Origin of the sequence: Flavobacterium sp. (assembly GCF_046153165.1) — a bacterium.
GTDB lineage: Bacteria > Bacteroidota > Bacteroidia > Flavobacteriales > Flavobacteriaceae > Flavobacterium.
This window is the reverse complement of the sequence record NZ_JBJXEN010000078.1, coordinates 1-57671: the sequence shown is the minus strand read 5'-3', so window position 1 is coordinate 57671 and position 57671 is coordinate 1. Positions and strand designations below refer to the sequence as shown.

Annotated in this window: 53 protein-coding genes, 1 tRNA gene and 1 pseudogene (1 of these 55 running past the window's edge); 32 read left to right on the top strand and 23 right to left on the bottom strand. The window is 31.7% G+C overall.

The window, feature by feature from the left end; all coding sequences use genetic code 11:
- The 4 genes from ACKVOV_RS09330 to ACKVOV_RS09315 all read right to left on the bottom strand — a co-directional run.
- Positions 1-702 carry the 5' portion of a hypothetical protein gene (locus ACKVOV_RS09330; RefSeq protein WP_409206490.1) on the bottom strand. The gene continues 522 nt to the left of window position 1, outside the view, so 702 of the gene's 1224 nt are visible here — the first part of the coding sequence; its start codon is at positions 700-702; the stop codon falls past the left edge of the window.
- Positions 695-3202, bottom strand: coding sequence for a DUF2339 domain-containing protein (locus ACKVOV_RS09325; protein WP_409206489.1), 2508 nt, complete (start codon positions 3200-3202; stop codon positions 695-697). The genes ACKVOV_RS09330 and ACKVOV_RS09325 overlap by 8 nt, the downstream gene beginning before the upstream one ends.
- Positions 3203-3382: 180 nt before the next feature.
- Positions 3383-3628 (bottom strand): GIY-YIG nuclease family protein, encoded by a 246-nt coding sequence (locus tag ACKVOV_RS09320; RefSeq protein WP_409206488.1) that lies wholly within the window; start codon positions 3626-3628, stop codon positions 3383-3385.
- Between the two features lie 49 nt (positions 3629-3677).
- Positions 3678-3752, bottom strand: a tRNA-Pro gene (locus ACKVOV_RS09315).
- Between the two features lie 159 nt (positions 3753-3911).
- Between ACKVOV_RS09315 and ACKVOV_RS09310 the strand changes: the two genes are divergently transcribed.
- Both ACKVOV_RS09310 and ACKVOV_RS09305 read left to right on the top strand, forming a co-directional pair.
- A complete protein-coding gene (locus tag ACKVOV_RS09310; protein ID WP_409206487.1) occupies positions 3912-5174 on the top strand; it encodes an asparagine synthetase B in 1263 nt (420 codons plus the stop codon).
- Between the two features lie 154 nt (positions 5175-5328).
- Positions 5329-6240, top strand: a complete 912-nt coding sequence (locus ACKVOV_RS09305) for a glutaminase (protein ID WP_409206486.1) — start codon at positions 5329-5331, stop codon at positions 6238-6240.
- A gap of 128 nt (positions 6241-6368) precedes the next feature.
- Here the strand turns inward: ACKVOV_RS09305 and ACKVOV_RS09300 are convergent, their stop codons facing one another.
- The 3 genes from ACKVOV_RS09300 to cphA all read right to left on the bottom strand — a co-directional run bounded on the left by ACKVOV_RS09300 (position 6369) and on the right by cphA (position 11981).
- The gene (locus ACKVOV_RS09300) at positions 6369-8501 is read right to left on the bottom strand and encodes a DPP IV N-terminal domain-containing protein (RefSeq protein ID WP_409206485.1); all 2133 of its coding nucleotides are present in this window, start codon (positions 8499-8501) and stop codon (positions 6369-6371) included.
- 92 nt (positions 8502-8593) lie between these two features.
- On the bottom strand, positions 8594-9343 hold the full coding sequence (locus ACKVOV_RS09295; RefSeq protein ID WP_409206484.1) for a sterol desaturase family protein: 750 nt from the start codon (positions 9341-9343) through the stop codon (positions 8594-8596).
- Positions 9344-9356: 13 nt separating this feature from the next.
- Positions 9357-11981, bottom strand: a complete 2625-nt coding sequence (cphA, locus tag ACKVOV_RS09290) for a cyanophycin synthetase (RefSeq protein ID WP_409206483.1) — start codon at positions 11979-11981, stop codon at positions 9357-9359.
- Between the two features lie 319 nt (positions 11982-12300).
- On the opposite strand from cphA, the gene ACKVOV_RS09285 reads away from it, so the two are divergent.
- Positions 12301-13173: a cyanophycinase gene (locus ACKVOV_RS09285; protein ID WP_409206482.1), complete on the top strand. Its 873-nt coding sequence runs from the start codon at positions 12301-12303 to the stop codon at positions 13171-13173.
- A 61-nt stretch (positions 13174-13234) separates the two neighbouring features.
- The gene (locus tag ACKVOV_RS09280; RefSeq protein ID WP_409206481.1) at positions 13235-14080 is read left to right on the top strand and encodes an isoaspartyl peptidase/L-asparaginase; all 846 of its coding nucleotides are present in this window, start codon (positions 13235-13237) and stop codon (positions 14078-14080) included.
- Positions 14081-14107: 27 nt separating this feature from the next.
- Here the strand turns inward: ACKVOV_RS09280 and ACKVOV_RS09275 are convergent, their stop codons facing one another.
- The 3 genes from ACKVOV_RS09275 to ACKVOV_RS09265 form a co-directional block, all read right to left on the bottom strand.
- Positions 14108-14503 (bottom strand): hypothetical protein, encoded by a 396-nt coding sequence (locus ACKVOV_RS09275; RefSeq protein ID WP_409206480.1) that lies wholly within the window; start codon positions 14501-14503, stop codon positions 14108-14110.
- Positions 14504-14622: 119 nt separating this feature from the next.
- Complete coding sequence (locus ACKVOV_RS09270) at positions 14623-15192, bottom strand: DUF4256 domain-containing protein (RefSeq protein WP_409206479.1); 570 nt, start codon at positions 15190-15192, stop codon at positions 14623-14625.
- Positions 15193-15293: 101 nt separating this feature from the next.
- Positions 15294-15470 carry a hypothetical protein gene (locus ACKVOV_RS09265; RefSeq protein ID WP_409206478.1) on the bottom strand — a complete coding sequence of 59 codons (177 nt, stop codon included), beginning with the start codon at positions 15468-15470 and terminating at the stop codon, positions 15294-15296.
- A gap of 331 nt (positions 15471-15801) precedes the next feature.
- Here ACKVOV_RS09265 and ACKVOV_RS09260 point away from each other — a divergent pair, with 331 nt between their 5' ends.
- From ACKVOV_RS09260 to ACKVOV_RS09245, 4 genes are all read left to right on the top strand, one after another.
- On the top strand, positions 15802-16173 hold the full coding sequence (locus ACKVOV_RS09260; RefSeq protein ID WP_409206477.1) for a hypothetical protein: 372 nt from the start codon (positions 15802-15804) through the stop codon (positions 16171-16173).
- Between the two features lie 123 nt (positions 16174-16296).
- Entirely contained in the window at positions 16297-17103 is an 807-nt protein-coding gene (locus ACKVOV_RS09255) for an MbnP family protein (protein WP_409206476.1), read from the top strand.
- 59 nt (positions 17104-17162) lie between these two features.
- A complete protein-coding gene (locus tag ACKVOV_RS09250) occupies positions 17163-18206 on the top strand; it encodes a cytochrome-c peroxidase (RefSeq protein WP_409206475.1) in 1044 nt (347 codons plus the stop codon).
- Positions 18207-18212: 6 nt separating this feature from the next.
- A complete protein-coding gene (locus tag ACKVOV_RS09245) occupies positions 18213-19175 on the top strand; it encodes a transporter (RefSeq protein ID WP_409206474.1) in 963 nt (320 codons plus the stop codon).
- Between the two features lie 61 nt (positions 19176-19236).
- Here ACKVOV_RS09245 and secA read toward each other — a convergent pair whose 3' ends face one another.
- The 5 genes from secA to ACKVOV_RS09220 form a co-directional block, all read right to left on the bottom strand.
- Entirely contained in the window at positions 19237-22587 is a 3351-nt protein-coding gene (secA, locus tag ACKVOV_RS09240) for a preprotein translocase subunit SecA (protein ID WP_409206473.1), read from the bottom strand.
- A gap of 76 nt (positions 22588-22663) precedes the next feature.
- On the bottom strand, positions 22664-22885 hold the full coding sequence (locus tag ACKVOV_RS09235; RefSeq protein WP_011962743.1) for a DUF2795 domain-containing protein: 222 nt from the start codon (positions 22883-22885) through the stop codon (positions 22664-22666).
- 244 nt (positions 22886-23129) lie between these two features.
- Positions 23130-23699 carry a cob(I)yrinic acid a,c-diamide adenosyltransferase gene (locus ACKVOV_RS09230; protein ID WP_409206472.1) on the bottom strand — a complete coding sequence of 190 codons (570 nt, stop codon included), beginning with the start codon at positions 23697-23699 and terminating at the stop codon, positions 23130-23132.
- A 70-nt stretch (positions 23700-23769) separates the two neighbouring features.
- Positions 23770-24456, bottom strand: a complete 687-nt coding sequence (locus ACKVOV_RS09225) for an ABC transporter ATP-binding protein (RefSeq protein ID WP_409206471.1) — start codon at positions 24454-24456, stop codon at positions 23770-23772.
- 371 nt (positions 24457-24827) lie between these two features.
- The gene (locus tag ACKVOV_RS09220) at positions 24828-25649 is read right to left on the bottom strand and encodes an Omp28-related outer membrane protein (protein WP_409206470.1); all 822 of its coding nucleotides are present in this window, start codon (positions 25647-25649) and stop codon (positions 24828-24830) included.
- Positions 25650-25768: 119 nt separating this feature from the next.
- Here ACKVOV_RS09220 and ACKVOV_RS09215 point away from each other — a divergent pair, with 119 nt between their 5' ends.
- Both ACKVOV_RS09215 and ACKVOV_RS09210 read left to right on the top strand, forming a co-directional pair.
- Complete coding sequence (locus tag ACKVOV_RS09215; protein WP_409206469.1) at positions 25769-26242, top strand: TlpA family protein disulfide reductase; 474 nt, start codon at positions 25769-25771, stop codon at positions 26240-26242.
- Positions 26243-26251: 9 nt separating this feature from the next.
- Positions 26252-27940, top strand: a complete 1689-nt coding sequence (locus ACKVOV_RS09210; RefSeq protein WP_409206468.1) for a DUF6029 family protein — start codon at positions 26252-26254, stop codon at positions 27938-27940.
- Positions 27941-27961: 21 nt separating this feature from the next.
- Here the strand turns inward: ACKVOV_RS09210 and ACKVOV_RS09205 are convergent, their stop codons facing one another.
- Positions 27962-28768 (bottom strand): O-methyltransferase, encoded by an 807-nt coding sequence (locus tag ACKVOV_RS09205; protein ID WP_409206467.1) that lies wholly within the window; start codon positions 28766-28768, stop codon positions 27962-27964.
- A gap of 93 nt (positions 28769-28861) precedes the next feature.
- Here ACKVOV_RS09205 and ACKVOV_RS09200 point away from each other — a divergent pair, with 93 nt between their 5' ends.
- Positions 28862-30409 carry an SDR family NAD(P)-dependent oxidoreductase gene (locus ACKVOV_RS09200; protein ID WP_409206466.1) on the top strand — a complete coding sequence of 516 codons (1548 nt, stop codon included), beginning with the start codon at positions 28862-28864 and terminating at the stop codon, positions 30407-30409.
- A 96-nt stretch (positions 30410-30505) separates the two neighbouring features.
- Here the strand turns inward: ACKVOV_RS09200 and ACKVOV_RS09195 are convergent, their stop codons facing one another.
- Entirely contained in the window at positions 30506-32368 is a 1863-nt protein-coding gene (locus ACKVOV_RS09195) for an ABC-F family ATP-binding cassette domain-containing protein (RefSeq protein ID WP_409206465.1), read from the bottom strand.
- A 122-nt stretch (positions 32369-32490) separates the two neighbouring features.
- Here ACKVOV_RS09195 and ACKVOV_RS09190 point away from each other — a divergent pair, with 122 nt between their 5' ends.
- From ACKVOV_RS09190 to ftsY, 11 genes are all read left to right on the top strand, one after another.
- The gene (locus ACKVOV_RS09190) at positions 32491-33003 is read left to right on the top strand and encodes a DUF4833 domain-containing protein (protein WP_409206464.1); all 513 of its coding nucleotides are present in this window, start codon (positions 32491-32493) and stop codon (positions 33001-33003) included.
- Positions 33004-33078: 75 nt separating this feature from the next.
- A complete protein-coding gene (locus ACKVOV_RS09185) occupies positions 33079-34230 on the top strand; it encodes a glycosyltransferase family 2 protein (protein ID WP_409206463.1) in 1152 nt (383 codons plus the stop codon).
- Positions 34231-34343: 113 nt separating this feature from the next.
- On the top strand, positions 34344-35654 hold the full coding sequence (locus tag ACKVOV_RS09180) for a dihydrolipoamide acetyltransferase family protein (RefSeq protein ID WP_409206462.1): 1311 nt from the start codon (positions 34344-34346) through the stop codon (positions 35652-35654).
- A 288-nt stretch (positions 35655-35942) separates the two neighbouring features.
- The gene (locus ACKVOV_RS09175; RefSeq protein WP_409206461.1) at positions 35943-36713 is read left to right on the top strand and encodes an exonuclease domain-containing protein; all 771 of its coding nucleotides are present in this window, start codon (positions 35943-35945) and stop codon (positions 36711-36713) included.
- A gap of 46 nt (positions 36714-36759) precedes the next feature.
- Complete coding sequence (locus ACKVOV_RS09170; RefSeq protein ID WP_409206460.1) at positions 36760-37371, top strand: fumarylacetoacetate hydrolase family protein; 612 nt, start codon at positions 36760-36762, stop codon at positions 37369-37371.
- Positions 37372-37374: 3 nt separating this feature from the next.
- On the top strand, positions 37375-37719 hold the full coding sequence (locus ACKVOV_RS09165) for an Hpt domain-containing protein (RefSeq protein WP_409206459.1): 345 nt from the start codon (positions 37375-37377) through the stop codon (positions 37717-37719).
- 48 nt (positions 37720-37767) lie between these two features.
- Positions 37768-39018 (top strand): CinA family nicotinamide mononucleotide deamidase-related protein, encoded by a 1251-nt coding sequence (locus ACKVOV_RS09160; RefSeq protein ID WP_409206458.1) that lies wholly within the window; start codon positions 37768-37770, stop codon positions 39016-39018.
- 74 nt (positions 39019-39092) lie between these two features.
- Complete coding sequence (rpmB, locus tag ACKVOV_RS09155) at positions 39093-39329, top strand: 50S ribosomal protein L28 (RefSeq protein ID WP_091472963.1); 237 nt, start codon at positions 39093-39095, stop codon at positions 39327-39329.
- A gap of 26 nt (positions 39330-39355) precedes the next feature.
- Complete coding sequence (gene rpmG / locus ACKVOV_RS09150; RefSeq protein WP_011963553.1) at positions 39356-39538, top strand: 50S ribosomal protein L33; 183 nt, start codon at positions 39356-39358, stop codon at positions 39536-39538.
- 8 nt (positions 39539-39546) lie between these two features.
- The gene (locus tag ACKVOV_RS09145; RefSeq protein WP_348076206.1) at positions 39547-39699 is read left to right on the top strand and encodes a DUF4295 domain-containing protein; all 153 of its coding nucleotides are present in this window, start codon (positions 39547-39549) and stop codon (positions 39697-39699) included.
- Between the two features lie 280 nt (positions 39700-39979).
- Positions 39980-40933: a signal recognition particle-docking protein FtsY gene (ftsY, locus tag ACKVOV_RS09140; protein ID WP_409206457.1), complete on the top strand. Its 954-nt coding sequence runs from the start codon at positions 39980-39982 to the stop codon at positions 40931-40933.
- 232 nt (positions 40934-41165) lie between these two features.
- Here ftsY and ACKVOV_RS09135 read toward each other — a convergent pair whose 3' ends face one another.
- Both ACKVOV_RS09135 and ACKVOV_RS09130 read right to left on the bottom strand, forming a co-directional pair.
- Entirely contained in the window at positions 41166-41954 is a 789-nt protein-coding gene (locus ACKVOV_RS09135; protein ID WP_409206456.1) for an anti-sigma factor domain-containing protein, read from the bottom strand.
- Positions 41955-41956: 2 nt separating this feature from the next.
- On the bottom strand, positions 41957-42487 hold the full coding sequence (locus ACKVOV_RS09130) for an RNA polymerase sigma factor (RefSeq protein WP_409206455.1): 531 nt from the start codon (positions 42485-42487) through the stop codon (positions 41957-41959).
- A gap of 209 nt (positions 42488-42696) precedes the next feature.
- Here ACKVOV_RS09130 and ACKVOV_RS09125 point away from each other — a divergent pair, with 209 nt between their 5' ends.
- The 4 genes from ACKVOV_RS09125 to ACKVOV_RS09110 all read left to right on the top strand — a co-directional run bounded on the left by ACKVOV_RS09125 (position 42697) and on the right by ACKVOV_RS09110 (position 47496).
- Entirely contained in the window at positions 42697-43347 is a 651-nt protein-coding gene (locus ACKVOV_RS09125) for a DUF4331 family protein (protein WP_409206454.1), read from the top strand.
- Between the two features lie 25 nt (positions 43348-43372).
- The gene (locus ACKVOV_RS09120; RefSeq protein ID WP_409206453.1) at positions 43373-43924 is read left to right on the top strand and encodes a DUF4331 family protein; all 552 of its coding nucleotides are present in this window, start codon (positions 43373-43375) and stop codon (positions 43922-43924) included.
- A gap of 78 nt (positions 43925-44002) precedes the next feature.
- Positions 44003-45295, top strand: coding sequence for a hypothetical protein (locus ACKVOV_RS09115; protein WP_409206452.1), 1293 nt, complete (start codon positions 44003-44005; stop codon positions 45293-45295).
- Entirely contained in the window at positions 45295-47496 is a 2202-nt protein-coding gene (locus tag ACKVOV_RS09110) for a TonB-dependent receptor (protein WP_409206451.1), read from the top strand. Before ACKVOV_RS09115 ends, ACKVOV_RS09110 begins: the two co-directional genes overlap by 1 nt.
- A gap of 160 nt (positions 47497-47656) precedes the next feature.
- On the opposite strand, the gene ACKVOV_RS09105 is transcribed toward ACKVOV_RS09110, so the two are convergent.
- The 4 genes from ACKVOV_RS09105 to ACKVOV_RS09090 are packed head-to-tail and all read right to left on the bottom strand — an operon-like array spanning position 47657 to position 50077.
- Positions 47657-48334 carry a response regulator gene (locus ACKVOV_RS09105; protein ID WP_409206450.1) on the bottom strand — a complete coding sequence of 226 codons (678 nt, stop codon included), beginning with the start codon at positions 48332-48334 and terminating at the stop codon, positions 47657-47659.
- A 4-nt stretch (positions 48335-48338) separates the two neighbouring features.
- Complete coding sequence (locus tag ACKVOV_RS09100; protein WP_409206449.1) at positions 48339-49133, bottom strand: sensor histidine kinase; 795 nt, start codon at positions 49131-49133, stop codon at positions 48339-48341.
- Position 49134: 1 nt separating this feature from the next.
- On the bottom strand, positions 49135-49758 hold the full coding sequence (locus tag ACKVOV_RS09095) for a hypothetical protein (protein WP_409206448.1): 624 nt from the start codon (positions 49756-49758) through the stop codon (positions 49135-49137).
- Positions 49759-49762: 4 nt separating this feature from the next.
- On the bottom strand, positions 49763-50077 hold the full coding sequence (locus ACKVOV_RS09090; protein WP_409206447.1) for a hypothetical protein: 315 nt from the start codon (positions 50075-50077) through the stop codon (positions 49763-49765).
- A gap of 241 nt (positions 50078-50318) precedes the next feature.
- Here ACKVOV_RS09090 and ACKVOV_RS09085 point away from each other — a divergent pair, with 241 nt between their 5' ends.
- The 6 genes and pseudogenes from ACKVOV_RS09085 to ACKVOV_RS09060 form a co-directional block, all read left to right on the top strand.
- Entirely contained in the window at positions 50319-52172 is a 1854-nt protein-coding gene (locus ACKVOV_RS09085; protein WP_409206446.1) for a hypothetical protein, read from the top strand.
- 164 nt (positions 52173-52336) lie between these two features.
- Positions 52337-52891, top strand: a complete 555-nt coding sequence (locus ACKVOV_RS09080) for a phage tail protein (protein ID WP_409206445.1) — start codon at positions 52337-52339, stop codon at positions 52889-52891.
- A 44-nt stretch (positions 52892-52935) separates the two neighbouring features.
- Positions 52936-53490 (top strand): phage tail protein, encoded by a 555-nt coding sequence (locus ACKVOV_RS09075; protein WP_409206444.1) that lies wholly within the window; start codon positions 52936-52938, stop codon positions 53488-53490.
- 67 nt (positions 53491-53557) lie between these two features.
- Positions 53558-54706 (top strand): ABC transporter substrate-binding protein, encoded by a 1149-nt coding sequence (locus ACKVOV_RS09070; protein ID WP_409206443.1) that lies wholly within the window; start codon positions 53558-53560, stop codon positions 54704-54706.
- 1 nt (position 54707) lies between these two features.
- Positions 54708-55643, top strand: a complete 936-nt coding sequence (locus tag ACKVOV_RS09065) for a methionyl-tRNA formyltransferase (protein ID WP_409206442.1) — start codon at positions 54708-54710, stop codon at positions 55641-55643.
- 67 nt (positions 55644-55710) lie between these two features.
- Positions 55711-57671, top strand: a pseudogene (locus ACKVOV_RS09060) (hypothetical protein); the annotation flags it as partial.

Here is a 57671-nt window from a genome sequence, read left to right as displayed (position 1 = left end):
AATAGTAAATGAAATCTGACTTATAATTTGAGGATTGTCAAAATTAATTTGGATTTGTGTCTTTTTCCCCAGTTTAAGTTCTTTTATGGATTTTGATTTATAAGGAACATTAAGTAATGTCTCTTTTGAAATTTTACTGTTAAAAAAACCAACATTTAAAATATTTATTGGAAGTGTTTTTTTATCATTGAAATCGATTTTTAAATACTTGTAAAAGCAAGTTGGAATAGAAACTGTCGAAAATCCAGATGGAGATTCTTCAGGATAAATAGTTGACAAAGAAGTATTGTTTACTAATCCGAACCATTTTTGGTTATCCATACTTCCGCTAATACTATAGGGTTTTGTAATGTTCGAGTTAGCCATTTCTAGTATTACTTCATTGATTGTCGATTTTGGATTTTCGAAAATTAGAACTGTATTTTTGTTTGGTACAACTGTTTTAGAAATAATTTTATAAGGAAAAAATTTAGTATTACTAGATTGATTGCTTCTTGCCTCAAAATAATAGGGAACTTCATTTTTCTTGCTGTCAAAAATTCTAAAATCGCTTAAATCATCATTCGATAAAGAACGAATTTCTGTTGGTAAAACTAGTTTATGAAAACCGTCTTTTCCGTCAGATTCTATTTTTGCTGTTGTAATATTATTTTGTGCAAACGATAAATTGGCAATAAATAACAGGATAAAAAACTTATTCATTCTCATCAATTTTGTTGATTTCTTTAGATTCTTCGGACTTTACATCATCAATAACCAAAACTTTTATTTTTTGATATACAAATGATATGACTAAAATTAAAACGCCTAATAATATGAATGCAATGATTTTTCCAGTTTCGGAAACATTGCTAATATCGTACACAAATAATTTTAGAACAGTTAATCCAAGTAACGATAATGCAATGATTCGTATGGTTTTGTTTTGTTTTTTTATTCCAACAATTAAGAAAATAAAGGCTAAAAATCCCCATAAAATTGGGAAACTAGCTTTCCAGATTTTAGTTCTTGCATCCGAAATATAATCATCCGAAATCAGAAAACGTAAATATTCAGTATCGGCTTTGTAATCTGCATATAGAGTACTACTTTTTAAATCTTGTAGTGTAACTGGTGAATTCATGATTACTAATCCGTGAAGCATTATTTCGCTACTAGCTAAAAATATAATAAAGAAGGCTGAAATCCAGATAAAGATGTTTTTATTAAAGAATTCAGAAAGAACTTTATCTTTTTCCATTTTGTATAATTGGTATCCAAAATAAATAATGATTGCCAGCGAAACATAATGCAGATAAAAAGCAATTCTTTGATGAATTCCGCTGCTAATGTATTGTTCGTGTTCGGCAAAAGCATAATTTGAAAACCAAAATGTAAATAAGAAAATATTTGCAACGGCTATAATTGTGGCAAAATTGTAAGCAAATTCGTTTTTATTTTTTAGTACAATATAAGACAATGTAGCAAGAAATAATAAGTGATAAACTATTGGAAATGCAACAGCTGAATCAGAATTTTGGATATAATCATGAGCTTGATAACTAACTTCGATAATTCCTACAAAATAACTAAGAATAATTCCTATTAAGAAAGTAAGTTTCTTGTAATTTTCTGGGTTAAAAGTAATCCCGAATTGTTTATAGTTTTCGCTTTCATTTCTTAATAAATAATAAACAGCAAATAAGGATGCAATGGAAAACAATCCTGTTATAAAAATTGGATTAATTATAATATTCAGAACGCTATTGCCTCCATAAATTTTTTCCCAATCCATGATCAAACTAATAAGCATCAAGAAATGAACAATTATCGAAGCAAAACGATAGCTAGTTATTTCGGATTTTTGTGCTAACCAAATGAGTAAAACGGCTTCTGTAGCCCAAAATAAAGTGATGTAATGTCCGTTAAATTGGATAGGAATTGCAAGTGTTACAAATGTTAATGTAAGACCAATCAACAAATAAACAGCTGTTTTGTCTAGTCCGAATTTTTTGTACAAAAACCAAGCGTAAGTTAAGTTTAAAAGCGCAATAAATGTTGTGAATAAACCTTTTAGCTCAGGATGATAATTAGATAAAATTACCATCCCAGCAGCATAAAATAAGAAAGTATTTACTGCTAAAAGGGATAGTTGTATTTTGGTAAAAACACCTTTTGTTTTTATATTGTTAATGATGTTTATTAGAATAAATATAAAATAGAAGGCAAATCCAAATAGTAAACCACCAAGATAATGAGGTTTAGGTTCGTTTATTTCTGCCGATAACCAACCGCCATAAAGTAGTACTGTAAAAATGAATGCCAATGTATTTACTAAACTCCATTTTTTGTAATAAGCCAATGCTAATATTCCGATATTAAGAATAATAATATAACTAAATAATACAATATAGTTTCCAGAACCAGTGCTAATCATAAATGGAACGGCAAAACCACCAATTAAGGAAAGTACAGCGAGTTCTATTCTATCATAGGAATACGAAATAAACACACTAAATCCAGTAATAGCTACCATAATTATAAAAGCAACTGTTTGACTAAATAAATGATATTCGTGAAAAGCTATTCCTATAGTAAAATAAAATATTGCAATAGCTCCAGCTACAAAAACCGAACTAAATGCTGCATATTGTTGTCTTAATTTATGAGCTATTCCCATAACCAAAGCACCACTAAGAATACCAATACCAACACGAGCAGGTTCATTTATCCAATTTTTGTCAATAGCATATTTTACAAAATAACTAATTCCCAGAACAAGTATTAGGATTCCTAATTTGCTAATTAGATTCTCACCAATAAATTTTTCTAAATCAGGATTTTTTTCTTTAAAATTTTCCCAAAATGATTTTTTGGGAGGAGCAGGAATATAGGGTTTCTGTATAGGTTTTGATTGTTCTTCTTTTGGGACATTCTTGCTCTCCAATGGAGTGAAAACTATTTCTTTATGTACTTCAGAAATATTTTCTTCTATAACTGGAACAACTACTGGTTGTTTAGTTTCTTCAAAAGTTGTGATAGGTTTTTCCTTCTCGGATATAGGTAAAGGTATAGATTGTACTATTTTACTTTGTGTTTTTAGTTGATCCACAAGTTTATTTAGCTCTTTAAATCTGTCGTCTATTTTGTCAAATCTTGATTTTATAGTATTAGAAATATAAAATAAAAAAAGGAGAGCAAGAATAAGTAAAAATATTTCCATAGTACAATTATAAAACATTAATATTTGTAAATATAATAACATTTATGACTTGTAATTATGTAAGTTAAAATAACTTTTTTAATTTTTTAAACAAAAAAAAGTCTTTTCAAACAAATGAAAAGACTTTAGTCGGAGTGGCAGGATTCGAACCTGCGGCCTTCACGCCGTGGCGTGACGCTATTACTGTTCGTTATTTAAGTCATCTAGGAATCGTTTAGCATCTCTTTTTTTGATTTTCTTTTCTAATAACATTGCTTCAGAACGAGTTTGTAATTGGAAATGATGAATTAATTTCCAAGGAGTGCCTGATTTTGTTGCAATCTCATATCCGGAATTATGCCTGTGAATCCTATCTTCAAGATTGTTAGATTGCCTAATATAATACCTATTATTAGATTCGCTAAAAAGTATATAAACAAAAAACATAAATAGAATAAATTAAAAAAGTCTTTTCAAACAAATGAAAAGACTTTAGTCGGGGTGGCAGGATTCGAACCTGCGGCCTCCTGCTCCCAAAGCAGGCGCGATAACCGGGCTACGCTACACCCCGTGTAAGCGTGTGCAAATATAAGGTTTAATTTTAGTTTTCAAAATAAAATCTAGAAATAATATTTTTTATTTTTTATATAATTGATATAGATCAAATTTTGATTTAATATTTTATAAATTTCATACATTAAAACTATTATCTTTGAAATTAAAAAATATAATGCAATTCAAGAAGTTATTCTTTATTTTAATAACACTATTTTCATTATCTATGAAAGCAAATTTTATTTTGCTTCCCATGGATGAAACCTCGCAAAAAAATCATCTAAAAGCTTACGGAATAACTTATTGGGCTCTAGACAAACAATATAAAGCCAGTTGGTTATTAAACTATCGTGGTGGTTCTTTTCTTTTGCCAGATGTTTTAGAAATTAGAAAAGAATGTCAAATACGAGGCGTAAGTTTCGAAGTGCTTTCGGATGCAGAAACAAACAATATATTGGCAGATATTTCTTCTCCATCACAAAATATGGAAACTGTTGTCTTAGAAAAAGCGCCTAAAGTTGCTGTATATTCTCCGAAAGGAAAACAGCCTTGGGACGATGCAGTAACTATGGTTTTAACTTATGCCGAAATTCCATTTACTACAATTTATGATGAAGAAGTTTTAAGTGATCAGCTTATTTTGTATGATTGGTTGCATTTGCACCACGAAGATTTTACAGGCCAGTATGGTAAGTTTTTTGGTGCTTATAGAACCGCACCTTGGTATATTCAGCAGAAACAAGATGCCGAAGCTTTGGCGAAAAAGTTAGGTTATAATAAGGTTTCGGAAGAAAAATTGGCTGTTGCCAAAAAAATTAGAGATTTTGTGATTGGTGGTGGATTTATGTTTGCGATGTGTTCTGCTACCGATAGTTTCGATATTGCATTAGCAGCAGAAGGTCTCGATATTTGTGAGCCTATGTTTGATGGTGATGAAAGTGAAGCCAATTATCAATCTAAAATTGATTATTCGAAAACATTTGCGTTCAAAGATTTTATCTTAGATAGAAAACCAGAGCATTATGAGTTTTCGGATATTGATATGACCGAAAAAAGAAAAATTCCGTTCGAAAAAGATTATTTTACACTCATGGAATTCTCTGCAAAATGGGATGTAATTCCAACCATGTTATGTCAGAATCATACATCATTAGTCAAAGGATTTATGGGACAAACAACATCTTTTGATAGACAACTAATAAAAACGAACGTTTTAGTTTTGGGAGAAAATCAACTTAATGAAGAAGCACGTTATATTCATGGTCAGAAAGGAAAAGGTTTTTTTACTTTTTATGGAGGTCATGATCCGGAGGATTTTCAGCATAGAGTAGGTGATGAACCCACAGTTCTAGATTTGCATCCCAATTCACCAGGCTTTCGATTGATTTTAAATAATATATTGTTTCCAGCAGCAAGAAAGAAAAAACAGAAAACATAATATTTGAAGCATAATATTTATTTTTACTTTCTGCATTTGTCCCGCTTTCGTTTCAATTCAAGCAAAAAAAGCGTGGGATTTTCTCTATAATCGGGGCTAAATTTAAGCTTTTGAATTTCTTTAAAAATTTTTAAAAAAAATCACTAAAATCACTATGAGTTACGAACAGATTCTAAAAGAAATATACCAAGAAACAAAATCACTTCTAACCATTGGAAATGTTTCCATGTCTATACCTGAACTAGCAAAAATAGAGGCAAGTAAATTTGGAATTCATCTTACAACTATTAACCATCAAGATTTTGGAATAGGAGATAGTAACGAAAAATTTTCGATACAATCAGTTTCAAAAGCTTTGACAGTTGCGTTAGCATTTTCGTTTCTTGATGAAAAAGTTTGGAAGCGAGTAGGAGTTGAGCCATCAGGAAGTGCCTTCAATTCTTTGGTTCAGTTAGAATACGAAAAAGGTATTCCTAGAAATCCGTTTATAAATGCTGGAGCTCTAGTTATTGCTGATATGTTAGTTTCTAGTTTAGAGAATCCAAAAGAAGATTTTTTAAAATTTATTCGTAAAATCTCTGGATGTGAAACTATTAATTATAATCTAAAAGTAGCCAAATCTGAAAAAGAAACTGGTTTTAGAAATGCGGCTTTAGCTAATTTTCTCAAATCTTTCGGTAATATAGATAATGATGTTGATGCCGTTCTTGATTTTTATTTTCATCAATGTTCACTAGAAATGACTTGTAAAGAACTTGCACATTCATTTTTCTTTTTTGCTAATGAAGGCATATCCATTTCAGGAGAACAAATTTTAACCAAAAGTCAAGTAAAACGGTTAAATGCTTTAATGCAAACGTGTGGTTTTTATGATGAATCAGGTGAGTTTACCTATAAAGTGGGATTGCCTGGGAAAAGTGGAATTGGTGGCGGAATTGCAGCTTTATTTCCTAAAAATTTTGTAGTTGCCACTTGGTCGCCACGACTCAACGAAAAAGGAAATTCTGAGCTCGGAATGAGTGCTTTAGAATTGTTGACTACAAAAACTGGGATGTCGATTTTTTAAGAAACAAAAAAAACAATCAATTTATGATTGGTTTTTTTGTTTCTAGCCCTGATTGAAGTGAAAATCCTTTTTATTTTTCCTTTAAAAATAAAAAGATTGTAACGAAAAGCAGGAAATAGCTCCTAATATTATTTATTATTTTCAATTACATAATCCAAAACTTTCTTCATTAAATGAACTCTATCTTTACCTTGAACATTGTGTTTGTGCATTGGGTAAGGGAAGAAATCGACTTGCTTTTCCGCTTCTATAAATTTCTTAACAAGAGCAAAGTTTTGTTGCATTACAACAGTATCATCATTTGTTCCGTGTATTAGAAGCAATTTTCCTTTCAGATTTTTTACATAATTTAAAGTACTTGCTTCGTCAAACCCTTTTTGATTTTCTGCTGGTGTGTCCATATAACGCTCACCGTACATTACTTCATAATATTTCCAATCGGTTACTGGTCCGCCTGCAACACCAACTTTAAAAGTATCTGGTTTACGAAGCATTAATGAAGTTGTCATGAATCCACCAAAACTCCAACCGTGTACTGCTAGTCTATTTCCATCTACATAAGGCAATGATTTCAAGTAATCGACACCTTTTATTTGGTCATCCATTTCGTTTACACCCAATCTTCCGTGAATAACACTTTCGAAAGCAACACCACGGTTATCAGAACCACGATTGTCTACTGTAAATACTAAATAACCTTGTTCTGCCATCCAGTACATCCACAAATTTGCACCATCTAAATAAGAATTGGTAATCATTTGTGCATGTGGTCCGCCATAAACATACACTAAAACTGGATGTTTTTTTGAGGGATCAAAATTGCTTGGTTTGATTAAACGGGTGAATAAATCGGTAGTTCCATCAGCAGATTTTATGGTTTTAATTTCGGCTGTGCCCATCACATATCCGTCATATTTATTTTTACTTTCTAATAAAGTGGTTGATTTCAGCTTTTTGTCATATAATAATGATTTGCTTGGCGTTGTGTGGTTCGAATATTCATCGAAAAAGTAGCTTCCATCAAAATCCGGAATGCAATTATGTACTCCTAAATCTTTGGTGATTAAAGTTTGTTTTCCTTTTAAATCTACTTTATAAGCTAACATATTGGTTCCGTTTTCTCCAGTAGCTTTAAAATAAATTTCACTTCCAGCATTATTTGAACTAATAATTTCTCTAACTGGGAATTTATTGGCTGTTAGTTGTTTGATTAATTTTCCTTCAATCGAATAATAGTATAAATTATTGAATCCATCTTTTTCTGAAATCCAAACAAAATTATTCGATTTAGTATTTGGGAAAAATGCAGCATGTTCTGGTTCTACCCATTTATCACTTTTTTCGTTTAAAATGGTACGTACAAAAGCGCCAGAATTAGCATCGTAAACATTCAAATTCATATCGTTTTGACCACGATTTACTTCGGCAATCAAAATATATTTTTCGTCTGGAGACCACGAAAGGTTGGTTACATAATCTTCAGGATTGCCTTTTGGCGAAATGAAAACTGTTTTGCTCGTTGCTACATTATAAATTCCTACTCTTGGCTTTTCTGATTTTTGACCAATCATTGGGTATTTGATGTTTTCTAATTTACCTGGCGTTTCGGTAATATCTAGCAATGGATAATCCGCAACATTGGTTTCATCTTTTTGGTAAAAAGCTAAATAAGTCGATTTTGGAGACCAGAAAATCCCTCCAGAAATTCCGAATTCACTTCTAGAAATAGTTTGACCAGAAACTATATTTTTGTCAGAATTATTGGTAATCGTAATTTTTTCTTTGTTTTTGTTAAAGAAAAATAAGTTGTTATTTTCTGTAAAAGCTAAATTTTCATTTGCATTATCAAAAGTCTGATTTTCGGCAGATGCTGGTGTTTCTTGAATAGTTTTACCCGATTTAGTTGACACTTCGTAAATGTAAAATTTTGTACCATTTGAAATAGTTAATGTATTTTCATTTTTCCATTTGTAACTAGAAAAAGAATTCATTTTTGAATCTAATGATTTATTTAAATCATCAAGATTAAGTATAAGAGATGAGTTGTTATTGACGGCACTTGCAAGCATCAATTTGGTTCCATTTTCTACATAATAGGTATATTTATTAGTATTAGGTATCCATTGAAATCCAGCTAATCTGTCCGCTCTAAAAAGTCTGTTTTGTTGTAAAACGGATTCTTCGAGTGTGATTTTTTTGTTTTGTGCTGTCGCGAAAACAGTAATAAAGATGCTTAGTAAAAGCAATATTCTTTTGTTCATGATGATTTTTTTTGATTGCGTAAATGTATAAAAAAAGGATAGTGTTTTTAGATTTTATGAATCTCTTAACATTGTTCTTTTATTCATTAAAATTAATTATTTCTCACTTTTTCAAAAGTAGTATCATAATCATCACGAATAGTTCCTAAAAGTCTATCCCAAATAAGTGTGTACAAACCATAATTTCCAAAAAATGATTTGTGATGCTGATTATGTGCTGTGCCGGTATTAATCCATTTTCCTATCCATGTTTTATTAAACCCTTTAGGATATAATTCATAACCTAAATGACCATAAACATTGTAAATGATTTGAAAAAGCATAAATATGAAAAAAGCGGAACGATGTACTGTAATTGTAAATGCAATTAAAGGTGCAATTCCTGCTTCTATGATGGCTTCCAATGGATGGAAAGCATAAGCTGTCCAAGGAGAAGGATTAGTAGATTTGTGATGTATTAAATGTACTTTTCTATATAAAAAGGGATGATGCATAGCTCGATGCGACCAGTAAAAATAAGTGTCGTGTAAAAAATACATCCAAAAAAAACTTAAAGCATATAAATAATTATTTTTAATATCACCATAGTTGATATTGTTGTAAGGCTTTAATAGTGTAAAACTAATATAAGCAATTGTTGCAAAAATGATCATTGAGATTACTGAATAAAGGATATCTCGGTAATAATTTTTGGTGTTTGGAAATTTTTTTTGAATTTTTATTTTCTGAAAAATTCGTGGAAATAAAATATAAAAAACTAAGAAAGCTGTCCCAGCAAGTATAAAATACCTGCTAGAAACAGTTCTGATAGAATGAATCCAAGGTTCTAAATCGAATTCCATTTTTTATGTTTAATTAAACAATTCCTTCTTCATTTTCTTTGTCCAAATATTCTTGAACAATCTCAATTGCATTAGTTACCACATCGCTCAAAGCAGTAATAAAACTTCCATCTTCGGCATTGTCTATGGCATGTTTGATAGCTTCTATTTCTTTAGGAATGATTTCGTGTGTTACTTCTCTGCCTGATTCGGCAATACCTTCTAAAATTAAATTGATAATTTCTTCTTCGGTTCTACCACGTAAATATTTTTCTTGACGAATGATGATATGATCAAACATTCGACCAGCAATTAATCCACATTCTTTAATGTCTTCATCACGACGATCACCAACTCCTGCAATAATTCCTATTTTTTTGGTGGCATCTATGCTTTCCAGATAACCTTCAATACCACGATAACCTGCAGGATTATGAGCAAAATCTATTAAAACTTTAAATTTTTTGAACTCAAAAATATTCATTCTTCCTGGAGTTTGTGCCACACTTGGAATAAATGTTTGTAATGACAAACTAATATCTTCAGTTTTAAAACCATATAAATAACTTGCTAAAGTAGCTGCTAGAACATTTGCAATCATGAATTTAGCTTTTCCGCCAAGAGTAAGTGGAACGTGAGTAGCTCTTTCTACACGTATTTTCCACTCTCCTTTTTTGATGGTAATGTAGCCATTCTCATAAACGGCAACGGTTTTTCCTTCTTTACACAGTTTTTTAATAAGTTCATTGTCTTCACTCAAACTGAAATAAGCGACATTACAACTTAGTTCGTTAGCGATTTTTATGCAATAATCATCCTCAGCATTTAAAATTGCCCAGCCATCTTTTTTTACACTTCTTACTACGGTTGCTTTTACTCTGGCTAAATCGTCTAATGTGTGAATATCGCTTAATCCTAAATGATCTTCTTGAATGTTTGTTACAATGGCAATATCGCAGCGGCTGAAACCAAGTCCTGAACGAAGTATTCCGCCACGAGCTGTTTCTAAAACTGCAAATTCGACTGTTGGATCTTTAAGAATATATTCGGCAGAAACAGGACCTGTTGTATCTCCTTTTTCCATCATGTGGTTTTGTACATAAATCCCATCCGATGTGGTGAATCCAACTTTATAACCATTGTTTTTTACAATATGTGCTAAAAGTCTTGTTGTAGTTGTTTTTCCATTTGTTCCAGTAACTGCGATAATCGGAATACGACTTGGTTTTCCTGGTGGATACAACATATCGATTACAGGAGCAGCCACATTTCTAGGCAAACCTTCTGACGGTGCTAAGTGCATACGAAAACCTGGTGCAGCATTCACTTCGAGGATACAACCGCCATTTTCTTTAAGTGGTTGTGTAAGGTTTTCTGCCATAATATCGACACCACAAATATCAAGACCGATTACTCTAGAAATTCGTTCGCAAAGGAAAATGTTTTCTGGATGCATCATGTCGGTGACATCTACAGAAGTTCCTCCGGTGCTGAGGTTTGCTGTCGATTTTAAATAAACAATTTCATCTTTTCTTGGAATTGTATCTACAGTATATTTTAGTTTTTCTAATAAATCTTCAGTGTCACGGTCAATTAAAATTTCTGTCAGTACATTTTCGTGTCCGTAACCACGACGAGGATCTTTATTAGTTTCTTCGATAAGTTTTGCAATAGAATCTTTTCCATTTCCAACAACATGTGCAGGAACTCTTTTTGCTGCAGCTACTAATTTGTTGTCTATAATAAGGACACGAAAATCGAATCCTGTAATAAATTTTTCTACAATTACTCTATTACTATATTTTTTTGCATAAGCTAAACCTTCTATAGCGTCTTCCCAATTGGTTACATTTATAGAGGCACCTTTTCCGTGATTTCCGTCTAATGGTTTTAATACAATTGGATAACCAATTTTTTTGATAACACTAGTTAAATCCTCTTCATCAACACAAATTCCTCCGCCGGCAACTGGAATAGAAGCGGCATCGAGCATTTTTTTGGTTTGTTCTTTATTGCAAGCAATATCTACAGCAATGCTACTAGTTTTGCAGGTAATTGTGGCTTGAAAACGCATTTGGTTTACTCCGTAACCCAATTGTACTAAGGAATTTGTTCCTAAACGAATCCAAGGAATATCTCGGTTTACGGCTTCCTCAACAATGCTTCCTGTACTTGGTCCGAGGCGAACTTTATCACGAATGACACGCATTTGCTGAATATCTCCTTCTAAATCATATTCTGTTCCAGCAATTAATGCTTCGGCAATATTTACCGCACTTTCGGCAGCAAATATTCCTACATTTTCTTCGGTGTAACTAAAAACGACATTATATATTCCTGGAGTTTTGGTTTCGCGAGTACGACCAAAACCTGTTTCCATTCCGGCAAGTGTTTGTATTTCGAGGGCAATATGTTCGATAACATGACCCATCCAAGTACCGCGTTCTATGCGAGAGAAAAAACCGCCACGACAACCTTCAGAACAACGATGTTCGATCATGGTGGGAAACATGGCTTCTATTCGTTCGCGAAAACCGTCTATTTTATTGGTAGGAAACTGTTCCATTTCCTCTAAATCCAAACGCATTTGGATTAATTTTTTACGTTGAACACTCCAAATGTTTGGTCCACGAAGCGCTTGAATTTTATCAATTTTCATTTTTGGTTAATTTTTTTTGTAATGTATTTGTTAAAAATAGGAAATATTTGTTTTATAGATACTTTTTTTTTGATAGAAATATTAAAAATAGTTATTTTTTTTTGGTTTTCAGTTTTTTAGAGATTTTGATAGTAATTGGTTTTATGAATTTTAGCCCTGATGGAAGTGAAAATCCTGTTTATTGCAAATTTTTAAAGAAAATTTGTAATAAACAGATTGCAACAAACAGCAGGGTAAATGTTGATAAAAACTGTAAAGTTTTGCTTCAAAAAAAAGGAAATACATTTGCATTATTTAAGTTTTTGGTTATTTTTACCAAATGAATATACAAGGAAAATTAATCATTATAGGTGGTGCGGTTGATAAGGGAAGTTTTACTGAAACGGATCTTGATAAGAGTGCAGCAAAAAATTTAAACTTTTTTGAGACTGGAATTCTAAAACGAATTCTTGACGAATCGAAACATAAATTAGAATCTAGAATTGAGGTTATTACTACGGCTTCTAAAATTCCTAAAGAAATAGGTCCTGAATATGTGAAAGCTTTGAGCTATTTAGGCGCAAATAATGTTGATGTTCTAGATATTGAACGTCGAGAAGAAGCGATGTCTCCTGAAATTGTAGCTCGATTAAAAGCTGCTGATGTGGTAATGTTTACTGGTGGAGATCAGTTGCGATTGACATCAATTCTTGGCGGAACACCTTTTCATGATTTGTTGTTAGAGAAATACCATAATGAAGATTTTATTTATGCAGGAACGTCTGCAGGAGCTGCTGCTGCTAGTAATAATATGATTTATCAAGGAAGTAGTTCAGAAGCTTTGTTGAAAGGTGAAGTAAAAATAACATCTGGATTAGGTCTTATTGATGGTGTTATTATTGATACTCATTTTGTGCAACGAGGCAGAATTGGAAGACTTTTTCAATCGGTTGTAGGGAATCCAAAAGTTCTCGGGATTGGTTTAGGGGAAGATACAGGTTTGCTTATTACTAATGGTAAACAAATGGAAGCGATAGGTTCTGGACTTGTTATTCTTGTTGATGGTCGTGAGATAAAGGACACGAATTTGACACAAATTGAGTTGGGTCAACCAATTTCTATTTCACATTTAGTAACTCATGTGATGAGTAAATACGATACTTTTAATTTGGATACTTTTAAAATGACTATTCATTCTTCACAATACGTATAATAGATTATTAGTTTTAACTTTCCTGTTTAGTCTAAAATGTCTAACAATCTAAAAATCTAAGATGTCTAAAATAATCATCCACGGCGGCTTTTTCTCGGAATCCTCTACAAATGCTGAAACAAAATTAGCAAAGCAAAATGCTTTAGAGCGAATTGTAAAATCATCTTATGACTATTTGAAAACGCATTCGGCTCTTGAAACGGTGGTTTATGCAGTTTCTCAACTCGAAGATGATGAACTATTTAATGCTGGAATTGGTTCTCAAATACAAAGCGACGGAAAAATAAGAATGAGCGCCGCTATTATGGACGGCGAAACTCAGAAAATGAGCGGTGTAATAAATATTGAGGAAGTTAAAAATCCTATTCAAGTCGCTCAAGTATTAATGAGTGAAGACGATAGAGTTCTTGGCGGAAGCGGTGCCACAAATTATGCCAGACAACATGGTTTTAAGAAATTTTCGGCTGAAATTCCTCAACGAAGAGCTGAATATGAAGCCAAACTAAAATCGTTGGGAACAGGAACTGTTGGTTGTGTTGCTTTAGATAAAAATAATAAACTTGCCGTTGCTACCTCTACAGGAGGAAAAGGTTTCGAACTTGTAGGAAGAATATCAGATTCGGCTACGGTTGCTGGAAATTATGCTAACGAATTTTGCGGTGTGAGTTTAACAGGAGTAGGTGAAGATATTGTAAGTAACGCAACGGCAGCAAAAATAGTAACTCGCGTTACCGATGGTTTTTCTTTAGATAAAGCATTCGAAAAAACTTTCTCAGAACTCAAGCCTTACGATGGTTTTGCTGGAGCAATTGCTATAGATAGTAAAGGAAATATATTTTATCAAGATTCGCATCCAAGTATGGTTTTTGCGAGTTATGATGGTGTGGAATTTGAGGTTTTTAATTAAAAAACTAACTAATTTTATTAAATATTTTTACTTTGATTGTGCTATAAATTCTAATAAAGTTGGATCTGCATTTTTGAAAGTAGGAGATTGCTCTGTTATAGTAGCTACTCTTTTTTTGTTAAGTTTCATAGTTACATCAGCTTCGGTTGTAAACAATAAAACAGATAAAAAAGGATTATTTATATAAGGAGTTAGTATAAAAATTGCTTCGTCGATACTATGATTTTCAATAATTTCTTCTTGTTGAAATTTAAATTTCAGACACAATAATAGTTTACCATCTTCTACAACTGTTCTTACATAAATATTCATTAGTTGTGTGTTACCAATTGTTTTTGCTAATGTTAGTTTTGCAAAAGTTCCATCATTGATGCTTTCTTTAAATTTATTGAAAATGGTGGTATAAGTTTGACTATTTGGCATTGGGATATTATATTTTTTACAAAAGTAGTTTTTGTGTTTTAAGAATCTGTAGATTCTAGATATTTTTTTATTTAAATTATTATTAATTGAAAAGTTTTATCAAATATCTATTTGAAAAGTTAGACTCTAAGTGAACCACGAAATCCTCTTGCGGCATAGTATGATTCTGCGCCGTTGTGATATATGAAAATGGTATTGTAACGAAAATCAGCAAAGAGCGCGCCTCCTAATTTTCGTATATCAGAAGGAGTTTTTATCCAGCTGGATGTTTTCATGTCAAAATTCCCAAGTTTTTGCAATTCTCGATATTGTTCCTCTGTTAGAAGTTCAATCTCCATGTAAGTTGCCATATCAATAGCATTGTTTTTGGGTTTATGTTCTTTTCTTGATTCTAGAGCTTCTCGGTCATAACAAAGACTTCTGCGATCTTTAGGGCTTTCTGGGGAACAATCATAAAAAATAAACTCGTTCGTTTTTATATCATAATCTACAACATCTGGTTCTCCTCCGGTTGTTTCCATTTCATTAAGCGACCAAAGTTTATGAGGATTAGTTTCCAACTTTGTTTGTATTTTATTCCATTCAAGATCTTTATGGCGACTTTTATTTTTCTCGAAACGGGATTTTAGTACTTTGAGTAATTCTTCACATTGTTTGGGTGACAACTCTATTTTATTTTGCTTTGCCATATTGTTTTCTGTAATGTTATTATTTCTGAAGTCTTGTAATTTAGGGTTTAACTAGTTAAAAGTATAAAATTAAAGATAAAAATACAAGTTCAAAATTAACTTTAGAGGTTTCTTAAAACCACTTTTATCAGAGATTTTTTATAATTTTTCATAGCATCTTCAAAATTTTTTTTTGCAAATTTTTTAGTTAGAAAATCTTCCAAATTAACTAAATCAACTGTATTAATATTTCCATTAAAGAATTCATTGGTGATTATTTGTTTAATTTCAATTTCCATTTTTGTTGAATTATCGTAATGCTAAATATTTGAAGTTATATATAAAATCCCCAATTATTTTCACAATTGAGGATTCAAATTATCTAATCTCTTTTAGGATTATTTTTCTTTTCTCTTTTTTCTTCCTTCTTTTCCTTTGCGGTTTTAAGAGGCTCTTTTTTTTCAGTTTTCTTTGCGTCTTGACTTTTTGCCATGATAATATATTTTTAAGTTAGTTTTTAAGTTTCTATAAAGATAGAAGAATTAGTATAAAGTACCGAATATTATAATCTCTTAATTATAATTAATTTGTTTTAATTTAATTTATTAAAAAATATTATACCTTTGCAAGGTGAAAAAATCACTATTCATATTAACATTATTCATGTTACTCAAGCCAATATTACCTGTTGTTGAGTATGTTGTTAATTACGATTATATTACAAAAATTCTTTGTGTGAATAAAGAAACTCCAATAATGGGTTGTAATGGAAAATGTTATTTAATTAGTCAATTAGCTAAATCTTCTGATACAGAAAAGCCTATTTCTGATAAAAGAATTATTGTAAAAGAGGTTGAAGTTTTATTTTTTCAGGAAATTAAAGAAGTTGTATTTCTTAAAACTTCATTTTTACAAACTCAAGTACTCAATTCTAACTATTCTAATTTATATAATTATTTGAATAGTACTTCTACTTTTCGTCCTCCAACTATTATTTCTTAAAGTTTTTGCACACTAATTGTGCTTTGTCAGTTCTTATTTTGGGAACCGAATGAACGTATGTTCTAAATTGTTTGAAAAACACTTTTTCAAACTACATTTTTATAAACTTTAATAAATAAAAAGATGAAATTTCAATTAAAAAATATAATTGCTTTAATGGCTTTAGTACTAGTATTCACTTCATGCTCAAAAGATGAAGATCCTATAAATGTAATAACTGGAGAAGGAGGAATTGGTTTAGAATTTGACAATGTTTTTGGAAGCGCAAATTTAATTTTAAACACACAAACAAATACTACCTCACAAGGAGAGAACCTAAAGATATCCGATGTAAAATACATTGTAAGTAATATTGTGTTAACTAAAGAGGACGGGAGTACTTATATCTACCCAAAATTGAAAAGCTATTTTATTGTTGATGAATCTAACGAAGCAAGTCAAACGATAGAATTAACAAATATTCCCGCTGGAAACTATACAAAAGTAAAATTTGGTATAGGTGTAGATCAAACTCAATTTAGCCTTGGAGCAGCAGGTCAAGGTAATTTTTTGACACAAGCTCAAGATGCAGGTATGATGTGGTCATGGAGTGCTGGTTATAAGTTTGTAATGTTTGAAGGGATGTTCACTTCTCCAACAGTAACCACAGACACTAGTTTTATGGTGCATACAGGACAAACTGGAACAGCATATAATTATACGGAAGTTACACTTAATTTGCCTGAAAGCGCGACTATTAGAACTACAATTACTCCGGATGTTCATATTTTTGCAGATGTTGCGAAAATTATAGATGGAACAAATAAAATCAAACTTTCTGACAACAATATGGGCGGAATGGGTGCAATGATTATGGGAGGTGCTAATTTGCCATTAATTACTTCAAACCTATCTGATATGTTTATTGTAAATCATGTTCACAACGATTAATAACTTTAATTAAAAAGCGATTAGGTATTTTCTAATCGCTTTTATAATTTTTTAAAAGCATGAAAACAAAATATATATTGTTGCTCATTATGCCTTTTTTTTGGAGTTGTTCTAAAGTTGATAATCCGGATGATTACGTTAATATTCCAATAGACTTTAAAGTACCTTCAAATTTTCCTCCTTTAGTTTATGATTTGGATAATAATCCATTAACGGAGAAAGGTTTCGAATTAGGGAAAAAGATATTTTACGATGGAAGATTATCTTCAGATGGATTAATTTCTTGTGGATTTTGCCATATTCAAGAAAATGCCTTTACTCATCACGGACATTCTGTTAGTCATGGTGTAAATAATGCTGCTGGAACAAGAAATTCTCCACCAATTCAGAATTTAGCATTTCAAACGGCTTTTATGTGGGACGGAGCAACAAGTCACTTAGATTTGCAACCTATTATCCCTTTTACAAGCCCAATAGAAATGAATGGAAATTTTGGTAATACAATTACCATGATGAAATCTGATGCTGAATATCAAAAATTATTCAAAATTGCATTTACTGATGGGCAAATAAATTCCGAAAATATGCTAAAAGCATTAGGACAGTTTATGGTTATGGTCACATCAAGTAACTCTCGTTTTGATAAATACCGAAGACATGAAACAGGAGGAACACTCACACAAGAGGAGTTAGATGGCTATTCTATTTTTAATCAAAAATGTGCGTCATGTCATGCAACAGATTTATTTACCGACAACTCTTTTAGAAATAACGGTTTGGCAGTTAATTTACAAGTTAATGATGTAGGTAGATTTCGTGTCACAGAATTAGCACAAGATTTACATAAATTTAAAGTTCCAAGTTTGAGAAATATAGAAAAAACATCGCCATATATGCATGACGGACGATTTTTTACACTAGACGCTGTTCTAAATCATTACTCTAGCGGTATTGTGAATTCTTCAACATTAGATCCAAGTTTGAATGTAAATGGAGTTTTAGGAATTTCATTAACGAGTTTAGAAAAAACAAAAATAATTGCTTTCTTAAAAACCTTAACCGATAATCAATATCTTACGGATAAACGATTTTCAGAATATTAAAAATAAATGAAAAAATATATTTTAATAGTTTTAATCACATTTCAATTTGCAAATGCAATAGAAAAAGACAGTTTATTGTTTAATAAGAATCCGTTTAGACCTCATTATTTGTTTCCAGAGAAGGTAATGTGTGATGCTTGTGGTTGTTCTGCAAGCGGAGGAAGTATGGGTTTTGCATCGATGTTAAATTCTAATTTTGTAGGGATTAGATATTTTAATCAGCAGTACAAAAGTTCCGACGGATTATATAGTAATTCACAATGGTATAATGAGAATTTTCACACAGTACAGGCGTGGGCACGAATACCAGTTTATAAAAACATTCAAGTTACTGCTTTAGTTCCATATCATTTTCATAATAGAGAAACTAAAACAGGTAATCAAGATATTAAGGGAATTGGTGATATTACAGTTTTAGCAATGTATAGATTGTATCAAACTCATAGAGATAGTACTTATTTTGTTCATACCTTACAATTGGGAGGAGGAGTTAAATTACCAACAGGAGAATTTAATGAGGCAAATAATACGGGAAACATAAATCAAAGCTTTCAGGTTGGAACTGGAAGTTGGGATTATCTATTTGCAACAGAATATACAATAAAGAGAAAAAAGTTTGGGTTAAATACAATGCTAAATTATGTAGTAAAAACCGAAAATTCTAAATTTTATCAGTTTGGAAATCAATTTAATTATGCAGGAACATTTTTCTATTTATATGAAAAAAATAGTATTTCTATTGCACCACAATTAGGTTTTGCAGGAGAAGTTTACCAAAGTAATTATCAGCACAAACAAAAACTAAAAGATACTTCTGGTGATATTATTTTTGGAAAGCTTGGATTCGAAATTGGAAAAGATAAATTATCATTTGGTGCCAATGCAATGCTTCCAATAAATCAAAACTTATCAAACGGAAAGATTGAAGCTAATTATCGTTGGAGTTTGAATTTGAATTATAGTTTATAAAAAAAAATCCTCAATTATACTTGTTGTATAATTGAGGATTAAATATTTTTTAGAATAATAGTTATTCACTAACTAAAACCCATTCTCCAGAAGCTAATAAGCTCTCTGCTTTTTTAAACTTCATTTCTTCTGTTTTTCCTGAAGAAACTTGCTGGATTGTAACAGTGTCGTTACGATTTATTTTTGGTTGATCACGAACGATAGTTTCTGTAACCTGACGTTGTTGTGTTTGTCCAGCTTCATGATTACGTTCTGCTTGCTCTTCTATGTTAAGAATTTCATCTTTACTTTCAATATAATTTTCTTTCTGACGAACTTGAGTTGCTTCTTGAATATTATTTTGTTGTTGTGGCAAATCTCCTTTAAATAAGAATGAAATTACTTCTTTATTGATACCGTCTAACATATTTTTAAACAATTTGAAAGCTTCAAATTTATAAATAAGCAAAGGATCTTTTTGTTCATGAACTGCTAGTTGAACAGATTGTTTCATCTCGTCCATTTTGCGTAAATGTTTTTTCCAAGCATCGTCAACAATGGCTAATGTGATATTTTTTTCAAAATCAGCAACCAATTGTTTTCCTTGGCTTTCGTATGCTTTTTTCAAATCGGTAACTACATTCAAAGATTTTACACCGTCAGTAAAAGGAACTATAATACGCTCAAAACTATTGCCTGGATTTTCGTAAACATTTTTAATAATTGGAAATGCTTCATGTGCATCACGAATATTTTTTTCTGCGTAATATTCAGAAGCTGCTTTGTATGCTTTTCCTGTTAATTCTACATCAGAAAGTTTAGCAAATTCTGCTTGTGTAACTGGCGATGTAATAGATAAATTTTTAATTAATTCGAATTCAAAATTCTTGAAATCACCTGTTAATTTATTTTTTTCTACAATCACTTCGCAAGTATCATACATCATATTAGCGATGTCTAGTTTTAGACGTTCACCGTGTAAAGCGTGGCGACGACGTTTGTAAACAACTTCACGTTGAGAATTCATAACATCATCATATTCTAACAATCGTTTACGAGTTCCGAAATTGTTTTCTTCTACTTTTTTCTGTGCACGTTCGATAGATTTGGTCATCATAGAATGTTGAATTACTTCACCTTCTTTCAATCCCATTCTGTCCATGATTTTGGCAACTCTATCAGAACCAAAAAGACGCATCAAGTTATCTTCTAAAGATACATAAAATTGAGAACTTCCTGGATCACCTTGACGACCTGCACGACCACGTAACTGACGATCGACACGACGCGAATCGTGACGTTCTGTACCAATGATTGCTAAACCTCCAGCCGCTTTTACTTCAGGAGTAAGTTTGATATCTGTTCCACGACCTGCCATGTTTGTAGCAATAGTTACAACGCCTGGTTTTCCTGCTTCTTCAACAATTTGTGCTTCTTGCTTGTGCATTTTTGCATTCAAAACATTATGTGGAATGTTTCTCATTTTTAGCATTCGGCTTAATAATTCAGAAATTTCTACTGATGTTGTACCAATAAGAACTGGTCTTCCAGATTGAGAAAGTCCCACTACATCTTCGATAACTGCATTAAATTTTTCACGAACTGAACGGTATATTAAGTCTTCTTTATCAATACGTGACATACCTCGGTTTGTAGGAATCTCTACAACATCTAGTTTGTATATTTCCCAAAGTTCACCTGCTTCAGTAACTGCTGTTCCAGTCATACCAGCTAATTTGCTGTACATTCTGAAATAATTTTGTAAAGTTACGGTAGCATAAGTTTGAGTTGCATCTTCAATTTTTACATTTTCTTTAGCTTCAATCGCTTGGTGTAATCCGTCAGAATAACGACGACCATCCATAATACGACCAGTTTGCTCATCGACAATCATTACTTTATTATCCATTAATACATATTCTGTATCTTTTTCAAATAATGTATAGGCTTTTAGAAGTTGAGTTAAGGTATGAATACGCTCACTTTTTACACTAAAATCTTGAAATAATTTTTCTTTCAGCTCTCCTTGTTCTTCAACCGAAAGATTTAATTTTTCGATACGTGCAATTTCGGTTCCAATGTCTGGTAGTACGAAGAAGGTATCTTCTGTATCTTTAGACATGATTTCGATACCACTATCTGTTAATTCTACTTGATTATTTTTTTCTTCAATAACAAAATATAATGCTTCATCTACTTTTGGCATTTCACGATTGTTATCGGACATGTATTGATTTTCAGTTTTTTGCAAAAGGGCTTTGATTCCTTCTTCACTTAAAAACTTAATTAAGGCTTTATTTTTAGGTAATGCTCTGTGTGCTCTTAATAATTGAAAACCACCATCTTTAGTGTTTCCTTCTTTTATTAAACGTTTAGCTTCTGTAAGAAATCCGTTTGCCAACTGGCGTTGAATGTTTACTAAATTTTCAATTTTTGGTTTCAATTCTGTAAATTCATGACGATCACCATCTACAACTTGACCAGAAATAATTAATGGTGTACGAGCATCATCTATTAATACAGAATCGACCTCATCTACAATTGCAAAATTGTGTTTTCTTTGAACCAAATCTTCTGGCGAATGTGCCATATTATCACGAAGATAATCGAAACCAAATTCGTTATTTGTTCCGTAAGTAATATCGGCATCGTATGCTTTACGACGTGCATCAGAATTTGGTTGGTGTAAATCGATACAATCTACCATTAATCCGTGAAACTCGAATAATGGTGCTTTCCAAGCGCTATCACGTTTTGCTAAGTAATCATTTACAGTAACTAAATGCACTCCGTTTCCAGTTAATGCATTCAAATAAAGAGGAAGCGTAGCAACCAAGGTTTTTCCTTCCCCAGTTTGCATTTCAGAAATTTTTCCTTGATGCAATACAACTCCACCTATAAGCTGAACGTCATAGTGAATCATATCCCAAGTAATTTCTTTTCCTGCAGCACTCCAAGAATTTGCCCAAACGGCAGTGTCTCCAACAATATTGATATATGATTTTGTTGCCGAAAGTTCTCTGTCTTTTGCAGTGGCAGTAACGGTAATTTGTATGTTTTCTTTGAAACGTTTCGCTGTTTCCTTGATAACTGCAAAAGCTTCAGGAAGAATTTCGTTTAATGTTTTTTCAGAAATTTCATAAGCTTCTTTTTCAAGAACGTCAATTTGTGCATATACATCTTCACGAGCATCGATATCCTGGATGGCTTCAACTTCGAGTTTTAAACTTTCAATTTTGTTGTCTTTTTCGGCACGTGCTTTTTTAATTATTTCCTTAAAATGTGCCGTTTTAGCTCTTAATTCGTCGTGAGACAAATTACTTAAACTACTTTCTAAAGCTCTAATTTTAGCTATGATAGGTTGAATCGCCTTGACGTCTTTTTGAGATTTGTCGCCTACAAATACTTTTAATATATTGTTTATGAAACTCATAATAATTCTGTTTATAATTTTATATAATTAACCAAAAAAAAGTCTCTTGTAGAGACTTTTTTAATAGCTTTTATTTCTAATATTCATCCTCGTTCCAAAGATAATCTTCGTCGGTTGGATAATCAGGCCAAATTTCCTCCATCGATTCGTACGTTTCATCTTCGTCTTCGATAGATTGTAGATTTTCTACAACTTCTAAAGGAGCTCCAGTTCGTATAGCGTAGTCGATTAATTCGTCTTTGGTAGCAGGCCAAGGTGCATCACTTAAATAAGATGCTAATTCTAATGTCCAATACATTTTGTTGAATTTTAATTTAATGCAAAAATAATTTTTCTACTGAAAAAATCAAGTTTTTTTTGATTTATTTTTAAATAAAGTTAAGAACGTGATTTTTAGCCCTGATAGAAGTGAAAATCCTTTTAATAATTGAAGCTTATTTTTGTTAAATAAAAAAAGTGACATAAGGAACTCTTTTTTGTTTTTACAAAAATTGTCGCAATTGAAAAAGATTGTAACGGATAGCAGGAAATAGCTTGAAAAACTATTTACGCGGAATCCATTGTACTTCGTCAGCGTTTAAATCGTGGGACAACTTTCGTGCCAAGACAAAAAGGTAGTCAGAAAGTCGGTTCAAATACTTAATTGTTATGTCAGCAACAGGTTCATTATGGCTTAAATGTACAGCTAATCGTTCGGCACGACGGCAAACACAACGAGCAATGTGACAATATGACACAGTAGTATGTCCGCCTGGAAGGACAAAATGTGTCATTTGTGGAAGAGAATCTTCCATAGTATCGATTTCGTTTTCTAATAATTCGATATCACTTTCTATGATTCCCAGTTTTTGAAGACGTAGTTCTCCATTCTTCATGACTTCTTTTTCGGGTGGCGTTGCAAGAATTGCTCCAACGGTAAATAATCGATCTTGAACTTCAATAAGGATGTCTTTATAATGTTGGTTTATTTCTTGATCACGAATTAATCCAATATATGAATTTAATTCGTCTACAGTACCATAACTTTCAATTCGAATATGGTCTTTAGGAACACGTGTGCCACCAAAAAGGGCTGTGGTTCCTGAATCTCCAGTTTTTGTATATACTTTCATTTTCTTGATTTCAGATTTCAGATTTAGGATTTAGGATTGCTATATAACAATCTAAAGTCTTATTCTAAAATTATTTTGTAGTGTCACTTTCAATCATTCCGTCTCTTAGACGAATAACTCTATTTGCATAAGCCGCAATTTCTTCTTCGTGGGTAACTAATATAACAGTATTACCTTGTTTATGAATATCTGCAAAAAGTTTCATGATTTCAACTGAAGTTTTACTATCTAGATTTCCTGTTGGTTCGTCGGCAAGAATAATAGAGGGTTTGTTCACTAGTGCTCTAGCTATCGCTACTCTTTGCCTTTGTCCACCTGAAAGTTGGTTGGGTTGATGATCCATCCTATCTCCTAGATTGACTTGATTTAATACTTCGGTCGCACGAACATTACGTTCTCCTTTTGAGAATCCTGCGTAAATCATAGGCAGTGCTACGTTATCTAAAGCGGTTGTTCTTGGTAAAAGATTAAATGTTTGAAAAACAAAACCAATTTCTTTATTTCGAATTTCAGCTAGATCATCGTCATGCATCTGACTTACATCATTTCCATTTAGAATGTAACTTCCAGAAGTAGGTGTGTCTAAACAACCCAAAATATTCATTAATGTTGATTTTCCTGAACCTGATGGTCCCATGAGCGCGACATATTCTCCTTTGTTTATTTCTAAATCGATACCTTTTAGAACATTGATAATTTCAGTACCAAGAACGAAATCTCGTTTAATATCGGTTATTTTGATTAATGGATTTGCCATTTTAAGTAATTTACGTTGTTGTAATTAGTACGAATAAAAGGTACAATGTTACAAATATATTGATGAATTATGAATTGTATAGTAATTGGATGAAATTACTTAAGAGTAGACTTCAGATTAGTGATAATTTTTGCTAATTAAAAAGTGAAATATTATTAAGAAAGTGAAATTTGCTCCAAATGTATATTACTGAATAGAATGAGTGCTAAATTAGATGAAAATTCAAAAGCGAAAGAACAATCATAGGTTAACTATTATTTTATGCGAAAAATGGGAGTTAGTAACAGCGATTTTTTTTATTTCTTAATAAAAAAAAATCCTTAAAAGAATACCATCTTTTAAGGACATTTAAATTTTTTATATTAAGGATATTATGGGTTTTGCTCAAATGGTTGATTGATATTTGTAGCTGATTTTCTAACATTTATAGCAGCTCCATCTGCTCCAATAACAAAAGCGACAAAATGCATATTTACTACATTTGTAATATTAGAAGGTACCGATACTGTAAAGTTTTTAGTTACCGTTTGGTTTGCAGTTGTTCCTGTTAATGCATCACCAGTAACACTTGTAAATACTTGTCTAACAACATTGTCATGTCTGAAACCAGCTATAGTACTAACTCCTCCGTAAAATGAAGTGTAATTTGTTTGATCGTAAATTAAGTTATCTTCTAATGCATAAACTACTAATTTGACATTTGTATAATTATCAACAAATTTGATATTAACATCAAGATTTATATTTCCACCTGTTACAGTAGAGTTCATTGCTAATCCTAATCCAACATTATTTCTTGACAAGTTTTTTGCTTGAGTAATATTTGCATTTTCAGGATAATTCCATTCTGTTGTTCTGTTTAACATTGCAGTAGGATAACCTGCAATAGTAGCCGCTAAAGTACCAGTATATTTCATTGGTTCTGTTGAAGATCCTCCGTGAAATGCAACTGCAACAGATCTTGTTGTAACCTCTTCTACTTTTCCAATGCTATAAGCAACTCTAGGACACCATCCACACCATGTTCCGGTATAATCTTCTATTAAAACATTTTTTGTAAACTTTCCAGATACTGGAGCTTCGTCTACAAAAGCAATAGGAGTAGGTGATGTAACTGAAGCATTATCATCTTTACTACATGAAGATGCTAAAATGACCACTAAGGCAAAAAGGTGTAATTTGATTTTTTTCATAATTTTTAAGTTTAGTTGAGATTTTGTAATTAATTACGCAAATAAAAAACTTTTTTTTCAATTTATAGACAAGTTATATTAGAAAAAAATAGTTTATTTGCAAAAAAAAAACACAAATCATGAAAAATCTATATCTAATTGCCTTCTTTGTTAGCATTAATGTGTTTTCACAAGAATTGCCAAATATTAGTCTTCAAAATATTGAAGGAAAAACAATTTCATTAAAGAACGATTTTAAAGAGAATGATAAAATTTATATTTTTTCTTTCTGGGCTACATGGTGCGGACCATGTGTAAATGAATTAGATGAAATGAATGATTTACAAGAGGAATGGAAAAAAAATATTAATGTAGAGATTGTTGCCGTTGCTACTGATGATTCTCGTACACAAAAAAGAGTAAAACCATTGGTTAAAGGAAAAGAATGGAACTATAATGTGCTGTTGGATACCAATCAGGATTTTAAAAGAGCTATGTCTATTGCCAATGTTCCTTATACTATCGTAGTTAAAAATAAAAAAATTGTATACATTCAAAATGGTTATGTTCCGGGTGGGGAGAAAGATTTGTACGAAAAACTTAAAACACTATAAATCCCACACATGAAAAATTATTTAACCTTACTATTGGTTTTACTATCTACAGTATTTTACGCACAGGAACAAACACAAGAACAGCCTCAAGAACCTAAAAAAGACTACGGTAGAGTTTTTGGTGGTTTTGAATCCAATTCTCAATGGTATCTTAACGATAAAAACCTGCATATTGCACATCCGGAAGACTCTTTTAGATCTAACAATTATCTGTTTTTAAATTATAACTATAAAAGATGGACTGTGGGTATTCAAGGAGAAGCTTACGAGCCTAATGCGCTGTTAAACTACAATCCAAAATATGAAAAAACCAACGTTTCGACTTGTTTTATTCAATACAAATCGGATAAGTTAGATGTTACCGCAGGTTATTTTTATGAGCAATTCGGTAGTGGTTTAGTCCTAAGAAGCTGGGAAGACAGGGCGTTAGGGATTAATAATGCCCTAAGAGGAGGAAGGATTATATATAAACCAGTTAGTTACTTAGCATTTACTGGACTTTATGGTCAGCAAAAAAGTGGTTTCGATGTTGCTAATGCCGATATATTTGGTTTTAATTCTGAAATTGGAATTTCCGATATGTTTAAAATTGAATCTTCAGATCTGACTTTAGGTTTCAGTTATGTTGGAAGAGATGAAGTAACCGGAATTGTAAACCCTAATTTTGAATCTTTAACTAACGTTTTTTCAGGACGAATCAGTTTTTCCCATAATGCATTTTATCTTTCTTCTGAATATGATTTCAAATCAGAAGATGCCGTTGTTGAAGTTCAGAAAATTGAAAATGATTTTGTAAAACCTGGAAGCGCCTTTTTGCTAAATATGGGCTATTCTAAAAAAGGATTCGGAGTTGATGCTACTTTCAGAAGATTGGAAAATATGACTTTCTTCTCAGAAAGAGCAGCAAAAGGGAATCTTTATAATGATAAAATCATGAATTTTATTCCTAGTCTGACGAAACAGCATCACAATAGTCTAGCGAATATCTATGTTTATCAGGCACAGGCTGGAGTTTCATTTCCAGATGAAGGTTTGTTAAAATCGGGTGAAATAGGAGGGCAGGTAGATGTATTTTACAATTTCAAAAAAGAGTCTGCTTTGGGAGGTAAAAATGGAACTAAAGTTTCTTTTAATGCATCAAATTGGTATGGATTAAGCGGTTTATATTCTTTCGCGGACCCTAGAGATTATAAAACAGATTTCCTTGGTTTCGGAGAAAAATATTTTTCAGATTATAACATTGAAATAGATAAAAAAATCAGTGACAAATGGCATACTATTTTAACTTACATCAATCAATATTATAATAAGAAATTCATTGAAGAAACTTCAGGTTTAGTAAAAACAAATATTGTTTCTGCAGAAGTTACTTATGCGTTTATGGAAGTTAAATCGATAAGGCTTTTAGGAGAGCATATGTGGGCTGATTCTGATAAAAAGAACTGGGTGGCTGGAACTTTAGAATTTAATGCCAACAAAAAATGGTCTTTCTATTGCTCTGATTTGTATAATTATGGTAATGATCATGTAGAAAAAAGGAAGCATTATTATAACATTGGCTCGGCGTTCAGACAAAATTCAACCAGAGTAGCTTTAAACTATGGAAGACAACGTGGCGGTTTGCTTTGTGTTGGTGGAGTTTGCCGATTCGTTCCTGAAAGTACAGGACTTTCTTTATCTATAAGTACAGCTTTTTAAAATAAATTGAATTGGAAGGTATTAGGTTCTAATCACAAAATGCTCTTTTTCCTGTTCCATTCTAAAGAATACAAAGCCCCATTGAAACGTGTCGATTGTTACAGTTACTTTGGGGTTTTCTTTTATGATTTCCCAAGCATCTTCCATATCTTGTGACCAATGGATATCATCAAAAATCCAAACAGAATCGTTTGTTATTGTGGGTAATAAAAGTTCGAAATAATCTAAAGTTGCTTTTTTAGAATGGTTACCATCGAAGTAAATTAATTGACAATTAATAATTGGTAATTGTTCCGCCAGTTCGCTAAAGCTTATGTGATGATTTTTTAAATAATTTTCAAATTCGGTATTTACAAATTCAATATTTTTGAAGCTTTGAGATTGCAATTGATTTTTTGCTGTCGCCATTGTCATTGGACAACCTTCTAAAGTAATAATCTTAGATTTTGAGTTTCCTAAAGATAGGGCAGAAGTAGCTAATCCTAAAGAAGTTCCTATCTCTAAAATTGTTGTAGGTTGAAAATATTGAACAATTCGAAACAATAATTGGCTTCTTTTCTTAGAAATTCCAGCTGTTTTTGCAATTTTAGCTATTTGGCGTGTATTAGATTTAAAAACTCTCGAACCAGCTCCGAAATCCGTCACTTCAATAGTATTTTTATTTTCTAAAAGTGAGTTTCTATAATTTTTTAAAAGTAAATATTCTGGTTTTGAAGATTTATCATAAAAACATTTGGTAACCAAATCGAATACAAATGGAGAATGTACTCCATGTTCGTTTTTAGAGTTCCAAAGGAATTTTAAGTAGGATTTTATTTGAAATAACATAAAAAAGCAAAAAATAGGTGCGAAGATACAAAGATTAAAGCGAGAGTTGGACACAGTATGTCTTATATTTGCCATCTTGATTTTTAGAGACTAATGAACGAAGAAATAAATAATAAGTGCATAATAACTTCAGAAGAAATTGATCGATGCGTTGCTATTTTGGCACAATTAAATGCAAATACAGATCAAATTTTTGAAATTCCTATAGGACAACGAACAGCTTTAATTAAAGCCGCTGGTCAGTTTTCAAGACCAGATCGAGAGGAGTTTTCCCGTAGAAAAAAAGATGGGAAAGCTTTAGCTAAACGTAAAATGGAAACAAAAGATAAAACTGCTCGAAAAGAAACAGGAATTCGTTCTGCTCGTGAAGCAAATATTTTTGTAGCACCAAAACTGTTGGCTTTTAACGATCTCGAACTCAAAGAACAATTGGAATTAGAAATACCTAGAAATTGTTACGTTTGTAAAACGGCGTTTACTAAAATACATCATTTTTATGACACTATGTGTCCCGATTGTGGTGATTTTAATTACGCCAAACGTTTTCAAAGCGCAGATGTAAAAGGGCAAATTGCCGTAATTACGGGTTCTAGATTAAAAATTGGTTATCATATCGCTTTGATGCTTTTACGCGGTGGAGCAACTGTTATTGCTACAACTCGTTTTCCCGTAGATTCTGCTTTGCGTTTTTCTAAAGAAGATGATTTCATGGAATGGGGACATCGTTTAAAAATTCACGGATTGGATTTGCGACATATTCCGAGTGTGGAAATTTTCTGCAATTTTATAGAGCAAAAATACGAACGTTTGGATATTCTAATTAATAATGCAGCGCAAACCGTAAGACGTCCTGCTGGTTTTTATACCCATCTGATAGAAAATGAGGAACGACAAGTTACATCGTTGACCAAACAAGTACAGGAACTATTACTAGATCATACTAATTGTTTAGAGGAACTAAAAGTACTAACAATAGGAGCATCTTCCAATCAGAATATGCCAGTAACTTGGCATGGTCCTGAACCTGGAATTGGGTTGCGGGCTTCCGCCAAATTATCTCAGATTCCTTATAGTTTTGATAATGCATTGGTAGCAAATGAAGTTTTTCCAGAAGGAGAGCTTGATGCCGATTTGCAACAAGTTGATTTACGAAAAGTAAACAGTTGGCGATTGAAATTAGGACAAATAGAAACTACCGAAATGATAGAAGTACAACTCGTGAATTCGGTGGCACCTTTTGTATTGTGCAATCGTCTTTCGGAAGTGATGAAGAAAGACAATACGGGCAAAAAGCACATTATTAATGTATCGGCGATGGAAGGCAAATTTTACCGTGATTTCAAGGAAGATCGCCACCCACATACCAATATGGCGAAAGCCGCTTTAAACATGCTTACTCATACTGCTGCAGGAACTTTGGCTAAAGACGGCATTTTTATGAATGCAGTTGACACGGGTTGGGTAACCGACGAAGATCCAGCTGAATTAGCCAGAAAGAAGCAAGAAGAACAAGATTTTCAACCGCCTTTAGACATTGTAGATGGAGCTGCACGAGTTATGGATCCGCTATTTGATGGTATTAATACTGGCAAACACTGGTGCGGAAAGTTTTTGAAAGATTATAATCCGATTGCTTGGTAGAAATGATATGTTTATAAAACAAAACGACTACTGGATTTGAGTTGTAGTGGTTTCGATTTTGTTTAATTAGGAAAGATTCTCTAACAGATACGTATTTTACCCTTCAATTTTTGCAGATAATTCAAACCAACGCTCTTCCTTATCTTCCATTTTATTAATGATATTTTCTAACTCTTTTGCTTTAGCAGAAATATCAGCATCAGTGACTTTTCCGTCAGAAAATAATTGCTCGATGGCGATTTTTTGAACTTCTAAGTCTTTAATTTCTTTTTCTATTTTTTGATATTCCTTTTGCTCATTGAAAGTCAAATTTCCTGTCGGATTGTTTTGTTTCCAATCTTTCTTTTCGGCTTTGTTTTCTTCTTTCTGAGCCACATCGGCACTGTCTTCATAAGCACGGAAATCGGAATAATTCCCTGGGAAATTTTCAATTTCTCCTTCGCCACGAAAAACAAATAAGTGATCTACAATTTTATCCATAAAATAACGGTCGTGAGAAACCACAAGCAAACAGCCAGGATAATCAAGAAGGAAACTTTCCAAAACATTTAATGTGACAATATCTAAATCATTTGTTGGCTCATCGAGAATCAAAAAGTTAGGATTCTGAATTAAAACCGTGCACAAATACAAACGTTTTAGCTCACCACCACTTAATTTTTCGACATAATCGTATTGTTTTTTGCTGTCAAAAAGAAAACGTTCTAACAATTGTGAGGCAGATATTATTTTCCCTTTCGTAAGTGGAATATATTCTCCGTATTCTTTTATAATATCGATAACACGTTGTCCTGGTTTAGGATTGATGCCACTTTGCGTGTAATAACCAATTTTTATAGTATCTCCTACTACTACTTTTCCACTATCTGCGGGTATTGTACTGGTTAGTAAATTTAAAAAAGTAGATTTTCCAGTTCCATTTTTTCCAATGATACCAATTCTGGCACCACGCTGAAAATCGAAAGTAAATTCATCTAAAATGACTTTATCATTAAACTTTTTAGAAACTTTGTGAAGCTCGATAATCTTGCTTCCCATACGTTCCATATTAATCTCTAATTCAACTACATTTTCTCTTCGGCGACTTTCGGCTTTTTCTTTAATAACATAAAAGTCATCTTGTCGTGATTTAGATTTAGTTGTTCTTGCTTTTGGTTGGCGACGCATCCAGGCCAATTCTTTTACAAACAAGTTTTGGGCTTTGTCTACACTAGCATTTTCAGAAGTAAGACGTTCTTCTTTCTTTTCTAAATAATAGGAGTAATTTCCTTTGTATTGATATAATTTCCCATTGTCTAATTCGATAATTTCGTTACATACACGTTCTAAGAAAAAACGGTCGTGCGTTACCATAAACAAAGTAATATTTTCTTTGGCAAAATAACTTTCTAACCATTCAATCATCTCTAAATCCAAGTGATTCGTAGGTTCGTCAAGAATTAATAGATCAGGACGATTAATCAGAATAATAGCCAGTGACAAACGTTTTTTCTGACCACCCGAAAGATTTTTTACTTTCAGTTTAAAGTCTTCTAACTTTAGTTTAAATAAAATTTGCTTGTATTGTGTTTCAAAATCCCAAGCATTGTGTTGGTCCATTCCGTCGAAAGCTTTTTGATAAGCTTCTTCGTCTTCTGGATTTTCTAATGCTTTTTCATAAGCTTCAATTATTTTAAGTGTCTCATTATCTGAAGCGAAAATGCTTTCTTCAATCGTTAATTCGTCTTGTAAATTATGATTTTGAGACAAAAAAGCCATGCGAATATCCTTACGAATCACAACTTGCCCCGTATCAGGATCATCAATACCATTCAGGATATTCATGATAGTGGTTTTTCCAGAACCATTTTTGGCAATGAAAGCAATTTTTTGGTCTTTGTTTATTCCAAAAGAAATTTTATCAAACAAAGTTCGTTCGCCAAAAGATTTGGAGATATTTTCAACAGAAAGGTAATTCACAATACTAAATTTTTTGCAAAAGTAATGTTTTTAAACGAAACAAGTTTTGCCAAAATATTTTAATCACTACATTACAGGATATTGATTATCTTCGTAAAAAATCAAAAATTTTATAAAACGAAATGAAAAAAATATTCTTTTTTCTGCTTTTTATTAGTATTGCAAGTTATGCTCAGAAAGGTTATCCAACTCCTCCTGAGACGGCCGATCGATTATTTTATATCCAACATAGTGATAATCATAATACGTTTGTATATGATATTAACTTTATAAGTGATAAAAAAATTGATACTATTGAACCAATCAAAATTTATAGAATTGTATATACAAAAGGAGGAGCTAAAGAAGAACTCACTCACTTGCAGCGAAAAGTTGCTTATGGTGTTGATTTTAAGAAAATCAAGGAAAATCATTTTGAGTTTAGTTTGGTTTCTTTTCCAGATAACAAATTTTATCTCGGATTAGATTCGAAAGGGAAACCTCAGGTAAAAACAACAGTTAATGGAAAAAAAATAATTCTCAAAAAAATTTATATTGCTATGGTTGAATCAAAATCTATTAAGCCTGAGATAAAATTCATTAATTTTTACGGACATAATCAGGACGGTAATGTGGTAATAACGAAAAAATTATAGCTATATAAAAAATTAAAATGAACCTTCTTTTATTCTAATTTTAAAATTAATTCTTTTTCATATTATATTTGTCCAATGCAATTATCCGTCATTATCCTTAATTACAATGTTCGTTACTTTCTCGAACTTTGCGTTTTAAGTGTTCAAAAAGCACTCGAAACTATCGATGGAGAAATTATTGTAGTAGATAATAATTCGTCCGATGACAGTTGTCTTATGATGAAACAACGTTTTCCTAACGTGAAACTCATCGAAAACAAAGAAAATTCAGGTTTTCCAAAAGGAAATAATATAGGAGTTGCTCAGGCAAAAGGTGAATATATTTGTATTCTTAATCCAGATACAGTTGTTGCCGAAGATACTTTTACAAAAATTTTGGCTTTCGCCGAAAGGCAAAAAAACTTAGGAATTGTAGGTTGCAAACTTATAGACGGAACTGGGAATTTCTTGCCGGAAAGCAAACGAGGAGTTCCAACTCCGTTTGTAGCATTTACTAAAATTTTTGGTTTGTATAAATTTTCAAATTACTTCGGAAAATATTATGCACAACATTTGCAGGAAAATGAAACGGGAAAAGTTGATATTCTGGTTGGTGCATTTATGGTTATGAAACGAAAATTGTATCTCGAAGTTGGCGGTTTCGATGAAAATTGTTTCATGTATTCTGATGATATCGATTTGTCTTATATGGTTTTGCAAAATGGAAAATCGAATTATTATTTTCACGAAACAACTGTAATTCACTACAAAGGAGAGAGCACGATAAAAGACGGAACGTATATGAAACGCTTTCAGGAAGCAATGAATTTCTTTTATAAAAAACATTTTAAAGTGTCGGTTTTCTTTTCTCTATTTATGAAAATAGGAATCCTTTTTTTCTCATTTATCAAGATGTTTCAAGGCAAGCAAAAGACAAGAGTAGCACCAGATAAATATGTTTTAATGTCCGATAACGAAACGTTGAGAGAAAAACTAGAGTTTCAGTTAAAAACTGAAGTATTTCTTCAAAGAAATAACATTGAAAAAATAGATTATTCGCAATTTTTAATTAAAAAAAACAATATTGAAATTGTTTTTGATAATAATTATGTCGATTTTGTAAAAATAATTCAAACAATGCGATTAATTAAAAATAAAAAAATCACCTTCAAAATACTTCTGCAAAAGACTGATTTTCTTATTGGTAGTAACAGTAATCAGGATAGAGGTATGATTGTTAAGGTTTGAAAAAAGTATTTTTTTTAACCTATCTCTCTGTGATATAAAATTAATTCGTGTAATTCGTGTTAAATTTATTATTTTTGCATCATCAAAACCAAAAAACCTTTTAGGCAAACAATATGGCAAGATTTGAATTAAAACTTCCAAAAATGGGAGAAAGCGTTGCAGAAGCAACTATCACAAATTGGTTAAAACAAGTTGGTGACAAAATCGAAATGGACGAAGCGGTTCTAGAAATTGCTACCGATAAAGTAGATAGCGAAGTCCCTAGTGAAGTTTCAGGAATTTTGGTAGAGCAATTATTTAACAAAGATGATTTAGTTCAAGTTGGGCAAACTATTGCTATTATTGAAACTGAAGGCGGAGATGTTGCTGTTGTAAAACAAGAAGCAACTCCAGTTGCTGTTGCAGAAGTTGCTAAGACTGTAGAAGCAGCGAAAGATTCAGTTGCAGCGCCAGCTAATTTTTCAGATTCAGAAAAATTCTTTTCTCCATTAGTAAAAAACATTGCTAAAGAAGAAGGTGTTTCAGTAGCTGAACTTGAAAGCATCAAAGGTTCTGGAAAAGACGGAAGAATTACTAAAGAAGATATTTTAAATTACATAAAAAATAGAGGAAATCAGCCAGCAGTTGCTCCGATAGCTATCGGGACTGCTCCAGTTGTAGCAACTCAAAATGTAGCTCCAGTGGCTCAAAAAGCAGCTCCAGTTTCTGTAAATGGAGGTGACGAAATCGTTGAAATGGACAGAATGCGTAAGCTTATTTCTGGTTACATGGTTGCATCAGTACAAACATCGGCACACGTACAATCGTTTATTGAAGTAGATGTGACAAATATCGTAAAATGGAGAAATAAAGTTAAAGATGCTTTCGAAAAACGTGAAGGCGAAAAACTAACTTTTACACCAATTATGATGGAAGCGGTTGCAAAAGCGTTAAAAGATTTTCCAGGAATGAATATTTCGGTTGATGGTGATTATATCATTAAAAAGAAAAACATTAACTTAGGAATGGCAGCAGCCTTGCCTAACGGAAACTTAATTGTTCCTGTAATTAAAAATGCAGATCAATTAAACTTGGTTGGCATGGCAAAAGCAGTAAACGATTTAGGAAATCGTGCAAAAGCTGGAAAATTAAAACCAGACGATACACAAGGCGGAACTTATACTGTGACTAATGTAGGGACTTTTGGTTCAGTTTTTGGAACACCAATTATCAACCAGCCACAAGTAGGTATTCTAGCTCTTGGAGCCATTCGTAAAGTACCTGCAGTTATTGAAACTCCAGAAGGAGATTTTATAGGAATTCGTCAAAAAATGTTCCTTTCCCATTCATACGACCACCGAGTTGTAGATGGTGCATTAGGAGGAAGCTTCGTAAAACGCGTTGCCGATTACTTAGAAGCATTTGATGTGAATAGAGATTTTTAAAAAATAAATAACAATACAATCAAGCGATTCAAATTTTGAATCGCTTTTTTTTAGGAGCCAATCCTGCTTTTCGTTGCAATCTTTTTTTCGGCGAAAAGCCTCAAAAAAGGATTCTCACTGCAATCAGGGCTAGTAAGAAACCTTTACCGCTAACTTCGGGTTTATTTAATCCGCGAAAATCCGCTTTATTTTTGTGATCAGTGGTCAAAAAAATATGTAATTCGTTGCAAAAAAAATTAGGGCAATTACAATCTAACAATTATATTTGTAACAATACAAACAAACTAAATGGAACTCAAATTAACACGTCCAATCTGCTTTTTCGATCTCGAAACCACAGGAATCGATATAGGAAAAGATAGAATTGTAGAGATATCAATATTTAAGGTTTTTCCAAACGGAAACAAAGAAAGCAAAACATGGTTGGTAAATCCTACCATTCCAATTCCAGCACAAACCACAGCAGTGCATGGAATAACAGACGAAAAAGTAGCTAACGAACCAACTTTCAACGAATTGGCTTCTCAAGTTTACAATATGATAAAAGATTCAGATTTAGCAGGATTTAATTCTGATAGATTTGATATTCCGTTGTTGGCAGAAGAATTACTTCGTGCTGGCGTCGATTTTGATATGAAAGGACGAGTTTCTGTCGACGTACAAACTGTTTTTCATAAAATGGAAGAACGTACTTTAAGTGCTGCTCTAAAATTTTACACTGGAAAATCATTAGAAAATGCTCATTCTGCCGAATCAGATACCATGGCAACGTACGAAATTCTAAAAGCACAACTTGATCGATATCCTGAATTAGAAAATGATATGAAATCGCTTTCAGAATTCACAACCCGAAAAAAAATTGCTGATTTTGCCGGAATGATTGCTTTTGATAAAGATAATGAAGAAATTTTCACCTTCGGAAAACACAAAGGAGCAAAAGTTAATAAAGTACTAGAAGCCGAACCAGGTTATTTCAGTTGGATTCAAAATGCCGACTTTCCTTTATATACTAAGAAGGTTTTAACAGCGATTAAGCTTCGAAAACTAAATACTAAATAATTTAATCTTTCAATTTTTGAATCATTAAATCTTTGAATTTTAAGAAATGAAAATAATCTGTATAGGTAGAAATTATACCGAGCACATAGCTGAATTACAAAACGAACGTCCAACGGAACCTGTGGTTTTTTTAAAACCAGATTCAGCAGTTTTGCTCAAACAACATCCATTTGTAATTCCTGAATTTAGTGACGATATTCATCATGAAATCGAAATTATTGTACGAATAAACAAAGTTGGTAAGTATATTGATGCAAAATTTGCAAATAAATACTATGACGAAATTAGTGTTGGAATCGATTTTACTGCTCGGGATTTACAACAAAAACTAAAAGACAAAGGTTTGCCTTGGGAAAAAGCAAAAGCTTTTGACGGTTCAGCGGTTATTGGTGACTTTTTGTCGAAAAAAGATTTCAATTCGCTGGAAAATCTTACATTTGAGTTAACCAATAATGGTAAGACAGTTCAAAAAGGAAATACAAATATGATGTTGTGGAAAATAGATGAATTAATCGCTTATGTTTCACAATATTTCACCCTAAAAATCGGAGATATTATTTTTACAGGAACGCCCGCAGGAGTTGCAAAAGTATTATCTAACGATGTGTTGGAAGGTTTTTTAGAAGGTAATAAATTATTTAGAATTCAAGTAAAATAAAGCATGGCAATACATTATAATTTAGCAAAAGTATACGCGATTTCTGACGATGATAAGGACTTTGTATTGCAAATAGTAAATCTTTTTGTAGAAGAAGTTCCATCTGATGTACAACAAATAAAAGTAGGAATAAATGCTAAAGATCACTCTCATGCATACGGTTATGCTCACAAGATAAAACCCACACTCGATTTATTAGGGATGGAAGCAGCTTATGAAGAAATTTTGCAAATAGAACAATGGACTAAAGACAAAGGCAAGAAAAAAGAAATTAAAGAAATATACAAAAGCATGTCAGGTCGAATCGATTTGGCTTTAGCTGAGATTAAAAAAGATTTTAGTTTGTAATTTTTAATCTTAGTTTCTCAGAATCTTTATTATCTCAAAAAAATCAAAATGAAAGCAACCATAGTAACTGTTGGTGATGAAATCCTTATTGGACAAATTGTAGATACAAATTCGGGCGTAATAGCCAAATTTTTGGATAAAATAGGAATTGGTGTACACGAAATGCTTTCGATAACTGATGATAAACAACATATATTAAAGACACTTTCTTTATTACAAAATAAAGTTGATGTTGTTATTATAACGGGTGGTTTGGGGCCAACAAAAGACGATATTACTAAGAAAACCTTATGTGAATATTTTGAAGATGAATTAGTAATTGATAACAAAGTATTAGTTCATGTTACGCAACTTATAGAGCAATATTTTAAACGACCAATTACAAAACTCAATCAAGATCAAGCACTTGTGCCTTCTAAATGTCAAGTTTTGTTTAATCAAGTAGGAACAGCTCCTGGGATGTGGTTGCAAAAAGAAGGTACCGTTTTTATTTCATTACCAGGCGTGCCATACGAGATGAAATATTTGATGGAAAACGAAGTAATTCAAAAATTAACAGCAAAATACGAACGACCGTTTATTATTCATAAAACCATTTTGACTTATGGTGTGGGGGAAAGCCTATTGGCTGAAAGAATAGAAACATGGGAAGATAATTTACCTGAATTTATTAAATTAGCTTATTTGCCAAGTCCGGGAAGAGTAAGACTGAGGTTATCTGCTCGAGGAACAGACGAAAAATTATTACAAAACGAAATCAAGTCACAAGTCGAAAAATTACAATTAATAATTTCTGATTGTATTGTTGGTTTGGAAGAAGATGAAACTATTGAAGTCATTTTAGGGAAATTGTTAACTGAAAAAAAACTAACCATTTCTACCGCCGAAAGTTGTACAGGCGGAAAAATAGCTTCAGTATTAACATCAATTTCGGGCTCATCAAATTATTTTAAAGGAAGTGTTGTAAGTTATGCAACGGAAGCAAAAGTTAATGTTCTGGGTGTCTCACAAGAGATTATTGACGAGTTTTCAGTAGTAAGTAAACAAGTTGCCGAATCGATGGCATCTCAGGTAAAAAAAATATTCCAATCTGATTTTGCAATTGCCACAACAGGAAATGCAGGACCCAACAAAGGCGATGCCGATGCCGAAGTTGGAACAGTTTTTATTGCAATTGCCACTCCAAAAGGTGTTTTTTCGGAAGAATTTAACTTCGGACAGCCACGAGAAAAAGTCATCGATAGAACCGTAAACAAAGCTTTAGAAATAATTTATAAAGAAATTTTAAAAAACTACTAAAAATAATTTGCGACAACCATTTATTTTTCGTTCTTTTGCACTCTGAATTTTGAATAACAATAAAAGATAATATAATGTCAAGAATTTGTGACCTTACTGGTAAAAGAGCGATGGTAGGAAATAACGTTTCTCACGCAATGAACAAGACAAAGAGAAAATTCTCTGTGAACTTGATTAAAAAGCGTTTTTACCTTCCTGAAGAAGACAGATGGATTACTCTAAGAGTAGCAGCTTCTACAATCAAAACGATTAACAAAAACGGAATTTCTGCAGTTTTGAAAAAAGCGCAGTCAGAAGGATTTATAAAATAATCTGGTCCTAAAAACTATATAGCAAGATGGCAAAGAAAGGTAATAGAATTCAAGTTATTTTAGAGTGTACTGAACATAAAGCTTCTGGCGTAGCTGGAACTTCACGTTACATTACAACTAAAAACAAAAAGAATACTCCAGATCGTTTGGAGATCAAAAAATTCAATCCAGTATTGAAAAGAGTAACTGTTCATAAAGAAATTAAATAATATAAGTCATGGCAAAGAAAACCGTAGCAACTTTACAAACAGCTTCTAAGAGATTATCTAAAGCAATCAAAATGGTAAAATCTCCAGTTACTGGTGCTTACACTTTTGTTGAAGCAATTATGACACCAGAAGAGGTAGATACATTCTTAAAAAAGAAATAATCTAACATAACAATATACTAAAGCTACTTTCTTTCGGAAGTAGCTTTTTTATTTTATATTTGTGCATAATTTTTTTAGAAGCAAAATGTTAGTGCATTTTTACTAATTATAATTCTTGCTGTTTGCTAAATCTTTTCTTTGCTAAAGAAGCAACAAAAAGTTAATTACGAGAGTAATTCGAACATTAGAAGGTTAAATGATAATTGTAAAGGCTTCTATTAATTTTTTAGGTTTTTAGATTAACTATCTGAAAATCTAATTATCTAAAAAACGAAACCAAATGAATTTTTTTAAAAAAATCTTCTCCTCCGAAAAAAAAGAAAACCTAGACAAAGGTTTGGAAAAATCTAGTAACTCTTTTTTATCAAAACTAACAAAAGCCGTAGCTGGAAAATCTAAAGTCGATGATGATGTTCTCGATAATCTTGAAGAAATCCTAGTTTCATCAGATGTAGGAGTAAATACCACACTAAAAATCATTCAGAGAATAGAAGCTCGTGTTTCTAACGATAAATATCTAGGAACAGACGAACTTAACAAAATACTTCGAGAAGAAATAGCAGGACTTTTGTCCGAAACCAACTCAGGCGAAGCCACAGAATTTGAAGTTCCGAAGAATAAAAAGCCATATGTAATTATGGTTGTTGGAGTAAATGGAGTAGGGAAAACAACAACTATTGGGAAATTAGCCAATCAGTTTAAAAAAGCAGGATATAGTGTAGTTCTTGGTGCAGGCGATACATTTAGAGCTGCTGCTATAGATCAATTGCAGATTTGGGCGGATAGAGTTGGTGTTCCAATTGTTAGACAGCAAATGGGAAGTGATCCAGCATCAGTAGCATTTGATACTTTGCAAAGTGCTGTAGCTCAAAATGCCGATGTTGTAATTATAGATACCGCTGGTCGTTTGCATAATAAAGTTGGTTTAATGAATGAACTTACTAAAATAAAACGTGTTATGGAAAAAGTGATTCCAGACGCACCACATGATGTAATGTTAGTTCTTGATGGTTCGACTGGTCAAAATGCATTCGAGCAAGCCAAACAATTTACTGCAGCAACCGAAGTTACTTGCTTAGCAGTTACAAAATTAGATGGAACGGCAAAAGGTGGTGTAGTAATAGGAATTTCAGATCAATTTCAGATTCCTGTAAAATATATTGGTGTTGGAGAAGGTATTAATGACTTACATGTTTTTAATAAATACGAATTTGTAGATTCTTTTTTTAAATAAGATATGAGTAAATTAAATGAATATTACAAAAGCTTGAATCCGTTACATTTATTTATATTTGGAACAGTTTTTATGCTTTTAGCTCGCACAACAAAAGACAACTTTACTTTCGAGATAGGATGTTTATTTGCTTCTTTAATATTATATATCTTGGCTTTAGTTAAGTATATAAAAAAGTAAAACCACTCTTTTTTGAGTGGTTTTACTTTTTTATAATATTTTAGTGTATTTGTTATACTGCTCCTAAAGTATATAATTGTTCCATAGTAGGCGATTTACTTCCGCCAGCTGGTTCTAATGTAATTCCAAATGCTTCAGCATTTCCAGTTTTATTTACTGCAAATATTTTATTATTTTCTGCTGTAAAGTCAGATAACAATCCTATGCTTGTAGGTGTAAGTGCAGGTTTTAGTTTTAGCGACCAAACTTGATAAACCATTCCTTCAGGTGGTTCAGGTAATCCCGAAGCATCCACATATACAACTTGTGTTTCTTTGTTCCAATATACTTTTGCTGATGCTGTTGGTGCAATAGCTTGTCCTGCAAGGCTGATTACAGTATTTTTAGAATCACGAACTACAGCCAAAACTTCCTTAGTTTGCTTGTTTTTATTTTCAGCAGAAACCAATACTTCATTTAATTTTGTTTTCTCTTTTTCAAGTGTAACAATATCATTTTTAAACACTAGTTGCTGGTTATATTGGTAACCAATTCCTAAAAGGAATACTGCAGCTGCTGCCCAGCCTATGTAATTTAATCGATTATTTTTCGGTTTTAAATCTATTACTTTAGTATGTTTTATATCTAGTTTAGATTTTATTTTAGCAAAATTTTCTACCGATAAGAAAGGAGAAAAACTAGTAGAAAGATTAACTATTGATTTTTCTATAGAAATAATTTCATCATTAATCTCTTTGTATTTTTTCGCGATTTGGGCAACTTCTAGGTTTTGGGTTTCGTCGAGTAAACCGTAAACGTAGAGTTCTAATATTCCTGATTCTATATATTCTTTTATGTCCATAACTATAAATGTAAAAAATTTCTTAGATCGTTAATACAATTTCTATTTTGCGTTTTTACAGTTCCTAAAGGAATTTCTAATTCGTCTGAAGCTTCTTGCTGAGTGTAACCTTTAAAGAATAATAAATCTATTATGGCAATACATTTTGGCTTTAGTTTTTTTACAAATTCCTGAATTCCAATAGTATCAATCTTATTGGTTAATTTGTTACTGTCATCTAGTAGATGTACGAAATTATCGGATGATAGGTTTTTTTTGCTATTATTAAAATTTTTAGAACGCATTTTATCTATACTTGTATTTCGAGCAATATTAAGTGCCCAAGTATAAAAACGACCTTTACTTTCGTTATAAGAATCTATATTTTTCCAGATTTTTACAAAAACTTCTTGTAAGACATCTTCAGATTCTTCTCTGTCTTTAACTAAATTATTAATAACCGCAAAAAGACTTTTAGAGTACATATCGTATAGTATGGTATAGGCTCGACTATCTTTTTCTTTTATTAATACTAAAACTTCTTCTTGTGACATAAAATCATTTTTTGATTAATACAAATCTATGTAAAGTTTATTTAATATGATGATTAATGATTCGTTTGAATTTATTAAAAAATAATAATTCAGTTATATAATATTGATAATCAAATATTTAAAATTATTTTTAAAAAAAATTACTTTTTTTAAAACCATAAAGAACTATTCTGCGTAAATCAATTTATAATCATTAAAAATTTAAAACAATGAAAAAAACAAAAATGTATTTAGGTCTATCGTTTGTTGCGATTTCAGGTCTATTATTAATTGCTGCTGATCACGCAGATGCTCCAGCAGTAACAGGTAATGCAAATGATATTACCGATGTATATGCTTTTCAAGGGCAAGATACAAATAACATGGTATTCGTAGTAAACACACAAGGATTGTTAAGTCCAGGAGCAACAGCTGCAGCTGCGTTTAATGAAAATGTTATGACAGAGATTAACATTGATAACACAGGCGACAATGTAGAAGACCTTGTTATTCAAGCAATTAAAAGAGATGGTAAAATGTACTTTTTTGGACCAACTGCTCCAGGAACAACAGGAACATCTAGCACAGTTAAGACTGCTTCGTCTTCAGGAAGTGTTGATATTTCTCAGTACGGACAAGCTCCAATTACTTCAACTTCAAACGGGATGAAGTTTTTTGCAGGACCAAGAGATGATCCATTCTTTTTCGACTTAAATCAGTTTAAAGCTATTCTTGCAGGAACTGCAACTGGATTTAACAATCCTGGGACGGATACTTTTGCTGGAACTAATGTTTTAGCTACAATTATTGAAGTACCAAAATCTATGTTAGGAACTTCTACAACTATTAATGTTTGGGCAGAGACTAAACAAAAACAATAATTTAATTTTTAATAAAAGTAAAAAGATGAAAACAAATAAATTTAAAATTATAGCATTGTCAATTGTAGGTATAGCAATGTTTACAAGTTGTAACAATGATGACGATGTAGTTCCTACAGCACCAACAACAGATTTTTCTGGAACTTATGTGCAAAAAGATCAAATGGCTAGACCAGCTATAAATACTGTTTTTATTGCTTCTGGAGCCCCTAAAGATGCATTTAACGCTACAATTCCTTCAATGATGGGTGCAAATTATCAATCTATTTTTCAGTCAAGATTGTTGGCTTTAAATTCTGGATATACTACAAATGCATTAGGTCAAACAGCGGCTCAGCTTACAGGATTGTTAGCTACTGATGTTTTAGGTGTTGCAAAAACTGGAACTACTACATTTTTTGATGGTACAAATGTATTAACTGGACGCGCTCTTGCTGATGATGTTATTGATACTGAACTACTTTTAATTTTTGGTGGTCCAGCTGGAACTTCAAATGCAGGACTTACTTCTGATCATGTTAATGCAAACGATAAAACCTTTTCTGCTTCATTTCCTTACTTAGCTTCTGCTTGGTAAATTATTATAATTAGAGCGTATAAAAATTATGCGCTCTAATTTTTTAAAAATAAAACATAACATACAAAAACAAACGCAATGAAAACATTCAATTTAGTAATTCTATTTTTTGCCACTTTAGTAATGATAAGTTGCGAAAAAAAAATAGATCAAGTTACAAACCCAAAAGATTACAACGTCTTTCTAGAAATGAAAGAAAATAAATCGTTAGATTTTGCAAAGTCTGAAATAGATTTTTGGCAAAAAAAATTCGATGCAGCTCCAAATCAAATTACTTATTTATCTCAAATAGCTTCGAATTATTCGAAATTATTTGAAATAACTGGAAATATTAATGATTTGTATAAAACTGAAGAATTATTATTAAAATCGAACGAAACTTTCAAATATGCTTATGTAGGTACCATTCGTTCTTTGGGTAGAAATTATATTTCACAACATCGTTTCAAAGAAGCTTTATTATTGGCAAACAAAGCTCTGGCAATTGGAGAAGGAATGAAAGAAACTCAGAAATTACTTTTTGATGTGAATATGGAATTGGGAAATTATACTGAAGCTCAGAAAAACTTAAATTCTCTAACGGACATGAAAGATTTCGATTATTTAATTAGAATTTCGAAATGGAATGATCATCTAGGAGATTTAAAAACTGCCATTTCATTTATGGAAAAAGCAAGAGATATAGCCATTACAAACGATAGTAAAGGATTAAAAATCTGGACATTTTCTAACCTTGGAGATCTAAATGGTCATGCGGGAAATATAAAAGCTTCTTATGATTATTACCTGAAAACATTAGCTGTAGAGCCTAACAATTCGTATGCACTAAAAGGAATTGCTTGGATTGCTTTTTCTCATGAAAAAAATACAACGGAAGCCAAACGAATTATCAATGTAGTTTCTAAAAAACACAATTCGCCAGATTTTTATTTACTAAAATCTCAAATTGCCGAATATGAGAAAAATACTGATAGTGAAAAACAAAATCTAGCCTCTTATTTTAAAATGCTTACAGATCATAATTATGGAGCGATGTATAACAAATACAATACTTTAATTTATGCTGATGACAAAACTACAGCTTCAAAAGCATTAGAAATTGCAAAAATTGAAATAGATCATCGACCAACTCCAGATTCTTACGATTTATTAGCATGGTCATATTATAATCTTGGTGATAGTGAAAAAGCATTAGAAATTGAAGAAAAGTATGTAGTTGGAAAATCTTTTGAACCAAAATTGAACTATCATTTAGCAACGATTTATAAAGCCAATAATTTATTAGCTAAACTAGCACCTATAAAGAAAGAATTGTTAGCGAGTACTTTTGAATTAGGACCAGTTTTAGAACAAAAAATAAATAATTTGTAATGAAATCACTTTTTACAATTTTAATTTCATTCATTACATTTTCGAGTTTTGCACAAATGCAAAAAGGCATAGTAATAGATTCATTAGGGAATCCTGTCGAAAATGCATATTTATTGAATATAAATTCTAAATATCACGCACATACCGATGAATTTGGCAATTTTAATATAGATAAAACTAATATTTCAGATGTGTTAATCATTACAGCTTTAGGATTTAAGAAATTAGAATATACAATTGTATCTAATGAGATTTCGATAGTTTTGGAAGATGATGCTTTTAATTTGGATCAAGTAGTTATTCGGTCAAAACTAAATGCAATGAATGTTATTTCTAAAATAGATTTACAAACTACTCCAGTAAATTCTTCGCAAGAAATTTTACGAAAAGTTCCAGGATTATTTATTGGTCAGCATGCAGGTGGCGGAAAAGCAGAGCAAATGTTTTTACGTGGTTTCGACATCGATCACGGAACAGATATTGCCGTTTCAATAGACGGAATGCCAGTAAATATGGTTTCTCACGCTCACGGACAAGGTTATGCCGATTTGCATTTTGTGATTCCAGAAACGGTCGAAAAAATAGATTTTGGAAAAGGAACTTATTATGCCAATAAAGGTGATTTTGCTACAGCGGGTTATGTCTCGTTTTTAACAAAGGAAAAAATAGAGAAGAATATGATAAGTGTTGAAGCTGGACAATTTAACACTTTCAAAACTGTTGGGCTTTTTAATTTATTAGAAAAACAAAAAAATCAGAATGCTTATTTAGCAACAGAATATATTATGACCGATGGTGCATTTGACGCACCACAAAATTTTAAACGTATTAATTTATTTGGAAAATATACATCAGTTTTTGCTGATAATAGTAAGTTTTCTATCAATGCTTCTAATTTTACAAGTAAATGGGATGCTTCTGGACAAGTTCCACAACGGTTGATTAATGCTGGATTAATTTCAAGATTTGGTGCTGTTGATGATACTGAAGGCGGAAAAACATCGAGAACAAATTTGAACATTTCATTATCAAAACCTATTGATGAAAATATGATGCTAAAAGCGAATGCTTTTTATTCAAAATATAATTTTGAGTTATATTCTAATTTTACATTTTTCTTAGAAGATCCAATAAATGGAGATCAAATAAGCCAAAAAGAAAATAGAGATATTTTTGGTCTAAATACAGAATTAAATAAAAAAGGAACAAATTCTAATTTTCAGTTGGGTTTTGGTTTCAGAAATGATGCTACAAAAAATACCGAATTATCGCATACAGTAGGACGTTATACAACTTTGAATAATTTGAAATTAGGAGATATAGACGAAACGAATGTTTTTTCCTACCTGAATACTGAATTTGATTTCGGAAAATTAAAGATAAATCCAGCAATTAGATTCGATTATTTTAAGTTTGATTACCAAGATAAATTGGCAACAAATTACAAAACACAAACTGAAAATAAAGCTAAATTTTCGCCAAAATTGAACTTTATCTTTACACAAAATAATAATTTGCAGTTTTACTTAAAATCTGGTTTTGGGTTTCATTCTAACGATACCCGAGTTGTAGTTGCTAATGCTGGAAAACAAATTTTGCCAACTGCTTTTGGTTCTGATTTAGGAATTATTGTAAAACCATTTCCTAAACTATTGCTTAACTCAGCTATTTGGATGCTAAATCTAGAAGAAGAATTAGTATATGTTGGCGATGCTGCAACGGTTGAGATTTCAGGAAGAACAAAACGAATGGGTTTCGATTTTGGTTTGCGTTACCAGTTATCTAATTATTTGTTTTTTGATACCGATGTAAATTATACTTATGCCAGAAGTATTGATGCACCAAAAGGACAAGATTATGTTCCGTTGGCACCTGATTTTACATCGACAGGAGGATTTAGTGTTAATAAATATAAAGGTTTTTCGGGAGGATTTCATTATCGATATCTAAAATCTCGACCAGCCAATGAAGACAATTCGATTGTAGCAAAAGGATATATGGTTTCGGATTTGAATATAAATTATGAATACAAAAATGTAATTTTTGGAATTTCAGGCGAAAATATTTTTAATACAAAATGGAATGAAACTCAATTTGCGACTGAAAGCAGATTGAAAAATGAGACTCAAAGTATTGAAGAAATACATTTTACACCAGGAGTACCATTATTTCTTAAAGCTAAAGTGACTTATAGGTTTTAAAATTAATAAAGAAACTCTAGTTCATCTAAAAAAGGAAATTATAAAGTTAGTTTAGTTTTGTTTTTATGTTTGTTTAAAAGCTCATTAGTAATTTATCTAATGGGCTTTTTTATGTTGTTTTAAATCTCCATCAAAAATGATTACAGATAATTTATTAATATTAAATAGATAAATTATCGATACTAATAATCTTGTTTTGTATTGCATACACAACTAATCCTGCAACATTTTTAGATTCTGTTTTTAGTAATAAGTTATTTCTATGACCATCTACGGTTCTGTTACTTATAAATAGTTTTTCAGCAATATCATTAGTACTTAATTGTTTGCAAATTAATTGTAATACTTCTTTTTCTCTATTAGTTAAATAGTCTTCGTCGAAAATACTTTTTAGCTTTGTGTTTGAAGCTAATATTCCATCGTGTATAACTTGTAGTACATTTTCGTTATAGTAAAATCCTTTTTCCGAGACTTCGTTTATTGTTTCTATCATTTCAGTTGGAGTACTGTTTTTTATCAAATATGATGCGGCTCCAATATTTATCATATTTGCAATAAAAGATTTCGAATCATAACTAGTTAAAGCAATAATTTTAATTTTCGGAAAATCATTATTTATAATTTTAGTCGCTTCAACACCATTTAAAAGCGGCATTTTAAGATCCATCATAATAATGTCGGGATGAATAGTACTTTCTTTTAAGAAAGATAATAATTCACTTCCATTAGATACTTCAAAAATAATTTCTATATTTTTTTCTCTTTGTAATAAAAATGAAATTCCTTTTCTAAATAAAATTTCATCATCAGCAAGGATTATTTTGATTTTATCATCCATGATATTAAAAATTAAAAATAATTTGTGTTCCTTTATTTATCTCTGAATTTATATTTAAGGTGCCATTTAAAAAACTTATTCTACTTTCTATATTTTTCATTCCTAAACCCTTTTTATTGTCTAATATAGTAGTGTCAAAACCAATTCCGTTGTCAGAATATTTGCAATAATTTATGCCATCTTCATTTTCAAAAAGAATAGAAATAGATGATGCTTTACCATGTCGAAGAGAATTATTCATAAGCTCTTGTAAAATTCTAAAAACATGAAGATGTTTTTGTTCATCATTATTATCATTGAACGAAATGAAATTTTCGTATTTAACGGATACTGATTTACTACTATTAAATTCTAGACACAATTCTTTTACACCGGCATCTAAACCAAATTTTTCTAATACAGGAGGTAATAAGTCATGTGCAATTCTTCTGGAATTATCTAAGGTTTTTTTTGTAAGATTAATGATGTTATTTGTTATTTCGGTAATTTCTTTTTGTGATAAATTGGGTGTTAGTAACAAATGACTGTTTAGTGAAACAATATTTAGTTTAGAACTAATATCGTCATGTAAATCCTGTGCTATTCTTTTTCGCTCATCTTCTTGAGTTTTAATAACAGAGTGTAATAAACTTTTTTGATGTTTAGATTCTAAAAATCTTTTTTCTATTTCATTTTTTACAATTTTTATTCGTGAGAAATAAAAGAATAAAATTAATACAAAAGCCATTAAAAGAAACGCAATAAAGGTGTAAATAATTACACATATTATTTCGTTTTGAGGGATTGTATTTATTTTCATATTATATTTTTTTAGAAAAATTATTTTTCCATTCAACTAGTATAAATAATTGATACATAATGTATAAAGCTGAATTTAAAATCCATGGGATATCATTTAAATTATTATCTAGTTTTGCTACTAGATTTCCTACAAGAAACAATACGGTACTTCCAAATAAATAGATTAATATACCTAGGTTAATATAATAAAAATCTTTTTTTTCATTTAATAAATTATATAGATAGTATGTTGAGTAAATAATAATAGGAAAAGAAGTAATAAATATTTCAAATAAATTAAATTCAAAAAATAAATTTGGATCCATTAAATATTGTATCACTAAGATAAGTGGACACAGAATTAATAAAAGCTTAATTGTTGTTTTTTGAAAATTTACTTTTAGGATTGTTAAGTAAAAAAAACTTAATAAAAAAAACTGGAGTATAAAATAGAAATGAGATAAGAATAAATTATTTATTTTTAAATAATTTAAGACATTTACAATTAATTGAATAATAAAAATTAATACAGAATATATCGTAAAAATTTTAAAGGCTTTTCCATTATTAGAAAAGCCCTTAATAAATAGAATTACATTTATTAGTAATATAAAATAGCCAATATCTGCAAAAAAATTATTCATATTATTATTTTAATGTGTACAAAGGACTGTCTACGTCACATGTACTTGGGCAAGGTTTTGTAAAGTCGTAAATGTATTGTTCTTTCGTGTCATCAATCAAATCATTCCCATCAATATCAACCCCAACGAGCATTAATTTGTTAATACCATTTTCATCAACTCCTATATAAGCACGAACATCTACAACATTATTTTCATTTAATAATTGTGTGATATCTACATTAGGAATTAAATGAGCTTTAACTGTATTTGATGGATCTGATCTCCATGTAGTTGCCCATTCTTGTGCTTGTTGCAATGTAATTGTGTTTTCTGCCATGATAGTTAGTTTTATGATTAGTTTAAAAATTTCTATCAAAAATACTATTTAAATTCAATAAAAAAAGACTCGTAACGAAAAACAGGTATAAATACCTATATGCATTTTCTTACAAACCATAATTTAGCAGTATGGTTATAGAATGTAAAAATGATATAACTATAAATTTTTTTAAAAACAGACATAATCATTTCATTTTACTAAGCAAATAAACTTAAACTAACTACTAAATTTAATTATCATGAAAAAACAAATTTCCAAAATCCTAATAGTATGCCTTTCGGTAACAGGGATTATTTTTCTTGGGTGTAATAAGAAAGCTGATTTTGAAGCAAGTTATTTACCTCAAGATGTATTACAAAAAGATACGCTTACTAAAGCCGATTTCGATTCTTGGTTTATGAATAAAAAAGCGACCGAAAACGGATTGGTTTTACCTGCAAATAGTTTATCTAAATTTAATGATAATTTTGACTTTTATAAGTGGTCTGAACAGATGTTCTTATGGATTACATCAAATGATAAAGGGAAAACAGTTATGGAATCGCCTACTTTTTACACAGTTTCTCCAATTGTAGATGGTAAACGCTCTTTAATCCCTCACGATTCTAATACAATGTTAAGAGCTTCTAGTAGTATAAGTCAAAACGGGCCTAATGGGCTTCCTATGGTGATTGACAAAAACGGAAATAAGTTTGAGGTAGAAAGTAATACCGAAAAAGAGAAAGTATTTGTTAAAAATGATATGAATAAGAGTGTAATAGTTAATCAGATAGTATCTAATTCTAAAGGAGGAGAGGATTTTATTGACGATAAAGGAAATATAATAAATAAGCCTAAAGCTATTATAAATGTAAAAACAAATTCGAAAAATGTATTACACAAATTTAGAGCTGGAAATAAAAATATCTTTCTGGACTCTAATGGAAACACAGTCGACGTAGAACTTGGACAAGCTGGTTCCTCAGGTATTTTGATGTCAGAAAACCAATCTTTAGTTTATTATATTACAATGGTAAATGATGTATTTGCTTATTATTTGTCAGGTTATAAGTCAGGAAAATTATCATTAAATGAATTTCCTACGACTCAAACTGAGTTAGATGAAATTCTGAAGTATGCAAAAAATGAAGGTTGGGCTACACCACCAGATCCAAATGCTCTAGCAATGGAAATTAAAACATCATGGGTTGAAACTAAAGATTTGCCTAATTTAAGTAACTATATTACTATTGATGCAATAATTCCTACTTATAATAAATCGAACCCAAATAAATGGTTTGTAAACGGAGAAAGAAAAGCAAAGTTAGCAATGGTTGGTATGCACGTTGTAGGTAGTGTAGCTGGTCATCCAGAGATGGTTTGGGCTACTTTTGAACACGAAAAAAATACGCCGAATGCTGCTTATTCTTATAAAGATACAAATAATAAAATCAAAGAAATTCCAGCAGATAAAGGTTCTGGATGGTTGTTTAATGCTAATGCTTCTGATAATGTAGATAAAGAGAATTTTAAAAACATGAAAGATACAATAGAAGTAGTTAGTTTAAATAAAAAAAGCGACTCTGTTCAAGTAATTTTAGTTAAAGATCCAAAAATATTTAGTCCAGGCGCTAGAAGAATTATGGCTTGGGGTAGTGCGTCTAATACTGTTCCTAATCAAGAAAATGATACGCCTGCTGATGCAAATAGCCAAGTGATATCTATGAATAATGCTGTAAGAAGTATGTTAGTTGGAAATGACATCAGGAAAAATTATTTACTAATTGGGGCAACTTGGACATTTGGAGGAAATGCCCCGAACGGAATGAGTTACCCGTATGCAAATTATGCAAGTCCTACACCAAAAGATTCTATTCCTAAGGTGACTCCACTTGGAGATGCTATCGGTACCGCACAATTGTCAAATAGTACTATGGAAACTTTTGTACAGTCACCTTCAACAGCTTCAACTTATTCTAACTCTATTTCTTGCTTTTCTTGTCATAATAAAAATAATTTACTTCAGCCAGAATCGTTAAGTCACGTTTTTGTTAGGTTACAAGGATTAAAGCCTAAAAATAATATGTTGAAAGTTAAAAAAATAGATAAATAACAACATTTAAAAAACAGGTATAAATACGGGGTTTTATTTTTTAATAAAACTATAATTTAGTAAAATTAATTAAGGAATTAGTTTTAAAAGTAATTATTTCTTTAAAAAATTAAATTATCTTAGCAATCAAAAAATCAATATATAACTAACTAAAATAAAAAATTATGTCAACAGAACCATTTATAGGGGAGATTAAAATCTTAGCTTTTCAATTTGCGCCTCGAAGCTATATGGATTGCGCAGGACAAATCATGTCAATTGCCAGTAATACTGCTTTATTTTCATTATTAGGTACCACTTACGGTGGTAATGGAGTTCAAACGTTTGGATTGCCTGATTTAAGAGGACGTATGCCTATTAATCAAGGTACTGGACCTGGATTGCCAAGCTATGCTTTAGGGCAAGTTTCCGGAACAACGAGTGTTACTCTATTATCTTCAAATTTACCACCACATGCTCACCCAGCTCAAGGAATAAATGTTAATATCCCTGTATCAGCAGGGAGTGGGGATACTGATGTTCCTAATGGGTCATTTCTTGCGCAAGCAACTGGGGATTTTTACTCATCTGTTTCAACACCAGGTAATAATTATGGAGCATTGGCAGTATCAGGACAAACTGGAATTGCAGGTTCTGGATTGCCTGTTTCGATTATGAATCCTTATTTGGTAGTTAACTATTCGATAGCGATATATGGAATTTTTCCTAGTCGTAACTAATTGAAGGTTCTTCAATTTATTTTAATAATTTAAAAAAAAGAATTATGTCTACAGAACCATTTATAGGGGAAATTAAAATTTTTGGGTTTAATTTCTCCCCAATTAGTTACGATTTTTGCAACGGACAAACCTATTCAATTGCTCAATATACTGCCCTGTTTTCGTTAATTGGGACCACATATGGAGGCAATGGTCAAACGACCTTTAATTTACCAAATTTGCAAGGAAGGGTCCCTATTGGGCAAGGGCAAGGTCCTGGTTTGCCAAATTATGTCATTGGAGAACAAGCGGGAGCTAATAGCGTTACATTAATTAATGGAAATATGCCTCCTCACGTTCATCCTGGTCAAGGAATAAATGTTAATATTCCTGTATCAGCAGGGAGTGGGGATACAGATGTTCCAAACGGAGCTTTTCTTGCGCAAGCAACTGGGGATTTTTACTCATCTGTTTCAACGGTGGGTAATAATTACGGACCATTAGCTATATCAGGACAAACTGGTATAGCTGGTTCTGGATTTCCATTAAATATAACAAACCCATATTTAGCATTAAATTATTGTATTGCTGTAGAAGGGATATTTCCAAGTAGAAATTAACAAAAAAAGGAAATCAAAAAAAGGAAATCTTGAATTCGAGATTTCCTTTTTTTTAGTATTAAAATTTATGCAAAAAATAGGAATTTTATTACCAAGATCTACCTTTTATGAAACCATTGGTTTTGATATATTTGAGGGATTGCGATCTGGCTTGAAGCTTATAGGTAGGGAAGATGTTAAGATAATTACTGAGAATATAAGTTTCGGTGCTGATAAACAGCAATGTTATAGAAGTGCAGAAAGATTGTTATTAGACGAAAATGTAGATTTGGTAATAGCTTATATAGGTCACAGAACAGCTGAATTACTAAAACCTCTTTTTCTTGCGGCTAATAAGATATTAATTGTTTTAGATGCTGGAGCTAATTTACCTAATGAATGGCCAACTTGTCCTAATATTTTTTATCATTCACTTCATAATGCATTAGGTGCATGGTTAACATCCAAAAAAGCTGTTAATGATGGTTATGAAAAGGCAGGAATGGTAACAGGTTATTATGATGGAGGTTATCTACATACTTATAGCATTAGTAAGGGGTTTGAAGATGGTGGTGGTACTATTTGTTTTAATCATGCAACAGGATATAAGATAGAGGATTTCACGATGGAGTCTGTAAAAAATCATTTAGAGCAAAATCCCAAGAGTGCACTTTTAAGCCTTTTTAGCGGAGATTATGTGCAATGGTATTTTACAGAAATAAAAAAATGGTTTGAGAGCGAAAATTTACCCATTTATTTAACTCCTTTTAGTATGGAAGAAACCATGTTAGAAAATGCGATTTTCCCAAGTACTAATGTAAGCGGAGTTGTGTCGTGGTCTAAAAAAATAGATTCTTCCGAAAATAATATTTTTATTGAAACTATTACAAATTCCGGAAGGACGCCTAATTTATTTTCATTATTAGGCTGGGAAGGAGCTAAAATATGCAGTAAGATACTAGATTTAATTCCTGAACATAAAAATAAAATATCTTCAATAGCTTCTGACTTACAAAAGTTTGAGTTCACAAGTCCAAGAGGGCATGTTTTTTTTGACGCAAAAACAAATATGTCTATTAGTCCATTATATGAAGCTTTAATTGTTGAGAATAATGGAATGTGTGAAATAAAATTAGGATCTGAAATAAAAGATATAAAAGCGGAGTTTGATAAATTAGTAGAACTCGATTTAAATAACGTTACATCAGCTTGGTATAATAGCTATACCTGTATTTAACATGGAAGAAAAAAAGAAAATATTACTTTTATGTGGAGGTAAATTTGCTTTCAAAGCAATACAATTATTAGCTGTCGAAAAGTATTTATTTGGAATAGGAATAGGTGAAGGAAGCGAAATAATCGTAGATGCCCTAGAAAGAGAATGTGAGAATAATGATATACCTTTTCAATCCTTTTCTAATAGAAAAAGTATCTCTGAAATGCGCACTTGGATTAATTCTATCCAACCAGATTATATTTTTTCTATATCTTTTCCTTTTTTAATTCCAGACGATGTATTAGCGTATGGAGCAGAAAAATTTATTAATTTCCATCCGGGGCCATTACCTCAATATAGAGGTGTTATGCCTATTTTTGAAGTATTAAAAAATCAAGAAAAAGAAACTGCTATATGTGCTCATTTTATGAATTCAAAATTTGATGAAGGAAACATAATATTTAATGATCCTATAAGTATTGATAAAGACGAAACTTATGGAAAGTTAGCTGTAAAATTGAGTAGTCGTGTAGCTCAAGTAGCTTTAAATGTAGCCAATATGCTTCAATTTGCGAGTAAAATACCAAGCTCTATTCAAGATGAGACGGAATCTTACTATTATGAAAAACCTCAATTATCGGATACATATATAAATTGGAAAAAAATGGAAGCTTCTGAAATTATAGCATTAATAAATGCTTGTAATCCCTGGAACACGGGTGCAGATGCATCTTTTTTAGGGGAACAAATAAAAATTATATCAGCTTCACTAATTCATGAAGGACATAATAATGCAATGCCAGGTACAATATTACAATTGGCAGAAGATAATACAATAAATGTAGCTTGTTCAGACAATCAACAAATAGCTATAGAAATTATGAGTACCGATGAAGGTATTATGACAGCGAAACAAATTATGGCAAACAGAAATTTAACAGGTAATATTTTCAATTAAAAAAGTACCTTTGGAAAATAATTAATTTAAACATACGCATTCTAAATATTAACACAAATAAACCAACATGAAACAAAAATTTACTTTATTAGTAGCTCTTCTGTTTGTAAGCTTTTTGGGGCAAGCACAAACACAATTTTGGAGCGACACTTTTGAAGCGGCAGGAGCCCCTTCAAGCGGAACCCGAACACCAGAAGAAAATGGAGGAACAACACCTCTTCCAAGTGTTTCTTACTTTAAATTGACGGACGGATCAACTATTTCTCAAGTTGTTCCTTTCACGTCAAAACAAGGAACAAATTTCTGGGCTGGAGAAGATCATAATGCTGCAGGTACTGGATTTACTGCTAGTGGAGCACAAGGTGCACTTCCAGCAAGCAATCCATTAAATGAGCTACAAATTGATTGGACTGGTATTAACATTGCAGGTAAGTCGGGATTAAGTTTTAGAGGTCTAATTGCAGCTGCAAGTACTAATGAACCATGGGATAACATAAATGCTTGTATAAGTGGAGTAGGCACAACTAATACCGATTATATCATAGTTGAATATAGTATAGATGGAGGAGCTTTCGTAAACTTAATTAGATTTTACAATAGAGGAAGTGCAACAGGATCTAATGACAAATACCTATACGAAGACACAGACAACAATGGTTGCGGAGATGGTACGCAATTAACAAATGTGTTTGGCGAATTTATCAAAACTATTGTTGGTACTGGAACTACAATGAGTTTACGTATTCGTGTTTTTTCTGAAGGTCCTAATGAAGAATGGGGAATAGATAACTTTCGATTATATGAGACACCTTCATGTGTTGCGCCAGTAGTTACTTCAAATCCTCCAAATAGAACTATTTGTTCAGGTGGTAATACTACTTTTGGTGTAGTTGCAACAGGTGCAACAGCTTATCAGTGGCAAGTGAATACAGGATCAGGCTTTACTAATCTTACAAATGGGGCTCCATATTCAAATGTTACCACTAACATAATGACTATAACTGGTGCAACATCAGGAATGAGTGGGTATTTATATCGTTGTGTAATTTCTAATGGAGTTCCTTCGTGTTTTACTAATTCAAACTCGGGAACACTAACAATTTCAACACCTATTTTGGCAGCTTTAAGTCAAACCAACGTTTCTTGTAATTCAGGATCTAACGGAACCGCTACTGTAAGCGCAAGCGGAGGTTTTGCACCTTATACTTACTCATGGGCACCTAGCGGTGGTACAGGAGCAACAGCTTCTGGATTAGCAGCAGGAAATTACACTTGTACTGTGACTGATAATCTTGCTTGTTCTGCAACACAAACATTTACTATAACTCAACCTACTGCAATTGTTGTGACAGCTGCTTCACAAACTAATGTGTCTTGTTTTGGAGGATCTAATGGAGCTGCAAGCATCAATACACCAACAGGAGGAGCAGGAGGTTATACTTACAATTGGACTCCAGGTAACCCAACAGGAGATGGAACAATTTCTGTAACTGGATTAAGTGCTGGGTCATGGACTTGTACTGTGACAGATGCTAATAGTTGTACTGCAACAAGAACATTTACGGTAACACAACCACCAGCTATATCAGTAACAGCTGCATCACAAACTAATGTGGCTTGTTTTGGAGGATCTAATGGTGCTGCAAGCATTAATACACCAACAGGAGGAGCAGGCGGTTATACTTACAACTGGACACCAGGCAACCCAACAGGAGACGGAACTGTTTCAGTAACTGGATTAAGTGCTGGGTCATGGACTTGTACTGTGACAGATGCTAATAGTTGTACTGCAACACAAACATTTACAGTAACACAACCACCAGCTTTATCAGTAACAGCTTCATCACAAACTAATGTGGCTTGTTTTGGAGGGGCAACTGGTGCAGCAACTATCAATACCCCAACAGGAGGAGCAGGAGGTTATACTTATAACTGGACTCCGGGTAACCCAACAGGAGATGGTACAGTTTCAGTAACAGGATTAAGTGCAGGCACATGGACTTGTACTGTGACAGATGCTAATAGTTG

Bases quoted from the DNA above. Each gene is read 5' to 3' on its own strand.
- ACKVOV_RS09325 (WP_409206489.1), bottom strand. From the start codon at position 3,202: ATGGAAATATTTTTACTTATTCTTGCTCTCCTTTTTTTATTTTATATT.
- ACKVOV_RS09320 (WP_409206488.1), bottom strand. From the start codon at position 3,628: ATGTTTTTTGTTTATATACTTTTTAGCGAATCTAATAATAGGTATTAT.
- ACKVOV_RS09310 (WP_409206487.1), top strand. From the start codon at position 3,912: ATGCAATTCAAGAAGTTATTCTTTATTTTAATAACACTATTTTCATTA.
- ACKVOV_RS09305 (WP_409206486.1), top strand. From the start codon at position 5,329: ATGAGTTACGAACAGATTCTAAAAGAAATATACCAAGAAACAAAATCA.
- ACKVOV_RS09300 (WP_409206485.1), bottom strand. From the start codon at position 8,501: ATGAACAAAAGAATATTGCTTTTACTAAGCATCTTTATTACTGTTTTC.
- ACKVOV_RS09295 (WP_409206484.1), bottom strand. From the start codon at position 9,343: ATGGAATTCGATTTAGAACCTTGGATTCATTCTATCAGAACTGTTTCT.
- cphA (WP_409206483.1), bottom strand. From the start codon at position 11,981: ATGAAAATTGATAAAATTCAAGCGCTTCGTGGACCAAACATTTGGAGT.
- ACKVOV_RS09285 (WP_409206482.1), top strand. From the start codon at position 12,301: ATGAATATACAAGGAAAATTAATCATTATAGGTGGTGCGGTTGATAAG.
- ACKVOV_RS09280 (WP_409206481.1), top strand. From the start codon at position 13,235: ATGTCTAAAATAATCATCCACGGCGGCTTTTTCTCGGAATCCTCTACA.
- ACKVOV_RS09275 (WP_409206480.1), bottom strand. From the start codon at position 14,503: ATGCCAAATAGTCAAACTTATACCACCATTTTCAATAAATTTAAAGAA.
- ACKVOV_RS09270 (WP_409206479.1), bottom strand. From the start codon at position 15,192: ATGGCAAAGCAAAATAAAATAGAGTTGTCACCCAAACAATGTGAAGAA.
- ACKVOV_RS09265 (WP_409206478.1), bottom strand. From the start codon at position 15,470: ATGGAAATTGAAATTAAACAAATAATCACCAATGAATTCTTTAATGGA.
- ACKVOV_RS09255 (WP_409206476.1), top strand. From the start codon at position 16,297: ATGAAATTTCAATTAAAAAATATAATTGCTTTAATGGCTTTAGTACTA.
- ACKVOV_RS09250 (WP_409206475.1), top strand. From the start codon at position 17,163: ATGAAAACAAAATATATATTGTTGCTCATTATGCCTTTTTTTTGGAGT.
- ACKVOV_RS09245 (WP_409206474.1), top strand. From the start codon at position 18,213: ATGAAAAAATATATTTTAATAGTTTTAATCACATTTCAATTTGCAAAT.
- secA (WP_409206473.1), bottom strand. From the start codon at position 22,587: ATGAGTTTCATAAACAATATATTAAAAGTATTTGTAGGCGACAAATCT.
- ACKVOV_RS09235 (WP_011962743.1), bottom strand. From the start codon at position 22,885: ATGTATTGGACATTAGAATTAGCATCTTATTTAAGTGATGCACCTTGG.
- ACKVOV_RS09230 (WP_409206472.1), bottom strand. From the start codon at position 23,699: ATGAAAGTATATACAAAAACTGGAGATTCAGGAACCACAGCCCTTTTT.
- ACKVOV_RS09225 (WP_409206471.1), bottom strand. From the start codon at position 24,456: ATGGCAAATCCATTAATCAAAATAACCGATATTAAACGAGATTTCGTT.
- ACKVOV_RS09220 (WP_409206470.1), bottom strand. From the start codon at position 25,649: ATGAAAAAAATCAAATTACACCTTTTTGCCTTAGTGGTCATTTTAGCA.
- ACKVOV_RS09215 (WP_409206469.1), top strand. From the start codon at position 25,769: ATGAAAAATCTATATCTAATTGCCTTCTTTGTTAGCATTAATGTGTTT.
- ACKVOV_RS09210 (WP_409206468.1), top strand. From the start codon at position 26,252: ATGAAAAATTATTTAACCTTACTATTGGTTTTACTATCTACAGTATTT.
- ACKVOV_RS09205 (WP_409206467.1), bottom strand. From the start codon at position 28,768: ATGTTATTTCAAATAAAATCCTACTTAAAATTCCTTTGGAACTCTAAA.
- ACKVOV_RS09200 (WP_409206466.1), top strand. From the start codon at position 28,862: ATGAACGAAGAAATAAATAATAAGTGCATAATAACTTCAGAAGAAATT.
- ACKVOV_RS09190 (WP_409206464.1), top strand. From the start codon at position 32,491: ATGAAAAAAATATTCTTTTTTCTGCTTTTTATTAGTATTGCAAGTTAT.
- ACKVOV_RS09185 (WP_409206463.1), top strand. From the start codon at position 33,079: ATGCAATTATCCGTCATTATCCTTAATTACAATGTTCGTTACTTTCTC.
- ACKVOV_RS09180 (WP_409206462.1), top strand. From the start codon at position 34,344: ATGGCAAGATTTGAATTAAAACTTCCAAAAATGGGAGAAAGCGTTGCA.
- ACKVOV_RS09175 (WP_409206461.1), top strand. From the start codon at position 35,943: ATGGAACTCAAATTAACACGTCCAATCTGCTTTTTCGATCTCGAAACC.
- ACKVOV_RS09170 (WP_409206460.1), top strand. From the start codon at position 36,760: ATGAAAATAATCTGTATAGGTAGAAATTATACCGAGCACATAGCTGAA.
- ACKVOV_RS09165 (WP_409206459.1), top strand. From the start codon at position 37,375: ATGGCAATACATTATAATTTAGCAAAAGTATACGCGATTTCTGACGAT.
- ACKVOV_RS09160 (WP_409206458.1), top strand. From the start codon at position 37,768: ATGAAAGCAACCATAGTAACTGTTGGTGATGAAATCCTTATTGGACAA.
- rpmB (WP_091472963.1), top strand. From the start codon at position 39,093: ATGTCAAGAATTTGTGACCTTACTGGTAAAAGAGCGATGGTAGGAAAT.
- rpmG (WP_011963553.1), top strand. From the start codon at position 39,356: ATGGCAAAGAAAGGTAATAGAATTCAAGTTATTTTAGAGTGTACTGAA.
- ACKVOV_RS09145 (WP_348076206.1), top strand. From the start codon at position 39,547: ATGGCAAAGAAAACCGTAGCAACTTTACAAACAGCTTCTAAGAGATTA.
- ftsY (WP_409206457.1), top strand. From the start codon at position 39,980: ATGAATTTTTTTAAAAAAATCTTCTCCTCCGAAAAAAAAGAAAACCTA.
- ACKVOV_RS09135 (WP_409206456.1), bottom strand. From the start codon at position 41,954: ATGGACATAAAAGAATATATAGAATCAGGAATATTAGAACTCTACGTT.
- ACKVOV_RS09130 (WP_409206455.1), bottom strand. From the start codon at position 42,487: ATGTCACAAGAAGAAGTTTTAGTATTAATAAAAGAAAAAGATAGTCGA.
- ACKVOV_RS09125 (WP_409206454.1), top strand. From the start codon at position 42,697: ATGAAAAAAACAAAAATGTATTTAGGTCTATCGTTTGTTGCGATTTCA.
- ACKVOV_RS09120 (WP_409206453.1), top strand. From the start codon at position 43,373: ATGAAAACAAATAAATTTAAAATTATAGCATTGTCAATTGTAGGTATA.
- ACKVOV_RS09115 (WP_409206452.1), top strand. From the start codon at position 44,003: ATGAAAACATTCAATTTAGTAATTCTATTTTTTGCCACTTTAGTAATG.
- ACKVOV_RS09110 (WP_409206451.1), top strand. From the start codon at position 45,295: ATGAAATCACTTTTTACAATTTTAATTTCATTCATTACATTTTCGAGT.
- ACKVOV_RS09105 (WP_409206450.1), bottom strand. From the start codon at position 48,334: ATGGATGATAAAATCAAAATAATCCTTGCTGATGATGAAATTTTATTT.
- ACKVOV_RS09100 (WP_409206449.1), bottom strand. From the start codon at position 49,133: ATGAAAATAAATACAATCCCTCAAAACGAAATAATATGTGTAATTATT.
- ACKVOV_RS09095 (WP_409206448.1), bottom strand. From the start codon at position 49,758: ATGAATAATTTTTTTGCAGATATTGGCTATTTTATATTACTAATAAAT.
- ACKVOV_RS09090 (WP_409206447.1), bottom strand. From the start codon at position 50,077: ATGGCAGAAAACACAATTACATTGCAACAAGCACAAGAATGGGCAACT.
- ACKVOV_RS09085 (WP_409206446.1), top strand. From the start codon at position 50,319: ATGAAAAAACAAATTTCCAAAATCCTAATAGTATGCCTTTCGGTAACA.
- ACKVOV_RS09080 (WP_409206445.1), top strand. From the start codon at position 52,337: ATGTCAACAGAACCATTTATAGGGGAGATTAAAATCTTAGCTTTTCAA.
- ACKVOV_RS09075 (WP_409206444.1), top strand. From the start codon at position 52,936: ATGTCTACAGAACCATTTATAGGGGAAATTAAAATTTTTGGGTTTAAT.
- ACKVOV_RS09070 (WP_409206443.1), top strand. From the start codon at position 53,558: ATGCAAAAAATAGGAATTTTATTACCAAGATCTACCTTTTATGAAACC.
- ACKVOV_RS09065 (WP_409206442.1), top strand. From the start codon at position 54,708: ATGGAAGAAAAAAAGAAAATATTACTTTTATGTGGAGGTAAATTTGCT.